Below are 57,671 nucleotides of genomic sequence, written 5' to 3' on the forward strand. Positions count from 1 at the left end.
CACACCGTCGCCCTGCAGCACCGCTACCTGCCACAAAGCACCACCGAATGGCTGGTGGGGCAAGCGATCGATGAGCTGATCATTACCGAGGGCGGCCTGCGTTACCTGATCGATCTGGGTAAAAAACAGAACACCGGTCTGTTTCTCGATATGCGCTACGGGCGCAACTGGGTGCGCGAACAGGCCAGGGGCCAGCGGGTACTCAACCTGTTTGCCTACACCTGCGGCTTTTCCGTGGCGGCCATCGAAGGTGGCGCCGAGCAGGTAGTGAACCTGGACATGGCGCGCGGCGCCCTGAGCCGCGGCCGCGATAACCATCGGCTTAACGGCCATGATCTGAGCAAGGTCACGTTCCTTGGGCACGATCTGTTCAAATCCTGGGCCAAGGTGATCAACAGCGGCCCTTATGACCTGGTGATCATCGACCCACCGTCGTTCCAGAGGGGCAGTTTCCTGCTGACCAAGGACTATCAACGCGTGCTGCGCCGCCTGCCGGACTTGCTCGCCGCCCATGGCACGGTGCTGGCGTGCATGAACGACCCGGCACTCGGCGAAGATTTCCTGATCGACGGCGTGACACGCGAGGCGCCGGGTCTGCGCTTCGTACAGCGTCTGGAAAACCCGCCCGAATTTCCCGATATCGATGCGCAAAGTGGTCTGAAAGCCCTGGTGTTTCGCCAGGACTGATGCCGAAAAGTCCTACGCTTGCTACCCTAAGCGATACGCCGGGCGGTGAACCTTATCCCCCCCTACCCGGTCGATACCTGCATTCCCCGGCCAGACCCGACGGCGTCACGTTGTCGGCTGCCCCGTTCCACCTTTGGAGAACCGCCCGTGATATCGACCCTGCATGTAGCCAGAATCAAAGCCTGGGGCGCCCACGGCTTTACCGCCACCGGTGTGGTCCTGGCCTTCCTCGCCACCCTGGCCCTGCTGGAAAACTCGCCCAAGGCCTGCCTGCTGTGGCTCGGCCTGGCACTGGTGGTGGACGGCGTCGACGGTTCCCTGGCGCGCCGCCTCAATGTCAGCACGGTGCTGCCCAGCTTCGACGGTTCGGTGCTGGACCTGGTGATCGATTACCTCACCTATGTGTTCATCCCCGCCCTGTTTATCTACCGCTACATCGATCTGCCGGACTTTACTCACCTGTTTACCGTGTCGGTGATCCTGGTGTCGTCATTGTTCTGCTTCTGCAACGTCAATATGAAAAGCAAGGACAACTATTTCGTCGGCTTCCCCGCCGCCTGGAATGTGGTGGCCCTGTGCGTGTACATCATCCAGCCGGACGCCTGGGTGACCTTGCTGACGGTCATCGGCCTGGCCCTGCTGACCGTCACGCCGATGAAGTTTTTGCACCCGTTTCGGGTCAAGCGCTTTATGCCGATCAATATCGCGGTGACCACCATCTGGTTGCTGTGCAGCTTTTTGATGGTCGTGGATTATCCCAACACCAATCCGTGGACATTCGGCCTGTGGTCGCTGATGTCGGCATACTTTCTGGGGATTTGCATCTGGCGCACCGCGCTGGAGTGGCTGGGCACCCACAAATAGCCAAATAGGTGGGAGAGTACTTGCCCCCGATGGCGATGTGTCAGTCAGCTTATCTGTCACTGATACACCGCAATCGGGGGCAAGCCCCTCCCACAGTTGGTTCTGCATACATTCGGCAGGTAAGATGGCGACCTTCCGCATAGCGCCCTGCCAACCATAAGCCCTGCCCATGCCCTTCGAACTCAGCGTTGACCTCACCACCCTCGCCATTCTTGCCGTTGTGGCCTTTATTGCCGGATTCATCGACGCCATCGCCGGCGGCGGCGGGCTATTGACCACCCCGGCGCTGCTCACCGCCGGCATGCCGCCGCACCTGGTGCTGGGCACCAACAAGCTCAGTTCCACGTTCGGCTCGGCCACCGCCAGCTTCACCTTCTATCGTCGCAAGCTGTTCCACCCGCGCCAGTGGGTGCACGCCATCGTCGGTACGCTGGTCGGCGCGCTTGCCGGGGCGGTGGTCGCCCATTACCTGCCGGCCGAGACCCTGAACAAAATGCTCCCGGTCATCGTATTCGCCTGCGGTCTGTACCTGCTGTTCGGCGGCACGCCCAAGGCACCGCTGGAAGCCGACGCACCGATCAAGAAGAAATGGCAGGCCACCCAAGGCTTCGGCCTGGGTTTCTACGATGGTGTAGCAGGCCCGGGGACCGGCGCGTTCTGGACCGTCAGCACCCTGCTGCTGCACCCCATCGACCTGGTCAAAGCCAGCGGCGTGGCCCGCAGCATGAACTTCGTCAGCAACGCGGCAGCGCTGTCGGTGTTTATCTTCAACGGTTCGGTGGACTGGATAGTCGGGCTGGCGATGGGGATCTCGGTGATGGGGGGTGCCTTCTTTGGCGCTCGCAGCGCAATCAGCGGCGGCGCCAAATTCATTCGTCCGGTGTTTATCACCGTGGTCCTCGGCCTGACCGTGCGCCTAGCCTGGCAGCACTGGTTCAGCGTGGCCTAAGCGGCGCGCCACATAGAGATCGATCAGGTAGCGCGCAATCGAGCGTGACGCCGGCAACGGCGGCAGGTCATGGATGTTGAACCACTGTGCGTCTTCGATCTCGTCGGCCTGGGGCACGATATCGCCACCGGCGTATTCGGCATGAAAGCCCAGCATCATCGAATGCGGGAACGGCCAGCATTGGCTGCCCACATACTGAATATTCCTGACTTCCACCTGCACCTCTTCGCGCACCTCGCGGATCAGGCAGTCTTCGGCCGACTCGCCCGGCTCGGCAAATCCGGCCAACGTGCTGTAGACCCCGGTCACAAAACGCGGCGAACGTGCCAGTAAAATCTCGTCGCCACGGGTCACCAGCACAATCATGCTCGGCGAGATGCGCGGGTAACTGCGCAGGTCGCACGCCTGGCAATACATCGCGCGTTCGCGCGGCACCTGCGCCATGGCTTGGCCGCAGCTGCCGCAAAAGCGATGTTCGCGGGCCCAGGTGCCGATCTGCGCGGCATAGCCCAGGACCTTGTAGAGCGTGTGATCGCCCTGCAGCATAAAGCCGCGCAAGCCCTGCCAACTGCAACCCGGCACCTCGCCGGCCGAGTTGAGCTCAAGCAGGTACACCGGCTCGCCGTCGAGGTGGCCGATGCCGTGTTCGGCGAACACCGACAGGTCCTGGCGCTTGAGCCATTCCCGGGGGAACAGCGGGCCATTGGCGTCATGCAAAAAGCCCTCGCGGCTGCGGGCGACGGCCCAGCCGCCGGGGGCGTCGTTGTCCAGCAGCGTTGTGGTAATCCAGCCTGGGGTCATGTTTATCAATCCACGAATTCGGGTGTCTGCTTGCTCATGTGAGCCGCGATGGCCACACGCAGGTCGTTGGATTGCAACATAGCCGAGTTCCAGGTGGCAACGTATTCCAGGCCATCATTGATCGTGTGGTCACGCATGTAGCTGATCATCGCCTTGGTGCCGGTCACGGCGATCGGCGACTTGGCCGCGATGTCACGGGCCATTTCCAGCACGCCGGCCAACAGGCTCTGGTGATCGGCATACACACGGTTGACCAGGCCAATACTGCGCGCCTCTTCGGCGCCGAACATGCGCCCGGTATAGGCCAGTTCGCGCAGCATGCCGTCGCCGATAATGCGCGGCAGCCGTTGCAAAGTGCCGACGTCGGCAGCCATGCCGATATCGATTTCCTTGATGGAAAACTGCGCGTCCTCGGCGGCGTAGCGCATGTCGCAGGCGCTGATCAGGTCGATGGCGCCGCCGATGCAATAGCCCTGGATCGCCGCCAGCACCGGCTTGCGGCAGGTGTCCACGGCGTTGAACGAGGCTTGCAGCTCAAGGATCTTGCGCCGCAGCAGGCGCGCGTTGCGGCCCACATCCTTGCCCAGGTCATTGGCCACCGAGGCCAGCATCATCAAGTCGATGCCGGAGGAGAAATGTTTGCCGGCGCCGCTGAGTACCACGGCGCGCACGGCGTCGGTGTCGTCGATCCATTGGAAAATGTCGATGATCTCGGTCCAGAACGCGGCGTTCATCGCGTTGATCTTTTCCGGGCGGTTGATCTGCACATGGGCAACGTTGTCGTGGAGTTCGACGACGAAGGCTTGGTATTCGGACATGGCCATGATCCCTGACTGACGGGTGAGAAGGCCCAGACTATAACAAGGCTGCGCGACGGCGCATCGGCCAAATGCGGGACTGGTCGCCGGGATCGAAAAGACGCTGGATAAAACCTCGCGCACGCGCCATCCTTCGCGCTTTAAGCCGCGCAGTGCGCGGCGCTCGACGTTTGAAGGATATGCCCATGCACGCCCAGCCCCTCGCCCCCGCCGATTTCGAAGCCCTCGAAGACACCCTGCTCAGGTACGGCGATGACCATTCGGTATTGAACGTGGCCGAACTCGACGGCTACTTCACCGCCCTGGTCTCCGGCCCGGCGCCGGTGGCCATCGACGAGTGGTTCCCGGCGATCTGGGGCGGCCAGAACCCCAAGTGGGAAAGCGCCGACCAAGCGCAGCAGTTTCTGGACCTGTGCGTGCGCCACCTCAACACCCTGGCGGCCCAACTGGCCGGCGACGCCCGGAGCTTTACGCCGCGCTTCGACGAAACCGAGCATCGGGCCCAGACGGTGACCCTGGCCGAAGAATGGTGCTTCGGCTACCTGCGTGGCGCCGCCATCGGTAACTGGCCACCCCTGCCGACGGAACAGGCGGCGAACCTGGAAAAAATCTCCTGGTGCGCCGAGCAGGACAACTTCGAATTGCCCGCCGACCTGGATATCCCGGCCCACCAGCAGCGCGCCAGCGAGATCGAACCGGCGGCGCGGGCGCTGCATGATTACTGGTCGAGCCAGCGCTAAGCCTCGACAGCACGGCATCAATACCCGATTATTCGGGTCCGCCCCGTCGGCCACTCCGTGCCACCTTGCCTTGAATCAGGAGCCTTGTACCTTGAGTTCGCAGAAAACCGTGACCGTTACGCCACCCAACGCCCCGCTCATCGGCAAGGTCGCGCCCCCCGGCTCCAAATCCATTACCAACCGCGCGCTGCTGCTGGCGGCCCTGGCCAAGGGCACCAGCCGCTTGAGCGGCGCGCTGAAAAGCGACGACACCCGCCACATGTCGGTGGCCCTGCGCCAGATGGGCGTGACCATCGACGAGCCGGACGACACCACGTTCGTGGTCACCGGCCAGGGCAAGCTGCAGTTGCCGACACAACCGCTGTTTCTCGGCAACGCCGGCACCGCCATGCGCTTTCTCACCGCCGCGGTGGCCACCGTACAGGGCACCGTGGTGCTTGATGGCGACGATTACATGCGCAAGCGCCCGATCGGCCCGCTGCTGGCCACCCTCGGCCGGAACGGCATCCAGGTCGACAGCCCGACGGGTTGCCCACCGGTTACCGTGCATGGCCGTGGCAAGGTGCAGGCCAAGCGCTTCGAGATCGACGGCGGGCTGTCCAGCCAATACGTATCGGCCCTGCTGATGCTTGCCGCCTGCGGTGAAGCGCCGATTGAAGTGGCACTGACCGGCAAGGACATCGGCGCCCGCGGCTATGTGGACCTGACCCTGGATTGCATGCGCGCCTTCGGTGCGCAGGTTGACGCTGTCGACGACACCACCTGGCGCGTCGCGCCAACGGGCTACACCGCCCATGACTACCTGATCGAACCGGACGCTTCCGCCGCCACCTACCTGTGGGCCGCCGAAGCGCTGACCGCTGGCCGCATCGACATTGGCGTGGCCGCCCAGGCTTTCACCCAACCGGATGCCAAGGCGCAGGCGCTGATCGCCCAGTTCCCTGATATGCAGGCCACCGTGGTGGGCTCGCAGATGCAGGACGCGATCCCGACCCTGGCAGTGCTGGCGGCGTTCAACAACACCCCGGTGCGCTTTACCGAATTGGCCAATCTGCGGGTCAAGGAATGTGACCGGGTACAGGCGCTGCACGACGGCCTGAATGAAATCCGCCCGGGCCTGGCGACCATCGAAGGCGACGACCTGCTGGTGGCCAGTGACCCGGCGTTAGCCGGCACCGCCTGCTCGGCGCTGATCGACACCCACGCCGATCACCGCATCGCCATGTGCTTTGCCCTGGCCGGGTTGAAGGTGACGGGCATTCGCATCCAGAACCCGGACTGCGTGGCCAAGACCTATCCCGACTACTGGAAGGCCCTGAGCAGCCTGGGTGTCGCGCTGACCTATTGAGCCCGGCGCGCCGGAATGGGGAGGACTGAACATGAACATTCGCCAACCCTGCCCACCCGGCGCCTGCGTATGCGAGCGCGAGCAATTGCTGCAAGCGCCCGACGCCGACTTACGCATCCTCGGCCTCACCCGCCAGGAAGAAAAACGCCTGCTTGAACGTCTGGAAAACCTGCAGAACCTGCAGGACCTGGAGCGCATGCAGCAACGCATGTACGAACTGCTGGGCATCCGCGTGCACGTCGCGCCGGGCCATACCGAAGTCAAGAGCATGCGCGGCATTCAGATTGTCATCGACGACCTGCCCGGCCTGTGCCGCAAAACCCGGCAGGCCATTCCGGCGGCGATTCGCCGGGGCATGGAAAAACGTCCGGAGATTGCCTATCGCTTGCTGGACGCCCACGACCTGTTTCGCGACGGGTAAATCAACCTGCCACCGTCTCGGCCTTGAACAGGCCCTGGCCCACGGTTCTCGCGGTGCTCAAATGGGCCTCTGCGCTGCCGCTTTCCGAGTCCAGTAGCAGTTCGGATGTGAGCACCTTCGCGCCACAGTAATCAAAGATGCCGTAGTCAATCTGCGTGTGCATCGATTGGGCATAACCATGCCGTTCGAACGCGCTGAAGTCCGCCGCGCCAAGCGCCAGCAGGTGCACCTGTAAATGCCCGAGTTTTTTCATGACCGGGGTGTCCGGGCCGTAGTCGATGGCCCAACCGTTGACGAACACGCGGTCAATCCAACCCTTGAGCAGGCCGGGCATCGACCACCAATAAATGGGAAACACCAGAACCAACGCATCGGCGCGGTCGATGCGGGCTTGCTCGGCCAGCACATCGGCCGGTGGTGCGGCGCGCTCGCGGTGCACCCGATGGTCGGCGGCGCTGTAACGGGGGTCGAAGCCCTCAGCGGCGAGGTCGGCGATTTCAGCGGTGTGACCCGATAGGCGCAGGCCATCGGCTACCTGGGCGGCGATGCTGTGAGTCAGGGATTGCGGGTCGTGATGGGCAACAACGATCAGTGCGTGCATGACATTCACTCCGGTTCGGTTTAGGCTCTGGGCTTAAGTTACGAACAGTAAGTTACTTTTGGTATATAAGCATGTCAAGCCACGATTCCCCTGCACCCCGCCGTCGTCTGTCCCGCGAAGATCGCCTGCAGCAATTACTGGAGGTGGCCTGGCAACTGGTGCGCGATGAAGGCACCGATGCCCTGACCCTGGGCCGTGTGGCAGAGTTGGCCGGCGTCACCAAGCCGGTGGTCTATGACCATTTCGTCACCCGCGCGGGGTTGTTGGCGGCGCTGTACGAAGACTTCGACGGGCGCCAGAACCAGGCTTTCGTCGACGCACTCGACGCCAGCGAGGCCACCCTGGAAGGCCGCGCAGGTGTGATTGCCTCGTCCTACGTCGATTGCGTGTTACTGCAGGGCCGTGAGATCCCGGGCGTGATCGCGGCGTTGAGCAGCTCCCCGGAACTGGAAACCCTCAAGCGCAAGTACGAAGCGATCTTCCTCGACAAGTGCCGCGATGTCCTGACGCCCTTCGCCCCCTCCGGCACGGTGTCTCAAGCCGGCTTGAGGGCAATGCTCGGGGCGGCCGAGGCGTTGTCCCACGCAGCGGCCAACGGCGAGATCAGCCGCGAAGAGGCGCAACAGGAATTGCAGGCCAGCATTTCAGCCATGGTCAATCGCCCGCGCCCGTGACGAACACCTGCACCTTGCGCGCCAGTTGATCCAGGTGCCGGTCGCGCTGGCGCTCCGCGTCGACCATGGCGCGTTTGCCGTGCCGTTGCAGCAGGTAGGTGTGAATCTGTTGCACTTCCAGCGAGCGGTAAATCGCGGCCACGTCCAGCACGCCCATCAACCCGTCGGTGCCGTAGTGGCGCGTGTTCATCAGCACCTGGGTGTCGCGCGCACCGCGTACCTGAAAGCCCATGGCCTGGAAGGCCGGCACCTTTTCCACGGAGCAGGCCAGTTCCGCATGGGGATAGCGCCCCAGCACGTCCTGCATCATGGCGCGCCCTACCCCGTGGCGCCGCGACCCGGCCTGCACGGCCATAAAGGGAATGCCGCAGGCCTCGGGGTCATCCTTGACCGGTAGACACAACAGAAACCCGATCACCTGTTCCGGGTCCTCGGCATCCGTCGCCACCACCAGCTCGACCGCGATGCCCTTCTCACCGTTCAACGCCTCCAGGTACAGGTGCACCTCGTAGCCGATGGCGTACTGATAAATGTTGTACAGCAGGTTGCTGGGCGGCAGCGCGACGCTGCTGATGTCGGTGAGGTTGTCCACCACCATCTGCAGGATCTGGCCGTTGATGGGTTCGGGGCACGGTGCGGTGTAACGGGTGAGGCTGAACATGCACATTCCTGGGGGTCGGGCTTCAAGGCAGTGGCGATTGTACCTGTTACGCCGGGGTCATGGTCCGCACACCTCACGCAGGCAGCCGCGCAGCCAGCGATGGGCCGGGTCCGCGTCCAGCCGTGGATGCCAGAGCATGGCCACGCTGAAGGTGGGCAGGCTCAGCGGCAGGTCAAAGCAGAACAGCTCGCTGCGATGGGCGATGTAGCGTTCGGGGACGCTGGCAATCAGGTCGGTGTCGCGCGCCAGGGCGATGGCGGTGGCGAATCCAGCGACGATGGTGTGGATCTGCCGCGTAACGCCCAGGGCTTGCAGCGCATCGTCGATCTGGCCGCGGTCCTGGCCTCGGCGGGAGACATACAGGTGTTGGCCGTCGGCGTAGCGCTGCAGGCTGACTGCGCCGCGACTGAGGGGATGGCCGCTGCGCACCACGCCGACCAGGCGATCGCGGAACAGTGCCTGGGTCAACAGCTCGGGGCCGGCGTCGGCGTCGACCACGCCGATGTCCAGGTCCACACGGGCGTCGCGCAGCGGCGCGGTGTCCTTGTCGGTTTTATTCAGCAGGCGCAGGCGCACACGGGGTGCCTCCAGGGCCATGCGGGCAAGCAACGCGGCGCCGAAACACGCGACGAACTCCTCACTGGTGCGCAACGTAAAGGTGCGCTCGACCTGGGCCATGTCCACCGCCCGTGCCGGACGCAAGGCCGCCTGGGCGTCCTGCACCAGCCGGCCGACCTGCTCGCGCAACGCCAGCGCATGGGGGGTCGGCACCAGGCCCCGACCGGCGCGCACCAGCAACGGGTCGCCCGTGGTGTGCCGCAGGCGCGCCAACGCACGGCTCATGGCCGAAGGGCTCAAGCGCAGGCGCTTGGCCGCGCGTTCGACGCTGCCTTCGGCCAGCAGCACATCCAGGGTGATCAGCAGGTTCAAATCGGGCATCAGCACTCCCCAACAGGCGTTTTGTGCAGGTATTCAATGCAATCCCTGCGTCTTCCGCCATGGTAGGTCAGGCCGTAGAGTTGCGACAGTCACAATCATTAAGGAATCCCCCCATGCACGCTTCTTCGCGCGGCGCTCTGGTCAGCCTGGGCCTGGCCATGCTGCTGGCCTCGCTGGGCACCAGCATCGCCAATGTCGGCCTGCCGACGCTGGCACAGACCTTCAACGCAGCGTTCCCGGCAGTGCAATGGGTGGTGCTGGCGTACCTGCTGGGCATCACGGCGGTCATCGTCAGTGCGGGTCATTTGGGTGATCGCCTGGGTCGGCGCCGGGTGTTGATCGCCGGGTTGCTGCTGTTCGCGGTGGCGAGCGCAGTGTGCAGTGTCGCCCCGTCGTTGAACGGTTTGATTACCGCGCGCGTGCTGCAAGGCCTCGGCGCGGCAAGCATGATGGCGATGGCCATGGGCCTGGTGGGCGATACCGTGCCCAAAGAGCATATGGGCCGAGTCATGGGGCTGCTCGGCACCCTGTCGGCACTCGGTACGGCGATGGGTCCCAGTGTCGGCGGCCTGCTGCTCAGCCTGTGGGGGTGGCGCGCGTTGTTTGGGGTGGGCACGCCACTGGGGCTATTGGCTGCCGCCCTGGCCTGGCACTATCTGCCGGTGGATCTGCCGCACGCACGCGCGCCCGGCAGCTTGTGGTCACCCTTGAAAGCCGCGTCATTACGCGCCGGCCTGGCCATGAGCGCGCTGGTGTCGGCGGTGATCATGGCCACCTTTGTGGTCGGTCCGTTCTATTTATCCCGTGGGCTGGGCCTCGCGCCTGAATGGATGGGCCTGGCGATGGCCGTCGGACCGGGTGTCGCCGCGCTCACCGGCGTACCCGCCGGGCGCCTGACCGACCGCCTGGGCAGCCGGCGCGTCACACTGATCGGGCTGAGCACACTGCTGGGCGGCGCGCTGCTGTTGTCCCTGGCGTCGGGGCTGATGGCCTATCTGGGAGCGCTGGTGATGCTGACCTGCGGCTACAGCCTGTTCCAGGCCGCCAATAACACCGCCGTCATGAGCAACGTGGACGCCGCCCGCCGTGGCACGGTCTCGGGCTTGCTCAACCTGTCACGCAACCTGGGCCTGATTCTCGGCACGTCAGCCTTGGGCGCGGTATTCGCCTGGGCCAGCCCGGACGTCATCCACGCCACACCTGCATCTGTCACCCACGGCCTGCACATCACCTTCCGCGTCGCGGTGGGCCTGATCGTCCTGGCCGCTGCGATGGCAGTTTGCCGCATTGCCACTTTGAATACCCCGCTGAACACCCGTTGAGGCAAAAAAACAAAAAAGGCGTTGCGCCAGACCGGGTTACATCGCGCATCATGGGCACTTTCAAGCTCAAGGGTAACGTCCATGCGCGTTCTGTCATTGATGATGGGTCTTACGACGCTGGCCGCCACTACGGTGTTCTGCGCCAGCGCGATGGCGAATGAAGAAAGTCAGTTGGTACAACAGATCAACGCCTACCGCAGCCAGGTGCAGCGCTGCGGCGACCAGGGCTCCCAGGAATTGCCGCCGCTGACCAGCGACACGCGCCTGGTGCTGCCGGCCAACAGCGCCGGCGATCTGCAGCAGGCGCTGGCCCGGGCCGCGTACCCGATGGTGAACGTACAGGCCATCAGCCTGTCCGGTCCCAAGGACGCGGCAGCGGCCATGAAGGCGGTGAGCGAGAGCTTCTGCCGTGTGGTGCTAGACCCGCAATACGTCGATATCGGCGTGAGCAACACAGGCCAGGACTGGCGCATCGTGCTGGCCCGCCCATTGCTGTCCAGCGGCCGAGGCGACTGGCAGACCGAGGGTAAGCAAGTGCTCAGCCTGATCAACGCCGCCCGCGCGCAGCCGCACCAGTGCGGTACGCAAGCCTTTACCGCCACCACCGCGCTGACCTGGAATGACAACCTGGCGGGCGCGGCCAACAGCCATACGCGCAATATGGCCAACGGTAATTTCTTCGATCACCTGGACCACGATGGCCGTACCCCCGGCGACCGTGCCGAACTGGCCGGCTATACCGCCAAAACGGTCGGCGAAAACATCGCCGCCGGCCTCGACACGCCGCGCAAGGTGGTAGACGGCTGGCTTGCCAGCCCCGGCCACTGTGCCAATCTGATGAACCCGCAATTTCGCGAGCTGGGCGCCGCGTACGCCATGGACCCGAAGAGCGATGCAGGCATCTATTGGACGGCGCTGTTCGGCACACAACAATAGAGGGCGGTCGGCAACCCTCGCCTTTTAAAACCAACAGAGCATCAAAATGCCATCTCGTGGATAATCCGCTGAACTGGCGGCGGCCATTCGGGTCTGTAGCTTGGCTGCCTGGCCTATCCAAGTAACTAACGAGCGTGGCAAACAAGGTGTTACCCCAATGATGAATTGGCTGCAAAGCAGCAGCGACATGGCTGAACAGGTTCGTCAGCATGATTGGGCAAGTACGCCCCTGGGGCCGTTGGAGCAGTGGCCGGATGTTTTGAAGACCACCGTGGCGCTGTGTTTCGCGTCGAGCTTTCCCCAGGCGATCGTCTGGGGGCCGCAACTGATCACGCTCTACAATGACGCCTTCATTCCGATCCTAGGCAACAAGCCCTATGCCCTCGGCCGCCCGTTCAGTGAAATCTGGAGCGAGGTCTGGGACGAGGTCAGTCATATCGCCAGCGCGGCCTTCGAAGGCCATGCGACCTACATCGAAAACTTCCCGCTGATGATCGAGCGCGGCCCGGCGCCGGAACAGGCGTACTTCACGTTCTGCTACAGCCCGATACGCGACCCTCAGGGCAAGGTGGTCGGCATGCTCGACACCGTGACCGAAACCACCGCCACGGTGTTCCTCGCGCGTCGCCTGGCGCTGCTGGACGCCATCGGCAGCGCGGTAACCAACGCCAACGACGCCCAGGCGATCATGACCACCACCACCCGCCTGGTGGCTGAACATTTGCAGGTGAGCAACTGCGCCTACGCCGACATGGACGACGATGAAGACGGCTTTACCATCCGCGACAATTGGACCGCCCCCGGTTCGCCGAGCATTGTCGGCCGTTACAGCCTTGCGGCATTCGGCGAGCGCGCGGTCAAGTGCCTGCGCGCCGGTGAGCCGCTGGTGATCCATAACAATCTGCGCGAACTGCCGCCCCATGAAGCCGCGCAATTCCAGGCACTGGGCTTGACCGCCACCATCTGCATGCCGCTGATCCGCAACGGTCGCCTGAGCGCGCTGATGGCCGTTCACGACAAAACGGCGCGGCCGTGGTCGCAGTACGACCTGGCCGTGCTGCGCGAAGTCACCGAGCGCTCCTGGGCACATATCGAGCGCGTGCGCGCCGACGCCGATGTGCGCGCCGGCCTGGCCGCCTATGCCGAACTCAATACCACTCTGGAACAGCGTGTCGAAGAGCGCACCCTGGCGTTGGCCCAGGCCGAAGCGGCACTTCGCCAGTCGCAAAAGCTGGAGGCCATCGGCCAGTTGACCGGCGGCGTGGCCCACGACTTCAACAACCTGCTGACCATCATTCGCTCCTCGGTGGACTTTCTGCGCCAACCGGGCTTGTCCGAAGAGCGCCGCCAGCGCTACATGGGCGCGGTCTCCGATACCGTCGAACGCGCCAGCAAGTTGACCAGCCAGTTGCTCGCTTTCGCAAGGCGCCAGCCGCTGAACCCGGAAGTCTTCGACGTCGGCCAGCGCGTGCAGAATATCGGCGAGATGCTCGAGAGCGTCACCGGTGCACGTATTCAAGTGCGCGTCGAGCTGCCGACGCAGCCCTGTTTTGCACGGATCGACCCAAGCCAGTTCGAAACCGCATTGATCAATATCGCCCTCAATGCGCGGGACGCCATGGACGGCCAGGGCACGCTGACCCTGCGCGTCACCGGCCAACGCCCGCTGCCGCGCATCCGTGGCGATGCCGGCTCGCGCCAGGCGCATATCGCTATCGCACTGGCCGACACCGGCCCCGGCATTGCCAGCGACACCATCGAGCGTATCTTCGAGCCGTTTTTCACCACCAAGGCTGTCGGCAAAGGCACAGGGCTGGGGCTCTCCCAAGTGTTCGGTTTCGCCAAACAGTCGGGAGGCAATATCGACGTGGCCAGCACCCTGGGCCAGGGCTCGGTGTTCACCCTGTACCTGCCGCAGGTCGAAGCTCAGGCGTCGGTCCACCCCGGCCGGACTGACGAACCGGCACCGGCCCATGACACCGCGCACTGCCGTGTGTTGATCGTGGAAGACAATCTTGAGGTCGGACGCTTCGCCAGCCAGATCCTGCAGGACCTGGGCTACCAGACAACGTGGGCCACCGATGCCGAACAGGCGTTGACCCTGGCCGGCCAGGACGCGAACGCATTCGATGCGATTTTCTCGGATGTGGTGATGCCCGGCATGACCGGCGTAGCCATGGCCAAGGTGTTGCGCCAACGCCGCGCCGATCTGCCGGTGGTGCTCACCTCGGGCTACAGCGAAGAACTGGCGGAAAACGGCTATGAGGGATTTGAGTTCCTGCCCAAGCCCTACTCGGCCGATCAGGTCTCTCGCGTGCTGATCAAGGCCATGCTCAGGGATTGAGCGCCCTACTCCGCCACCGCGACCTGGTTGCGGCCCAAAGCCTTGGCGCGGTACAGCGCTTTATCTGCGGTATTCATCAGCCCGTGCAGGTCCTGCTGCCCAGGGTGGGTGGACGCCACACCGAGGCTGGCCGACAGGCCCTTGACCGGCTCGGCGGCCATGCCGGCGATGGACGCAATCAACTGCTCGGCGATAGCGCGCGCCGTCTCCAGCGAAGTGTTGGGCAGTAGCACCGCAAATTCCTCGCCGCCCAGACGCCCGTACACGTCGGCCTGCCGGAACGAGGTGCTGATCACTGCGCCGATCTGGCGCAGCACCTGGTCGCCGGCCTGGTGGCCGGCCTGGTGGCCGTAGGTGTCGTTGATCTGTTTGAAATGGTCCATGTCGAGCATCAGCGCGCACAGCGGCTGCTGGTGATGTCGACACTGTGCGTACAACGCCTGGGCACGCTCGAAAAACGCCCGGCGATTCATCAGCCCGGTCAGTTCGTCGGTCTGTGCGGCACGAGTGGATATGCTATGGGCCCGTTCCATCTGCCGCGTCAGGCGGAAAGCCTTCTCCAAGGCGTCGGACAGCTTGCGGGTGGCGCTGAATACAAAAGTGGAGAACACCAGCACCGCAATCGCGACGCCGACCTGCATCGACGACGGCTGCAGCAACAGCCACACCGTGCAGGGCATCAGCACGAGGCTGATGGAGACCACCGTCATGTAGCGATACGCCGAATAACAGGACACCGCAGCCACCGACATGCCCACGGTGAACAGCATGACCAGCACCTGGGACAGGCGGTCATCGGTGGGTATCAGCGCAAACGCACCGCCGCCCCAGATCCCCGCAGAAAGCACCAGCGTGATCCAATAGCGCCGTTCCCAGCGCGCCGGCAGGCGCTCGCTGTTGGGGCAGCGAAACCACTCCATGAACATCAGGATGCGCAACAGCGATGAAACGCCCAGGGCCGCCAGCCAGACCAGCATGATGGGTTGATCCAGGCGGTCCCAGCACAACCAGCACAGCATCGCCGCCGCCAGATAGCTGCCGAATATCGCCGCGAATGACTGCCGGAACAGCTGGTGCAGGCGGTCGGCCCGCACTTGCTGCTCGATGCGCTCATCCTGATCCTGCCCGTGTCCAAGGCCATTCATGAAATACGCCTGATTCCGTTGCCGCGACAAAGGCGCCATTGTGGCACCCTGCCAGCAACGCGGACAACAGAATCCCGCACCGCAGAGCCTTTAACTCGGCTCGGGCCGCAGAATCAGCACCCCCAGTGGCGGCAGATTCAACGACAGCGAAACGGGCTGACCATGGCGCGGCTCGTCGACGGTGAACACTTCGCCACCATTGCCGAAATTGGAACCGGCGTACATATCCGCGTCACTGTTGATCACCTCGCTCCAGCACCCGGCAAACGGCACGCCCACGGCATAGTGCTCGCGAGGCACCGGCGTGAAGTTGGCCACCACCAACACCGGTTTGCCGTCCTTGCTCCAGCGCAGCCAGGCGTAGACGCTGTTGATCGCATCGTCGCCGATCAGCCACTGGAAACCTTGCGGCGCGTCGTCCTGCTCGTGCAGGGCCGGCTCCTGGCGGTACAGGCGATTCAAGTCGCCCACCAGCTTTTGCACACCCTGGTGTTCCTGGTATTGCAGCAGGTACCAGTCCAGTTGCTGGTCATGGTTCCACTCGCGCCACTGGCCGAATTCGCAGCCCATGAACAGCAACTTCTTACCCGGATGCATCCACATGAACGCCAGGTAGGCGCGCAGATTGGCAAATTTCTGCCAGCGGTCGCCGGGCATCTTGTCGATCAGCGAATGCTTGCCATGGACCACTTCGTCATGGGAGATCGGCAGGATGAAACGCTCGGACCAGGCATACACCAGACCGAAACTCAGCTCGTTGTGATGATGGGCACGGTATACCGGGTCCTGCTGGATGTAGTGCAGCGAGTCGTGCATCCAGCCCATGTTCCATTTGTAATTGAAGCCCAGGCCGCCTTGCTGGGTCGGCTGGCTGACGCCAGGCCAGGCCGTGGACTCCTCGGCGATCACCAGGGCTCCCGGCGCTTCCAGCGCAACCACGTCGTTCAAGTGGCGCAGGAAGTCGATGGCCTCCAGGTTCTCGCGCCCGCCATGCCGGTTGGGCACCCACTCGCCGGCTTTGCGCGAATAGTCGCGATACAGCATCGATGCCACCGCATCCACGCGCAGACCATCGACGTGGAAGTGTTTGAGCCAGTGCAGCGCCGACGCCAGCATAAAGCCGTGCACTTCGGTGCGGCCCAGGTTGTAGATCAGCGTGTCCCAATCCTGGTGGAAGCCTTCGAGCGGGTTGGCGTATTCGTACAGCGCGGTGCCGTCAAATTGCGCCAGGCCGTGGGTGTCGGTCGGAAAATGCGCCGGCACCCAATCAAGGATCACACCGATATCAGCCCGGTGGCAGGCATCGACGAAGTAAGCGAAATCTTCCGGCGAGCCGAAGCGCGCGCTGGGCGCGAACTGCGACAGGGCTTGATAGCCCCAGGACCCGCCAAACGGGTGTTCCATGATCGGCATCAGCTCGATATGGGTGAAGCCCAGTTGCTGAACATAGGGAATCAAACGCTCCGACAGTTCCCGCCAGCCGTACTGTCGGGCCACTTCACCGGCCTCGTCCAATTCGCACTGCCAGGAGCCGACGTGCAATTCATAGATCGACAAGGGCGCGCTGGACTTTTGCTTGTCGGCACGCGCCTGCATCCAGTCGTGGTCCTGCCAGTCCACTTGCAGCGGCGCGGCAACTTTCGAGGCGGTGTCCGGCGGCAGTTGGGTCGCCAGCGCCACAGGGTCGGCCTTGAGGGGCAAAATACCGTGGGCACCGAGAATCTCGTATTTGTAGGCGGCACCCGGCTGCAGGCGTGGGATGAAGATCTCCCACACGCCGGAAGGATGACGCAGGCGCATCGGATGACGGCGTCCGTCCCAGATATTGAAGTCACCCACCACCGACACACGCCGGGCATTCGGTGCCCACACGGCAAAGCGCACGCCCTGCACGCCGTCGACGCTGGTGACCTGTGCACCCAGGCAGTTGCCCAGGTCGCGGTGATTACCCTCGGCAAACAGATACAGGTCCATTTCCCCCAGCAGCAATTGGCTGAAGCTGTAGGGGTCTTCGGTGATCTGCTCGCCGCCGGCCCACTGAATTTTCAATAAGTATGGCTGACGAGTAGAGAAGTGCCCGACAAACAGCCCAGGCACCTGAGTCGCGTCAAGGCTGCCGAGCGTTTCGCCACCGTCGCGGCTCAGCACCTGCACACTCAATGCCTCCGGCAGGAATGCACGGATAAATTGGCCACCCTGCTCATCGTCATGGGGCCCGAGAATCGAAAACGGGTCGTGGTGCTCGGCGCGCACCAGCGCTTCGACGTCCTTGGACGCCGGCATTGCAGTCAACTTTGGCTGCAGCGGTTCTTTATGTGTATAGCTCATGACGTCTCCCCACCGCGTGCAGTTTTCCATATAGGTATAAGCCCGCTCAACAGGCTGTGCAGCCCTTGCAGAGGCACGGGCAACCAGGTCGGGCGGTTTTCCGCTTCGTAAGCCACTTCATACGCGGCCTTCTCCAGGCTGAACAAAGTCAGCGCGGCGTCCTGGCCGTTGGCATCCTGCCAGTCATGCGCCAGTGTAGACGTAGCCTGCTGATAAGCCTGGATAAATGCCTGACGCGCCTCCTTCACATAGCGCTCGGTCACACGCTGGCGTGCCTGATCGGCCTGGGCCGAATGGTCGACGCCTTGCAGATTCAAAGCCATCGCCGCCGCGTAATCGAAGGAGCGCAGCACACCGCTGACATCTTTGTACGGGCTGTGCTTGCCCCGTCGCTCATGCAGCGGTCGCGCCGGTTCGCCTTCGAAGTCGATCAAATAGGCATCGCCCTTCACCACCAGTACCTGGCCGAGGTGCAGATCGCCATGGACGCGAATGCGCAAGCCGCCCAAGGTGGCCTTCGCCAGGCTGTTCACGTGCGTGGCGATGGCTTTTTTCTGCGCCAGCAATTCACTGACCAGTGCCTGATCGGCAGGGTTCAATTGGTTTTGATGCAGTTCGAGCAGTTGCAGCGCGCGACTGATCTGCGCCCCGACATCCTTGGCCCAGGCCTGGGTGTCCTTAACGCTGGTGACTTCGGGCTTGAAGTCTTTATGGGTGGTAGTGGCGCCGAGCACTTGATGCATTTCGCCCAGGCGCTGGCCGAGCAGTGCGGCAAAATCCTCCAGTTCGCCCAAGGCGTTGTAGTGCTGCTCCTGCTCGGAAAGGGCCTCGGCCAGTTCGTCACGGATCGCGCGTTCCAGATTGTTCTGGGTCCACGTCCAGGCGTCGCCCTGATTGCTTAGATAGCCCTGGGCGATCATCAGCAGGTTGTCCTGGCCGTCGCTGTCGTGACGCACCATGGCGCCCATCAACGGCGAAATATTCGCGTAACCGGCTTCGGTCAGGTACGCGCTCATCTCAAGCTCCGGGTGCACCCCGGCGCTGACTTTGCGGATTAACTTGAGCACCAGGCTCTCGCCTACCACCACCGAACTGTTGGACTGCTCGGCAGACAAGTAGCGCACCGGCGACTCATCGTTCAGTTGCAGCGCGCCCAAGTGTTGCGTCGCGTCGAACCGCAACTCGCCGTCATTGCAGGCCAGCCGCGTGCCGGCTTGCAGGCCCTGGATCACCGCGCGAACAAAATGCTCAAGGCTGAACGCGTCGGTCACCAGCCCCACTTGGCGGGCTCGACGTACGCGGGCCATGGCCAGTTGCTGCGGCAAGGCGCTGGTGAATTGGTCTTCACCGAGGAAGCCCAACGGCAATTGATAACGGCTGACCTGGCCGCCGGCACTGACTTCCAGCTCGCTCAGCAACACCGGATGCTCGGCATCGCCAAATCGCACGCCGTAGGCAATGCGTACGCTGTCGATCGCCGTGTCCTTACCGGCAAACCAGCGCCGTTTGGGCAGCCAGGCCGGCAATGAGGTCTGTTCCAGGGTGGTGCGGCAAGGTTCTTCGAGCAGTTCTTCCATGCGTTTTTTCAATACCAATGTGGTGAAGTCGGGCATGCTCTGCGCCGGTTCCACATGCCAACTGGGCATCTGGTTTTCCGCGGCGAGCACAAACCAATAAAACCCGTAGGGCGCCAGGGTCAGCAGGAAATTCAGCTGGCCGATGGGCGGGAACGCGTTGCCGCCGAGCATCTCTACCGGGACCATGCCGGCAAATGCCGACAGGTCCAGCTCGGCCGCCTGGGCGCTGCGCGACACGTTGGCCACGCACAGGATGATCTCCGTGCGGCCATCGGCGCCGGTGTATTCGCGGGTGTAGGCCAGGATGCGGCGGTTGGCCGGCGAGAGCATTTTGAGGCTGCCGCGACCGAACGCCTTGGACTGCTTGCGTACCGCCAGCATGCGCCGGGTCCAGTTCAGAAGGGAGTGCGGGTCCTGGGTCTGGGTTTCGACGTTGACCGACAAATAACCGTAGAGCGGGTCCATGATCGGCGGCAACACCAGGCTGGCCGGGTCGGCGCGGGAGAAGCCGCCGTTACGGTCGATGGACCATTGCATCGGCGTGCGTACGCCATCGCGGTCGCCCAGATAGATGTTGTCGCCCATGCCGATTTCATCGCCGTAATACAGGGTGGGCGTGCCCGGCATCGACAGCAGCAGGCTGTTAAGCAATTCGACCCGGCGGCGGTCACGCTCCAGCAAGGGCGCCAGGCGTCGACGAATGCCCAGGTTGATCCGCGCGCGACGGTCGGCGGCATAGTAGTTCCACAGGTAGTCGCGCTCCTTGTCCGTCACCATTTCAAGGGTCAGTTCATCGTGGTTACGCAGGAAGATCGCCCACTGGCAATTGGCGGGAATTTCCGGGGTCTGGCGCAAAATATCGGTGATAGGGAAACGATCTTCCTGGGCCAGCGCCATGTACATGCGCGGCATCAACGGGAAGTGGAAGGCCATGTGGCATTCGTCGCCGTCGTCGCCCTTTTTGTCGCCGAAATACAGCTGGGTGTCTTCCGGCCACTGGTTGGCTTCGGCCAGCAGCATGCGGTCGGGGTAATTGGCGTCGATCTCGGCGCGGATCTGCTTGAGCACCCCGTGGGTTTCTTCAAGGTTCTCGTTATTGGTGCCATCGCGCTCGATCAGGTATGGAATGGCGTCCAGGCGCAGGCCGTCGATGCCCATGTCCAGCCAATAGCGCATCACTTCAAGCACCGCTTTCATCACGTGCGGATTGTCGAAGTTGAGGTCGGGCTGGTGGGAATAGAAGCGGTGCCAGAAGTACTGGCCGGCGACCGGGTCCCAGGTCCAGTTGGACTTTTCGGTATCGAGGAAGATGATGCGGGTGCCGTCGTATTTCTGGTCGTCATCGGACCACACGTAGAAGTCCCGTGCGGCCGAACCGGGCTTGGCCTTGCGCGCCCGCTGGAACCAGGGGTGCTGATCGGAGGTGTGGTTGATCACCAATTCGGTGATCACCCGCAGGCCGCGTTTGTGCGCTTCGGCGATAAAGCGCTTGGCGTCGGCCATGGTGCCGTAGTCACTGTGCACACCGCGGTAGTCGGCAATGTCGTAGCCATCGTCGCGGCGCGGCGATGGATAAAACGGCAGCAACCAAATGGTGTTCACGCCCAGATCGGCGATGTAGTCGAGTTTGGCGATCAAGCCTGGAAAATCGCCGATCCCGTCATTGTTGGAATCGAAAAAAGATTTTACGTGCACCTGATAGATCACCGCGTCCTTGTACCAGAGCGGGTCTTTGATAAAGGTGGCAGCCTTGGGTTTCTTCGCCATTGGAAACTCCTGAAACACTCGATAAATCTTGCAGGCTCAATATGGAAGGGGCTTGCCCCTTCCCACATCAGGTGGTGATGCGCCAGATCCCGAACGGCATCTGCGGTTCCAGGCGCGTCCACTGAGTCTTGCCATACCAGGTCCAACGATGGCCGTTCATCAAGTCTTCGCCTTGGGTCTGGGCATCATCCGGCAGGCCCATCTCCCACAATGGCAGTTCGAAATGGGCTTCCTGGGCGTTATAAGGGTCGAGGTTGACCGCCACCAGAATGAAGTTACTGCCGTCCTCGCTGCGCTTGCCGAAGTACAGGATGTTGTCGTTCCACGCGTTATAGATCTTCAAGCCCAAGTGCGTGTGCAGCGCCGGGTTCTGGCGACGGATGCGATTGAGCTGGGCAATCTCGGCAATGATGTTGCCGGGCGCGGTGAAGTCCCGTGGTCGGATCTCGTATTTCTCCGAGTCCAGGTATTCCTCTTTGCCCGGCACCGGCGCGGCTTCGCACAGTTCGAAACCCGAATACATGCCCCACAGGCCGGAGCCCATGGTCGCCAGCGCTGCACGGATCAGAAAACCCGGGCGCCCGGACTGGTGCAGGAACGCGGGGTTGATATCCGGCGTGTTGACGAAAAAGTTCGGCCGGTAGCACTCGCGCCACGGCGACTGATTGAGCTGAGTGAAATATTCGCTCAACTCGGCCTTGGTGTTGCGCCAGGTGAAATAGGTGTAGCTCTGGGAGTAACCCACCTTGCCCAGGCGCGCCATCATTGCCGGCGTGGTAAACGCTTCCGCCAGGAAGATCACGTCGGGGTACTTGGACCGCACATCGCTGATCAGCCACTGCCAGAACGGCAGCGGTTTGGTGTGGGGATTGTCGACGCGAAAGGTCTTCACGCCCTCTTCCACCCAACCCACGACGATATCGCGCAATTCGGTCCACAACCCCGGAATCGCATCGGCGGCATAAAAGTCGACGTTGACGATGTCCTGATACTTCTTCGGCGGGTTCTCGGCATATTTGATCGTGCCGTCCGGGCGCCAGTTGAACCAGCCTGGATGCTCCTTGAGCCACGGGTGGTCCTGGGAGCACTGGATGGCGAAGTCCAGAGCGATTTCCAGGCCGTGATCGGCGGCGGCCTTGACCAGGCGGCGGAAGTCTTCACGGCTGCCCAACTGCGGATGGATGGCCTCGTGACCGCCCTCCTCGCTGCCGATGGCGTAAGGGCTGCCGGGATCGTCCGGGCCGGCGGTGAGTGAGTTGTTCCTGCCTTTGCGGTGGCTGCGCCCGATCGGGTGGATCGGCGGGAAGTACAGCACGTCGAAGCCCATGTCGTGGATCATCGACAGGCGCGAGTGCACGTCATTGAACGTGCCGTGACGCGCTGGATCGTCGGTGATCGAGCGCGGAAACAGCTCATACCAGCTGGCAAATTGCGCGCGTTCACGTTCGACGTCAATCGGGTAGACCGTGCCGATGCTCAAGTAAGCGCGGTGGTCGGCCTGGGTCATCAGGTGTGCACTGTCTTCGTGCAGAAACAACGCAACTTGCTCGGTTTCCAGCAAACCGGAAAGTTCATGGTGCAGCAGCATCAGGCGATCGCGCAGTTCGTTGTCGCTGCGCTCGGCGGCCTGCTGCACCAGGCTGCGGCCTTCCTGCAGCTCCAGGCTCACCGGCACGCCGGCTTCGTGCTTCTTGCGCAACTCGTAGCAAAAGCTGGCGTAGGTATCGATCCAGGCTTCGATGCAGTATTCATGGGGCCCCTGTTGGGCCACCGTGAACGCGCCTTCCCAGCCATTGTTACCGACGTCGGTCATCACCACGCTATGCCAGCTCTCGTCACGCAGCGGGCGCCAGCGGATCAGCACGGCCAGCTTGTCATGACCGTCGGCAAAGACTTTGCTGGTCACGTGAATGCGCTGGCCGACCACGGCCTTGACCGCGAACTCGCCACCGTCAATCACGGGGCTGGTGCTTTCGATCGCGATCCTGGGCAATAACAAAGCCTGGGACAGCGGCAATACGGCAGTGTCTGGAACCTGTGTTTCAGCAGTCATCGAGCATCTTCCCCTTACGCCCAGTGGACGCTCTTTGCTAGATCCGAATCCAATACGCCAGCACTCTCCCTGAGCGTTGGCGCATTAGGTCCGAGCCTGCGCCTGCATTAAAAGTTCAGGTGGATGTGCCGCCATTGGGCGGGAATCAAATCGCCCGTGCGGATGTCCACCGGTAGAGCAAAGCACAAAGGAGGCCACACCGATGACGATCCCGATCCCGGCTGAAACGCCCGACCCGAATATCGATAACCCGACCCTGCCGCCTACTGAACCGGAGCCGATCCCCGAGCAGGAACCGCCTGAAAACCCTCCACCGCCCATGCAGGAGCCACCTGCCCCCCATCCTGGCGTGGTTGTCAGTCCTTCTCGAAGCGCTTGACGATCATCGGCACCACGCTGAATACCGCCAGCGCCAGCAACGTACTCAACACCGCTGTCGCTTCGCGCCCCATGCCCGCCGCCACGCCGATGGCGGCGGTCATCCACAGCCCGGCCGCGGTGGTCAGGCCCTTGACTTGCTGGCCTGCCTCGTCCTCCTTGCCTTTGAGAATGGTACCGGCGCCCAGGAATCCGATCCCGGCAATCACCCCTTGCACGACCCGACTCATGGCATCGGCCTGGTTGCCGGACATCTGTGGCACCAGCACAAACAGTGCCGCGCCCAACGCCACCAGCATATGGGTGCGCACCCCGGCAGCCTTGCCCTTGTGCTCGCGCTCAAACCCCAGAATGCCGCCCAGGAGCGCGGCGATCAGCAAGCGCACGGTGATCTGGGTCACTTGCCGCGCATCGCCGATATCGGCGAACTCAGCCTGCAGGGTCACCCACACTTCATCCCACCAAGCGTCCATACACCTTTCCTTTCTAATTATGGGTAAAGGATGGACAGCGGCGACCACCAGTCAGTTGCCGGGAACGTCGGGCACGTGCCGACGCCCTAACGGCTGAATGTCTATGAAAGGAGAACGCCATGCCTGTCCGTATCGATAACCAGACGTGTTTTTTCAAGGTCAATGACGAAGGTCGCGAATACAGCCTGCCGGCCGCGGAAGTAACGGTAAGCACCGACATGCCCCGCGCCATGTCGTATGTGGATGTAGGTGCCGAGCGCGTCTACATCACCGAACAGGAGGCCGCCGCTCTTACGGTGGCCGGCGCAATCGATGGGCGCCAGCACAAAAAGGTCACTGAATCGGGATCGGCGATTTGATTGATCTGTATCAACGCGCAGTGCAACCGACTGCACCCTGATAGCCCTGGGGTGCAGCACACTGACGCAGGCCTGCGCCTGCAGAGCATCTGATCCGCTTTTTATCGTTCCAGCTGAGTCTGTTCTGCAAACGGCTTGCCGCGCATAGTCCATTGGCCTGATGGAGGCTGATGAGCGAACGACCATGAGCGAACGAATCCCTACCGTGGAAATGTTTGAGCCTGTGCACCCAAAGAAGGTCAAGGCCAAATCCAGCGACACCCTGATCCATACCCGCAGCTTCACCGGGCTGTTCCGCACCTTGCGCGTGTTCGGTGCCGGCTTTCTGTTCGTGGCCTTCTTCGGCACCGTGTGGCTGAACTGGAGCGGCCGGCAAGCCGTGCTATGGGACCTGGCGCAAAGCAAGTTCCACATTTTCGGTGCGACGTTCTGGCCCCAGGACTTCATCCTCTTATCGGCGCTGTTGATCATCTGTGCCTTCGGCCTGTTTGCCATTACGGTCTTCGCCGGGCGCGTCTGGTGCGGCTACACCTGCCCGCAAAGCTCGTTCACCTGGCTGTTCATGTGGTGCGAAAAAGTCACCGAGGGCGAGCGCAACCAGCGCATCAAGCTGCAAGCGGCGCCCTGGAGCCTGAACAAACTGGCGCGGCGCTCGGCCAAGCACACGTTGTGGCTGGGCATCAGTGTGCTGACCGGTCTGACCTTTGTCGGTTATTTCACCCCCATCCGCCCGCTGGCGACGGAACTGCTGACCTGGCAGATGGGCGGCGTCAGCCTGTTCTGGGTACTGTTCTTTACCGCCGCGACCTACCTCAACGCCGGCTGGCTGCGTGAAGCGGTGTGCATGCACATGTGCCCCTACGCGCGTTTCCAGAGTGTGATGTTCGATAAAGACACCCTCACCATCTCTTACGACGCCGCGCGTGGCGAGCAGCGCGGCCCGCGTAAACGCGAGGCCAGGCCGGCCGACCTCGGCCTGGGCGATTGCATCGACTGCCAGCTGTGCGTTCAGGTGTGCCCCACCGGCATCGACATCCGCGACGGCCTGCAAATGGAATGCATCGGCTGCGCGGCCTGCGTCGACGCCTGCGATTCGATCATGGACAAGATGGGCTATGCGCGCGGCCTGGTGCGGTACACCAGCGAACATCAACTGCAGGGCGGCAAGACACACCTGCTACGCCCTCGCCTGATCGGCTACAGTGCCGTGCTGCTGGTGATGATCGCCGCGCTGGTGGTGGCCCTGATGCAACGGCCGATGGTGTCGCTGGACGTGACCAAGGACCGTGGCCTGTTCCGCGAAAACAGCCAGGGCCTGATTGAAAACATCTACAGTCTCAAGGTCATCAACAAGACCCAGCAGCGCCAGCAATACCGGGTGGAGCTGGTGGAAGCCGACGGTTTCCAACTGCAAGGCAAGACCGAACTGAGCCTGGCGCCGGGGGAGATCGTCGATGTGCCGGTGTCGGTCACACTGCTGGCGGACAAGCCGGCGAGCAGTTCGCAGACGCTGCGCTTCAAGGTGACGGATGTGGATGAGCCGTGGGTCTACAGCGCGGCTGAAAGCCGCTTCGTGGCGCCGCTCAACCGCTGAGCGCGCGGTATCGAAAAATGATGATGATCCAATGTGGGATCTGCACTCATATAAAAAACATAAGTTTAAGGCCCCCATGAAACGCTACGAAAAATTCGCCGACGACATCGCCGAACTGATCCGCTCCGGTGTCCTGGGGCCTGGCCAGCGCGTGCCGTCGGTGCGTTATGCCAGCCAGACGTACGGCGTCAGTCCCTCTACGGTGTTCCAGGCTTATTACCTGCTGGAGCGCCGTGGACTGATCCGCGCCCGTCCGCGTTCCGGGTATTTCGTCAATACCCACGCACCGCGCCCGTTTTCCGAGCCGGTGGTGAGCGAGCAGGTGCATGAATCCACCGAGGTGGATGTGAGCGAACTGGTGTTCTCGGTGCTCGACTCGATCAAAGACCCCAACACCGTGCCCTTCGGTTCGGCGTTTCCCAGCCCGATGCTGTTCCCGTTACCGCGCCTGGCCCGCTCCCTGGCCAGCGCCAGCCGGGAGATGGACCCGCGCCTGGTGGTTACCGACATGTCGCCGGGCAACCCGCAATTGCGTCGGCAGATTGCCCTGCGCTATATGGTCGGCGGCCTGATGCTGCCCATGGAAGAACTGCTGATCACCAACGGCGCCCTCGAAGCGCTGAACCTGTGCCTGCAGGCCGTGACCGAGCCGGGCGACCTGGTGGCCATCGAAGCACCGGCGTTCTATGCCTGCCTGCAGGTTCTGGAGCGTTTGAAGCTCAAGGCGGTGGAGATCCCGGTGCACCCGCGCGACGGCATCGATCTCAATGCCCTGGCGCAAAGCCTTGCGCGCTACCCGATCAAGGCGTGCTGGAGCATGACCAGTTTCCAGAACCCCATGGGCGCCACCCTGCCCGAAACCAAAAAACAAGCGCTGGTGGAACTGCTGCGCAGCCACCAGGTGCCGTTGATCGAAGACGATGTGTACGCCGAGTTGTACTACGGCCAGCACGCGCCCAAGCCGGCCAAGGCCTTCGACACCGAAGGCCTGGTGATGCACTGCGGCTCCTTCGCCAAGAGCCTCGCGCCGGGGTATCGGGTGGGATGGGTTGCCGCCGGGCGCTATGCGCAGAAAGTCGAGCGTTTGAAGCTGATGACCTCACTGTGCCCATCGATGCCGGCGCAGGCGGCGATAGCCGACTACCTGCAACACGGCGGCTACGACCGGCACCTGCGCAAATTGCGCTATGCCCTGGAGGAACAGCAAAGCGCCATGCTCGCTGCCATCGGCCGCTACTTCCCGGCACAAACCCGCGTCAGCCAACCGGCCGGTGGTTACTTCCTGTGGCTGGAACTGCCGGAACAGATCGACTCGTTAAAACTGTTCCAGATGGCATTGGCCCAAGGCATCAGCATCGCGCCGGGGCCGATCTTCTCCGCAACCCAGCGCTTCAGGAATTGCATCCGCTTGAATTACGGCAGCCCCTGGACAGAAGCGTCGGAAAAAGCGATGGAGACGCTGGGGAGGATTGCGCGGTCGTTTTGACTGGAACCGAAGCGTCAGCCGGGACACGATCATCGATCGGCACAGAGGATTATCGAGCAAAGCCCGGACCTGCCGCGCTTTCTGGAAAGCCGTGATCATTACCCGCTGGCCGACGCGCTCAAGTGGCAGATCAACGGTTTCTTCAATGCGGGCTACGGCATCCGACTAAAATCCGAAGCCAGCCTGCTCAGCGAGTTTTCCAGTAAAGGTTATGCCGCGCTGCGTTATGTGTGGATATGAGCGCATTGGTAGCATCCTGGTCGGCTGTGAGGCCGCCATCGGCGGCATAGATATTCTTAAAGGCTGACAAATAACTTTGTGATAGCGGGCTTGTTGTGGTGAGCAGGTTTTCTGTGGTGAGCGGGCTTGCCCCGCGCTGGGCTGCGAAGCGGCCCTATCTCAGGCGATGTGGTTTAGCTGACACACCGAGTTGCCTGGGTTTGGGGCCGCTTCGCAGCCCAGCGCGGGGCAAGCCCGCTCACCACAACAAGCGCCTCACCACAGAAAGCCTGCCCACCACCAGAACCTCATTTTCCAAGGCTATGTTTTTACCGAAGATGTGCAGCCACCAACCCTAACCACGATGCGAAGCGAGCCGCTCTTGCTTTTGACCTCAGGCGCCCCGCTAACCAGGCTGGCCGGATTACGGGCACACCCAGCCTGAGCGAGGTGCCGAGTGGGGCGAAGCGTTTTTGAGACCCCCTCAGCCCAGGTTTTTGTCAGGCGCCGCGGCGTCTTCGGCACGGCGAATATCGGCCATGAAACCGTCTGCCGGCAGCGGATGGCCCAGTAAGTAGCCTTGCAGGGAGTTACAGCCCAGGCGCGTCAGAAAATCCTGCTGCCGGTCGGTTTCCACACCTTCGGCCACGATCCGCAGCCCCAAGGCCTGGCCGAGGGCGACGATGGCCGAGACGATGGCGGCGTCGTCGCTGTCGTGTTCCAGATCACGCACAAAGCCCCGGTCGATCTTCAGCTCGTTGGCCGGCAGGCGCTTGAGGTACATCAGGCTGGAATAGCCGGTGCCGAAGTCATCAATCGACAGGTCGACACCCATGTCGGATAGCTGCTGCAACACGTTCATGCTCGCGTCGGCATCGCTCATGGCGGTGGTTTCGGTGATTTCCAGGGTCAGGCTGTTAGGCGGCAACTGATGGCGTTCAAGCGCGGCAGCGACGCTGTCGACCAGCCCGGCATGGCAAAACTGCAACGCGGACAAGTTCACCGCAATGCGCCACTCTTCATAACCCTGCACGTACCACACGCGCATCTGGCGGCAGGCTTCGTTCAGCACCCATTCGCCGATGGGAATGATCAGCCCGGTTTTTTCCGCCAGGTCGATAAACGTCGCGGGCATCAACAGACCCTGTTGCGGATGCTCCCAGCGCAACAAGGCTTCGGCGCCCACCGCAATGCCGCTGGCGGCATCGAACTTGGGCTGGTAATACAAGCGAAACTGCTGCTGCTCCACGGCATTGCGCAGGTCCTGCAACAGCTGCAGTTGTTTGCGCGCATTGGTGTTCATCGACACATCGAAAAAGCTATAGCCGTTCTTGCCCAGCCCCTTGGCGTGGTACATCGCCGCGTCGGCATTCATCAACAGGTCCTGCGGGGTACCGCCGTTGCCGGGGAACAACGCGATACCGACACTGGCAGAGATTTTCAGTTCGTGTTCGGCCACCTGGAACGCGCGGTTGATCAATTGCACCTGGCGCTCGGCAAGACCGAGGGCGTCGTCCGGCTGGCTGAGTTGCACCAGCAGTACAAACTCGTCACCGCCAATGCGCGCCAGGGTGTCGTGGCTGCGCAAGTCCTCGCGCAGGCGCAGGCCCACCTCGCGCAGCAATTGGTCGCCCAGATGATGACCAAAGGCATCGTTGACCGGCTTGAAGCCATCCAGGTCGATAAACATCAGCGCAAAGCAACCGCCTTGTTCCTCCACCGCCTGCATGGCCTGTTGAATGCGATCGGCGAGCAGGCTGCGATTGGGCAGACCGGTCAGCATGTCGTGCAGGGCCAGGTGGGTCAGCTCCTGGTTGGCCTGGGTCAGGGACGTGGCGAGCACGGCGGTGCGCGCTTCCAGGCGGGCGTCGAGCAATGAAGTCAGCAAGGCGATGGCAAGCACCGCCAGGGTGGTGACAAGCACCAGGTTGTCCAGGCCGTTGCCGCTCAGACCGTCCAGCGCGGCGGCGCAGTAGCTGTCATCGGCAAAACTGGCCGCCGCCATCCCGGTGTAATGCATGCCGACGATCGCCACGCCCATCACCACTGCGGCACCACCGCGCAGCAGGCGCACATGGGGGGTGTTGCGCCGCAGGTTGAACGCGATCAGCAGGGCCGCGCCCGAGGCCGCCACCGCAATCAGCAGCGAAGCGCCGAACAAGGTCGGGTCGTAGTCGATGCCTGGGGTCATGCGCATCGCCGCCATGCCGGTGTAATGCATGCAACTGATGCCGGCGCCCATCACCAGCGCGCCGAACAGCAATTGCCAGGCGGGTAAACGGGCCTGGCTGACCAGCCACAGGGCGAAGCCACTGGACAGCACCGCGATCAACAGCGACCACGCAGTGATACCGACGTCGAACCCCAGGGCGAACGGCAAACGCAGCGCCAACATGCCGATAAAGTGCATCGACCACACCCCTACCCCCATCGCCAGCGCTCCGCCGGCCATCCACAGGTAGACAGCGCGCCCCTGGGCGGTGGCGATGCGGCCGGACAGGTCGAGTGCCGTGTAGGAAGCCAGGATCGCAACGAACAGCGAGATCACGACCAGCGAAGGGGAATAGCTACCGATAAGCATGACGAGTCTCGCGGGCGACGAGCTGGAACGCCCGTACCGAGTGGCAAAGCGGCGGATTGTAGCGATAAATATTCGGCGACAGTTGAATAATTATCACAAGGCCATCATGGGCTTTTTGACGTCAATCCGCCGGCTCAAAAACGCCCGTGCGCGGCCTTGTGTATCCAGCTGTCCGCGATAGCAAGCGCGAGTGCTGCGGCTTAATCCTTGGCATCGATCGGCGTCTGCCCATCCCAGCCGCCCCCCAGTGCGGCAATCAATTGCACGCTGGCCACCAGGCGCGACTGCAGCAAGGTCAACACACTGCGTTCGTTACTCAGAGCGGTAGCCTGTACGGTGACCACGTCCAGGTAAGCGATCAGCCCGGCCTTGTACTGGTTCTGGGTCAGGCGCAATGACTCGCGTGCCGCCTCCAGCGCTTCGTTGCTGACCACGGCTTCGTCCTCCAGCACCTTGAGTTGAACCATGTAGTTCTCCACTTCGCGGAAGCCATCCAGCACGGTCTGACGGTACTTGGCCACGGTTTCGTCATAGGATGCCACGGTGCGGTCGACTTCCGCCGAGCGCTGGCCACCGTCGAACAGGGTCATGGCCAGTTTCGGCCCCACCGACCAGAAGCGGTTGGGCAGGCTGATCCAGTCGGCATAGGTACTGCTGGAATAGCCACCGGCCAGGCTCAGGGTCAGGTCCGGATAATAGGCCGCCTTGGCCACACCGATATTGGCGTTGGCGGCGATCACCGCGCGTTCGGCCGAGGCGATGTCCGGGCGGCGTTCGAGTAACTGCGACGGCAGGCCGACCGGGATCTGCGGCAACTGCGGAATGTCCTTGCTCACGGCCAGGTTGAAGTTGGCCGGCGCCTCGCCGATCAGTACCGCGATGGCATTTTCCAGCTGAGCGCGCTGCCAGATCAGGTCGATCAGGCTGGCCTGGGTTGTCTTGAGCTGTGTCTGTGCCTGGGCCACCGCTTCTTTGCCCGAGACTCCGGCGCGGTACTGGTTCTCGGTCATTTGCAGGGAGCGCTGATAGGTGTCGAGGGTTGCCTGCAGCAGCCGCGTCTGTTCATCCATCACGCGCAGTTGCAGGTAGCTTTGCACCAGTTCCGATTGCTGGCTCAGGCGCATCGCGGCCAGGTCCGCCGAGCTGGCTTCGGCGCTGGCCTCGTTGGCCTCCAGGCCACGGCGCAACTTGCCCCAGACATCCGCCTCCCAGCTCACGCCCAACTGCGCGTTGAGGGTGTCGCGGATGCCACTGCTGGAGCTGCTGAGGCTGGCACTGCTGCTGCCGGTGCCCTGGCTGGCGCGGGTCTTGCCCACGCTGAGGTCGACGCTGGGGTAGAACGCGCCGCGTGAGCTGCGCACCAATGCCTGGGCCTGGCGAAAGCGCGCCTCGGCCTGGGCCACGGTCTGGTTGGCATTGTTCAGGCGCGCGACCAGGTCATTGAGCTGACGGTCGCCATACAATTCCCACCAGGCGCCACGGGCCAGTGAGTCGCTTGGCGTGGCCTGGCGCCAGCCTTGCGCTTGCTTGAACTGCGCGGGTTCGATGACCTGCGGGCGCTGATAATCCGGGCCGATGGCGCAGGCGCTGAGCAACAGACCGCAGAGTGCCGCTGCCAACAGCTTTTTCGGGGCGAGGGATGAATCGGTCATAGCGCAGTGTCCAGGGCAGCATCGGTCCGTACGCCGCGCCAGGCATTGAAGCGGTGGCGCGCGCGGTCGAGGTAAAGGTAAACCACCGGGGTGGTGTAAAGGGTCAGGATCTGGCTGAACACCAGGCCGCCAATGATGGTCAAGCCCAGGGGCTGACGCATTTCCGCGCCGTCGCCGGCGCCGAGCAGCAGCGGCAAGGCGCCGAGGATGGCGGCCAGGGTGGTCATCAGGATCGGCCGCAGACGCAGCAGGCAAGCGCTGCGGATCGACTCGAGCGGGCTCATGCCGTCATGGCGTTCCAACTGCAGCGCCAGGTCGATCATCAGGATCGCGTTTTTCTTCACCACTCCGATCAGCAGGAACAGGCCCAGCAATGAGATCAGGCTGAACTCGCCACCCAGCAGGTAGATCGACAGCAATGCACCGACACCGGCCGAGGGCAACGTCGACAGGATCGTCAATGGGTGGATATAGCTCTCGTAGAGAATCCCCAGCACCAGGTACACCGCCACCAGCGCGCCGAGGATCATGAACGGCTGGCCCTTCTGCGTCGCCGCAAAGGCATCGGCGGTACCGGCCATCTTGGCGATCACATCCTCCGGCAGGCCAACCTTGGCAATCGCCCGTTCGATGGCGGCTGTGCCCTGCTCCACCGTGAACCCGGGAGCGATGTCGAAAGCAATATTTTCCGAGGCGAACTGGCCTTCATGGCTGACGCGGTCGTCCGCCAGGCTGTTCTCGTAATGGGCGATGGTCGACAACGGCACCCGTGCGCCGTCGGCGGTAATGACCTGCACCTGGTTCAGGGTGATCGGGTCCTGAGCATATTTGGGATTGACCTCCATCACCACCTGGTACTGGTTGAGGCTGTCGTAGATCGTGGAAATCTGCCGCTGGCTGTAGGCGTTGTTCAGCACCCCCGTGACCATGTTCATGTCGATGCCCAGGCGCTTGGCCTGGTCGCGATCGACCACCAGCGTCACCTGCGCCGCCCCCCGGCCTTCGCGGGCGTCGATGGCGGTCAATTCCGGCAGCTCGCGCAGCGCGCCAACCACTTTCGGGTACCACAGGCGCAGCGCGGCCAGGTCACCGCTTTGCAGGATGTAGGAATACTGGGCGCTGGTCTGGTCGCGACTGCCGCCGAACTGCAGGTCCTGGTCGGCCATCAGAAACAGGCGCCCGCCCGGCACCGGCGGCACGTTCTTGCGCAGCCGCTCGATCACCGCCTGGGCCGAGACCTTGCGCTCTTTGATGGGTTTGAGCCGCACCAGCATCACGGCGTTGTTGGTGCCGTTGTTGCCACCGATAAAGCCGGCCACGCTGAGCACTGCGGGGTCCTTGAGCACGGCCTGGCGAAAGATTTCCATCTTCGGTTGCATCACGCTGAACGACAGGCCGTCGTCGCCGCGCACAAAGCCGATCAACTGCCCGGTGTCCTGCTGCGGCATAAAGGTTTTCGGCACCACGATGTACAGCGCCACATTGACGCCGATGGTCAGCAACAGGCTGAGCAAGGTCAGGCGCCGATGGCGCAGCACCCAGTCCAGGCTGCGGGCGTAGCCGGCGACCATGCGCTCGTTGATCCTGTGGCTCCACCGCTGCAGACCGGTCATATGGCCTTTGACGTGGGGCCTGAGCCAGCGCGCGCAGAGCATCGGCGTCAGGGTCAGCGACACCACCAGCGACACAATGATCGCCGCCGACAGGGTGATGGAAAACTCGCGGAACAGGTTAGTGACGATCCCGCCCATAAACAGGATCGACAGGAACACCGCCACCAGCGACACGTTCATCGACAACAGCGTAAACCCGACTTCCTGGGCGCCCAGATAGGCCGCCTTCATCGGCGGCACGCCGTCATCGATATGCCGGGAGATGTTCTCCAGCACCACAATGGCATCGTCCACCACCAGACCGGTGGCCAGGATCAACGCCATCAACGAAAAGTTGTTCAACGAGAACCCGTACAGGTACATCACCGCGAACGTGCCCACCAGCGATACCGGCACCGCCAGGGTCGGGATCAGCGAAGCGCGGAAATTGCCGAGGAACAGGTACACCACAAGAATCACCAGCCCCACCGCGATCAGCAGGGTCATCTCCGCTTCGTGCAGGGTGGCGGTGATCACGGGCGAGCGGTCCATGGCCAGGCTGAGCTTGACGCTGGAGGGCAGCACCGCCTGCAGCGCCGGCAATTGCGCCTTGATCTGGCGCACGGTCTCGATAATGTTGGCCCCGGACTGGCGGTTGATCACCAGCAAAACGGCCGCATCGTTGTTGAAGAAACCACTGTTGTAGCGGTCTTCCACGCCGTCGCTGATCCTGGCCACATCCCCCAGGCGCAAAGCCGCGCCGTTCTGGTAGCGAATCAGCAGCGGCTCGTAGTCCTTGGCCTTTTCCAGCTGGTCATTGGCTTGGATCTGCCAGTTGCGTTCGCTGTCTTCCAGCGAGCCCTTGGGCCGGCGCTGGTTGGCATTGGCGATGGTGTTGCGCACATCGTCCAGGGCCACGCCGTACTGGTCGAGGGCCTTGGGTTCCAGTTCGATGCGCACCGCCGGCAAGGAGCTGCCGCCGATCTGCACCTCGCCCACCCCCGGCACCTGGGACAGGCTCTGGGACAGGATGGTGGACGCCAGGTCGTACAGCTGGCCCTTCTGCAATACGTCCGAGGTCAGCGACAGCACCATGATCGGCGCCTGGGACGGGTTGATCTTCTTGTAGGTGGGCATGCTGCGCATGCCGCTGGGCAGCAGGTTGCGCGAGGCGTTGATGGCCGCCTGCACTTCCCGCGCCGCGCCGTTGATGTCGCGGTCGGAGTCGAACGCCAGAATCACCCGGGTCGAGCCCTGGCTGGAACTGCTGCTCATGGTGGTGATGCCGGCAATCGAGCCGAAGGAGCGCTCCAGCGGCGTGGCTACGGTGGACGCCATGACCTCGGGGCTGGCGCCGGGCAGGCTGGCCGACACCACGATCACCGGGAAGTCGATCTGCGGCAACGGCGACACCGGCAGCAGGTTGAAGCTCACCCCGCCGAGCAACATGATCGCCAGGCTCAGCAGCATGGTCGCTACCGGCCGGCGAATGAACGGTCCGGACAGGTTCATGGGGGGGAGCTCCAAGCGGCAAGTTTCAAGCTACCTGCAAAAGACGTAGGCTGCCCCTGCCGTTCCCTTGCAGCGTGCCGCTTGCCGCTTGCCACTGCTTTCGCCACGCCCATCACACCACGTCCTCAATGTCGGTCTTGCGCCAGCGGCGTCCCAACCGATCGAAATACAGGTAGATCACCGGCGTGGTGAACAGCGTCAACACCTGGCTCACCAGCAGCCCGCCGACCATCACCAGGCCCAGGGGCTGGCGCAGCTCCGCACCGGAACCGCTGGCCAGCATCAACGGCACGGCGCCGAACAGCGCGGCCAGGGTGGTCATCAGGATCGGTCGGAAACGCAGCAGCGCGGCCTGATAAATCGCGGTCTGCGGGTCGAGGCCCTGGTTGCGTTCGGCGTCGAGGGCGAAGTCGATCATCATGATCGCGTTCTTTTTGACGATACCGATCAGCAGGATGATGCCGATTATCGCGATCATGCCCAGGTCATTACCACTGAGCAGCAACGCCAGCAAAGCCCCCACCGCCGCCGAGGGCAAGGTGGACAGGATGGTGATCGGATGGATATAGCTCTCGTAGAGCACGCCCAGCACGATGTACATGGTGACCACCGCCGCCAGGATCAGCAGCAAGGTACTCGACAGCGAGGCTTCGAACGCCTGGGCCGCGCCCTGGAACTGGGTCTGCACGCCCACCGGCATGCCAATGTCTTTCTGCGTCTGGTTGATCAGCTCCACGCCCTTGCCCAGCGCCACGCCGGCCGCCAGGTTGAATGACATCATCACCGCCGGGAACTGGCCGATGTGCGCCACGGCCAACTGGGCCTGGCGCTGCTCCACCTTGGCCAGGCTCGACAGGCGCACCTGGCCGCCGTCGGTGGTTTTTACGTAGATCTGGTTCAGCGCGTCCGGGCCGAGGGTTTCGCCGGACTGGGCCTGCAGCACCACGCGGTACTGGCTGGCCTGGGTGTAGATGGTCGAGATCTGCCGCTGGCCGAAGGCGTCGTACAGCGCATCGGTGATGGTCGAAACGCTGACGCCCAGGCGCGAGGCCGCGTCGCGGTCGATCACCAGGTACACCTGCAGGCCTTTGTCCTGCAGGTCGCTGGCCACGTCGGTGAGTTCCGGCAACTGGCTGAGGGCGTGCACCAGCTTGTCGCTCCACAGCGCCAGCAGCTCGGCGTCCGGCGACGACATGCTGAACTGGTACTGGGTGCGGCTCACGCGGTCTTCAATGGTCAGGTCCTGCACCGGCTGCATAAACAGGCGAATGCCCACCAACTGGTCGATCTGCGACTGCAGGCGGGTAATCACCTGGGCAGCGCTGAGGTCGCGCTGGCCATGGGCCTTGAGGTTGATCAGCAGGCGGCCGCTGTTGAGGGTGGCGTTGTCGCCGTCCACACCGATATAGGACGACAGGCTTTGCACCGCCGGGTCGGCGAGGATGATTTTGGCCAACTCCTGCTGGCGCTGGCTCATCGCCGCAAAGGAGATCGACTGCGGCGCTTCGGAAATACCCTGGATCACCCCGGTGTCCTGCACCGGAAAAAAGCCCTTGGGCACCACCAGGTACAGCACCAAGGTCAGGCCGAGGGTGGCGATGGCGACCAGCAGGGTCAGCGGTTGGCGCTTGAGCACCCATTGCAACTTGCGCCCGTAGCCTTCGATCAACCAGTCGATCCAGGCGCCACTGGCTTTATAGAAACGGCCCTGTTCTTCTTCCTTGGGCTCACGCTTGAGCAGACGCGCGCACATCATCGGCGTCAGGGTCAGGGATACCACCAGGGAAATCAGGATCGCCACCGCCAGGGTGATGGCGAACTCGCGGAACAACCGCCCGACCACATCGGCCATGAACAGCAGCGGGATCAGCACCGCAATCAACGACAGCGTCAGGGAAATCAGGGTGAAACCGATCTGCTTGGCGCCCTTGAGCGCGGCAGCCAGCGGCGTTTCGCCCTCTTCGATATAGCGGGAAATGTTTTCCAGCATCACGATAGCATCGTCCACCACAAAGCCGGTGGCGATGGTCAGGGCCATCAGCGTCAGGTTGTTGATGGAAAACCCGGCCAGGTACATCACGCCAAACGTACCGACCAACGACAGCGGCACCGCAATGGACGGGATGATCGTGGCGCTGAACCGGCGCAGAAACAGGAATGTCACCATCACCACCAGGGCAATGGCGATCAGCAGCTCGTGCTGCACGTCCTTGACCGATGCGCGGATGGTCTGGGTGCGGTCGGTAAGCACGGTGACTTCCAGGCCGGCCGGCAGGTTGTCGGTAATGCTCGGCAGCAGTGCCTTGATACGGTCGACCACCTCGATCACGTTGGCGCCCGGCTGGCGCTGGATATTGAGCAGCACGGCCTGGTTCAGGTTGGCCCAGGCGGCCAGGCGTTCGTTCTCGGCGCCGTCGACAATCTGCGCGACGTCCTTAAGACGCAGCGGCGCGCCGTTGTTGTAGGCCAGGATCAGTTCGGCGTATTGCTGGGGCGAGACCAACTGGTCGTTGGCATCGAGCATCGAGACCCGCGTAGGGCCATCGAAGTTGCCTTTGGGCTGGTTGACGTTGGACGCCGCGATCAAGGTGCGCACGTCCGACAGGTTCAAGCCGTTGGCCGCCAGGGCTTCGGGGTTGACCTTGATGCGCACCGCCTGGCGCTGGCCGCCGGCGATGCTGACCATGCCGACGCCGCTGATCTGCGCGATTTTCTGCGCCATGCGCGTATCGACCAGGTCATTGAGCTTGGGCAGCAGCATGGTCTTGGAGGTGATCGCCAGGGTCAGCACCGGGGTGTCCGCCGGGTTGACCTTGTTGTACACCGGCGGCGCCGGCAGGTCCTTGGGCAGCAGGTTGGTGGCGGCGTTGATCGCGGCCTGCACCTGTTGCTCGGCCACGTCCATATTGATGTCGAGGTTGAAGCGCAGGGTCAGCACCGAGGCGCCGCCGGAGCTGGTGGAAGCCATCTGGGTCAGGCCGGGCATCTGCCCGAACTGGCGTTCCAGGGGGGCGGTGACCGCGCTGGTCATCACATCAGGGCTGGCGCCGGGGTACAGGGTCATCACGCGGATGGTCGGGTAATCCACCTGCGGCAAGGCCGACACGGGCAGCAAGCGGTACGCGATGATGCCGGCCAGGACAATGGCCAGCATGCTCAGAGTGGTCGCGACCGGGCGAAGGATAAACAGCCGCGACAGGTTCATGAACCGACCTTTTGCGCCTTGCCGGCGGTGTCGCCGGTCTCCCCTTTGGCCGCGGGCTTGCCCTGCAGGTGTTGAGTTGGCGTGGTCGGTACTTCGCTGCTGTCATTGACCACTTCGACCTCACTGCCATCCTTGAGGCGGTCGGTGCCTTCCAGCACCACCCGGTCGCCGGCGACCAGGCCTTGCTTGATCACGGTGTTGTCGCCGTCGGTGTCGCCCACTACCAGCGGCTGGACCTTGACCTTCTTGTCGCCATCAAGCTTGTAGACGAAGGTGCCGTTGTTGCCGAACTGAATGGCCGCCGAGGGTGCCAGCACCACGTTGTGCAAGGTGTCGGCCAGCAGGTGCACATTCACGAACTGGTTGGGGAACAGCGCCTGGTCCTTGTTATCGAAGCGTGCCTTGAATTTCAGGGTGCCGGTGGTGACATCGATCTGGTTATCCAGGCTTTGCAGCACGCCGGTGGCCTGAATCTTCGCGTCGCCACGGTCCCAGGCTTCCACGGGCAGCTTATTGCCGGCGTGGTAACGGGCCAGGACCGTGTCCAGGGTATTTTCCGGCAGGGTGAAGGCCACGCTGATCGGCTGGGTCTGGGTGATCACAGCCAGCGCGGTGGTGTCGTTGGCCGCTACCAGGTTGCCCACGTCAAGCTGTCGCAGGCCTACGCGGCCACTGATGGGCGCGCGGATCCTGGTGAATTCGAGGTTGAGCTTGGCGTCATCCACCGCACCCTGGTTGGTCTTGACCGTGCCCTGGTATTGCAGGACCAGCGCTTCGGCGGTGTCCAGGGTCTGTTTGGCGATGCTGTCCTGGGCATACAGGTCGCGATAGCGCTGCACGTCGACCTGGGCGTTCTTCAACTGGGCCTGGTTCTGCAACAACGTGCCCTGGGCCTGGAGCAATGCGTTCTGGTAGCTGCGCGGGTCGATCTCGGCGAGCAGGTCGCCGGCCTTGACCATCTGCCCTTCTTCAAAGGCTATTTTTACCAACTCCCCGCCCACGCGGCTGCGCACGTTGATGGTGTTGAGCGCCGTGACCGTGCCCAGCGCCTTGTAGTACACCGGGAATTCCCCCAACACCGCCGGCGCCACGCGCACCGGCACCGGGCCGGTAGAGCCGCCGAAGCCCGGGCGCGCCATGCCGGTTTTGCCGGTGTGCCCGGCCGGTGCGTCTTTATGGGCCGCGCCGCCTGGCCAGAATTTCCAGCACAGGCCGGCGATAACCAGCAACACGAGCAGGCCGAACAGCCAGCGACGGGAACGACGGGGGGAGGATTGCATTGAGTGGTCAACCATTGGGCGCGAGAGCTTCTTCTTTGGGAGGCTGAAAGATAAGCACTGGGGCGCATTTAGAAAAGCGCCTTTACCGGCTATTTACCTTGGGCTTACAACGTCTGACTTCAGCAGCTCAGTTCAACAGCAATTTGAGCTAAGCACCTGAAGCGCAAATAAAAACGGCCTGGACTAGGCCAGGCCGCAATCATGTATCAAGCGTGTTACCGCCAAGCGACAGCAATGCGCCGAAACAGTTACTTCAAAACAGCCAGGGCTGCTTCGTAGTTCGGCTCCTGGCCGATTTCCGCTACCAGCTCGCTGTGCAGCACGGTGTCGTTCTCGTCCAGCACGACGACCGCGCGGGCGGTCAGGCCTTTGAGCGGGCCGTCAGCAATGGACACGCCGTAATCAACCGCGAAATCCGAATCACGGAAATCCGACAGGCTCTTGACGTTTTCCAGGCCTTCGGCGCCGCAGAAGCGTGCCTGGGCAAATGGCAGGTCGGTGGAGATGCACAGTACCACGGCGTTGTTCAGTGCATTCGCCTGGGCGTTGAACTTGCGCACCGAAGTGGCGCAGGTCGGGGTGTCGACGCTTGGGAAGATGTTCAGCACTTTGCGCTTGCCGGCAAAGGTCGCCAGGGTTGCGTCCGACAGATCGCCGGCGGTCAGGGTGAAGTCGTGGGCCTTGGCGCCAACTTGCGGCAGTTCGCCTTCAACCTGGACGGGGTTGCCTTTGAGGGTGACTTGAGCCATGAACAGAATCCTTATGCTGAGTTTGGGTTAAACGAATTCGAGAGGCCGAAGTTAACCACAAAGTACGGTGACCACCTACCGCCGGACACAAATTGTCATGTCGTCGGTTGTGGTTTAATTGCGCGCCTTTCGCCCTGCCCTGCAAGGAAACCGTTGTCGATGAAGTCGCCTGCTACCCGAGTCCTGGTCATTGGTTACGTCTGGCCGGAGCCGCGCTCCTCGGCTGCGGGCGGGCATATGATGCAGATCCTCGAAACTTTTCTGACGCAAGGTTGGGACATCACCTTCAGCAGCCCCGCCGCACTCGGCGAGCACAAGGCCGACCTGTCGGCGCTGGGCATCGCCGAATGCGCCATCGAGCTCAATAACAGCAGTTTCGATGACTTTGTCCGCGAACTGGCCCCGGATATCGTGCTGTTCGACCGTTTCATGATGGAGGAGCAGTTCGGCTGGCGCGTCGAAAAGCACTGCCCGAACGCCCTGCGCGTGCTCGAGACATCCGACCTGCAGAGCCTGCGCGACGCTCGCCATCAGCGCCTGAAGGCGCGCCTCAAGGCCGAGCCCGACAGCGATGACTTTGCCGACCTGTTCGCCCCGGCCCTGGCCGAGGAGTTCCAGCACATGGCCGACACCGACCTGGCCAAGCGCGAAATTGCCGCGATCTACCGATGCGACATCAGCCTGATGATCTCCGACGTGGAAATCCGCCTGCTCACCGAGCAGTTCAAGGTGCCGGCCACCCTGCTCCACTGGTGCCCGCTGATGCTCGAGCCGCCGAGCGAGCCGTTCACGCCGTTTGAAGACCGCGCGCACTTTCTCAGCATCGGTAACTTTCGCCACGCCCCCAACTGGGACGCGGTGCTATGGATGAAGAACAGCCTGTGGCCGCTGATCCGTCAGCATCTGCCGGGCGCCCAGTTACATATTTATGGCTCCTACACCCCGCCCAAGGCCACTGCCCTGCACAACCCGGCACAGGGCTTTCATGTCATGAACTGGGCTGAAGATGCGCTGCAAGTCATGAGCGCTGCGCGCATTTGCCTGGCGCCGCTGCGCTTTGGCGCGGGCATCAAGGGCAAGCTGGTCGATGCCATGCTGTGTGGCACGCCAAACGTGACCACGCCGATCGGCGCCGAAGCCATGGGCGACGAGCAACCATGGCCGGGAGCCATCGCCACAGATGCCAATGCACTGGCCATCGCTGCCGTAGCCCTGTATCAAGACCGCGGGCGCTGGAATCGGGCGCAGAACGACGGCCGCAACCTGATTGCCCGCCGTTACGATCAGGCGGTCCATGGCCCGGCACTGATCGAATGCCTGCAACAATGCCGCCACCACCTCGCGGCCCATCGCCGCGACAACTTCACCGGCAGCATGCTGCGCCACCACGCGCATAAAAGTACTCAGTACATGGCACAGTGGATCGAGGCGAAAAACCGCAACGTGTAAACACAGACGTTGGCGACGTGGTGCACAAGGGGCATTATCCTACGCAGCGACCACAATAAAGCGACGGCAGCATGACCCGAGCAACGCGCATCACCGACCCTTCCTACGAGCTGATGGACGATCACAACGGTCTGTCCATCATCTATCGCCAGCATGGTTTCCCCTGCCCGCTGGTGCGCTGGCATTTCCACAAGGAATACGAACTGCACCTGATCGTCGCCAGCTCCGGCAAGGTGTTTATCGGCGACTATATCGGCAACTTCTACCCCGAGAGCCTGTTCCTCACCGGCCCCAACCTGCCCCACAACTGGATCAGCCAAGTGGAGGAAGACGAAGTGGTGCCCAAGCGCGACATGCTGGTGAACTTCACCGATGAACTGCTTGAACAGGGCAGCCATATTTTCGCCGAACTCAAAAACCTCGCGCCGCTGCTGGAGCGCGCGCAGTCGGGTATTGAGTTTCGCTGCAAGCACACCATCGCCCAGGCCATGGCCTTGATGCAGCGCATCGAGGACGCCCAGGGCATGGCGCGCCTGGGGCATTTCTTTATCCTGTTGGACGTATTGAGCGCGTGTGACGACTACCAACTGCTGTCCGGTGTGACCGCACCGCAAACGGCCGACGAACACAGCATCGACCGCACCAACCGCGCGGTGGACTACATTTTTGCCCACTACGCACGGGAGTTGCCGCTCGAAGAAGTCGCCGAGCACCTGGGCATGAAACCCACCTACTTCTCCCGGGTGTTCAAACAGGCCACCGGGCGTACGTTTATCGAATTCGTCAATCGGCTGCGCATCAGCAAGTCCTGCGAGCTGCTGGCCGATGGCGATAAGGCCGTGACGGATGTGTGCTTTGAGTCCGGCTTCAATAACATCTCCAACTTCAACCGACGCTTTCAACAGCTCAAGGGCATGACCCCGTCCCATTACCGGCGACTGGCGGTACAACGCTTGACCGAGCAGAACCTGGCCTGAGGGTGACCGTTCACTGGCTGATATTAAAGGTTAAGTACTGCACTGATCGTTCCCACGCTCCCGCGTGGGAATGCAGCCCGTGACGCTCCGCGTCGCCTGTGCGCGGTAGCCTGAGCTTGCGGCGCTGGGCGGGACGCGGAGCGTCCCAGGAGGCGTTACCACGCGGAGCGTGGGAACGATCATGCTGAGTGCAAAAAAGTATCAGTCCCAGTGTTCCCAAGGATTTGTCACACCGCCAATTGAAGGCTGTAATCAACGCACACTCTTCCTGACTCCCTGTAGGAAGACACAACAACAATAACTGTCCTTCTGCAGCCCCCAGGGCGCGGAAATGGAGTGCGCGATGAAGTTCACAGCAAAAGCACTGCTTGTCTCCACCTGCATGACCCTCAGCGCCGTCAGCTTCGGCGCGCAGACCCTGACCATTGCCACCGTCAATAACAGCGACATGATCCGCATGCAGAAGCTCTCGAAAACGTTCGAAGCCGAGCATCCGGAAATCAAGCTGAACTGGGTGGTGCTCGAAGAAAACGTGCTGCGCCAGCGTCTGACTACCGACATTGCCACCCAGGGCGGGCAGTTCGATGTGTTGACCATCGGCATGTACGAAGCCGCACTCTGGGGCGCCAAGGGCTGGCTGGAGCCGATGAAGGACTTGCCGGCGTCCTACGACCTGGACGATGTGTTCCCTTCGGTGCGTGACGGGTTGTCTGTCAAGGGTTCGCTGTATGCCCTGCCGTTCTACGCCGAAAGCTCGATCACCTACTACCGCACCGACCTGTTTAAGGACGCCGGGCTGACCATGCCCGAGCACCCGACCTGGAGCCAGATCGGCGAATTCGCCGGCAAACTCACCGACAAGAGCAAAGAGCAATACGGTCTGTGCCTGCGCGGCAAAGCCGGTTGGGGCGAGAACATGGCACTGATCACCACCTTGGCCAATGGCTACGGTGCGCGCTGGTTCGATGAAAAATGGCAGCCTGAATTCAATGGCCCGGAATGGAAGAACGCGCTGAACTTCTACGTCGACAACATGAAGAAATCCGGCCCGCCAGGGGCTTCCAGCAACGGTTTCAACGAAAACCTGGCGCTGTTCAACAGCGGCAAGTGTGCGATCTGGGTGGATGCCAGCGTCGCCGGCTCGTTCGTCACCGACAAGAGCCAAAGCAAAGTGTCCGAGCACGTCGGCTTCACTTTCGCGCCCCATGAAACCACCGATAAGGGCACCTCGTGGCTGTACTCCTGGAGCCTGGCGATCCCGACCAGTTCCAAGGCCAAAGACGCCGCCAAGGTGTTCACCAGTTGGGCGACATCCAAGGAATACAGCCAGTTGGTGGCCAAGACCGACGGCATTGCCAACGTACCGCCAGGTACGCGCAAGTCGACCTACAGCGATGAGTACATGAAGGCTGCGCCGTTCGCCAAGGTCACGCTGGAATCGTTGAAAGTCGCCGATCCGACCAAGCCGACGCTCAAGCCGGTGCCGTATATCGGGATCCAGTTGGTGACCATTCCCGAGTTCCAGGCGATCGGTACCCAGGTCGGTAAGTTCTTCTCCGGTGCGCTGACCGGTCAGCAGACGGTTGATGCAGCATTGACTGCGGCGCAGACCACCACCGAGCGGGAAATGAAGCGGGCCGGTTACCCTAAATAACCTGAGCCTCACCACAGTCAACTGTGGGAGGGGGCTTGCCCCTCCTGCATTGACCGCACTCCGATCCTTGCTCCGCACTGGCCTTGATTACCATGAAAACACCTGCCAAAAACCGCCTGGCCAACCCCGGCTGGTTTCTCGTCAGCCCCTCGGTGGCCCTCTTGCTGCTGTGGATGATCGTGCCGCTGGGCATGACCCTGTACTTTTCGCTGATCCGCTACAACCTGCTCTACCCCGGCGAGAACGAATTCGTCGGGCTGGAAAACTTCACCTATTTCATCACCGACTCCGGCTTCCTGCCCGGCGCCACCAACACGTTGTTGCTGGTCGGCAGCGTGCTGTTGATCAGCGTGGTGTTCGGCGTGTTGATCAGTGCGCTGCTGGAGGCCAGTGAGTTCTTCGGTCGCGGCCTGGTGCGGGTGCTGCTGATTTCACCGTTTTTCATCATGCCCACGGTCGGCGCGCTGATCTGGAAAAACCTGATTTTCCACCCGGTGTCGGGGGTGCTCGCCGCCGTGTGGAAACTGTTCGGCGCCGAGCCGGTGGACTGGCTGGCGCATTACCCGCTGCTGTCGATCATCATCATTGTGTCGTGGCAATGGCTGCCCTTCGCGATCCTGCTGCTGATGACCGCCATGCAGTCCCTCGATCAGGAACAAAAGGAAGCCGCGCGCCTGGACGGTGCCGGCGCCATCGCGATTTTCTGGCACCTGACCCTGCCGCACCTGGCGCGTCCGATTGCCGTGGTGGTGATGATCGAGACCATTTTCCTGCTCTCGGTGTTCGCTGAAATCTTCACCACCACCAACGGTGGTCCGGGCTACGCCTCGACCAACCTCGCCTACCTGATCTACAACCAGGCGCTGGTGCAGTTCGACGTGGGCATGGCCTCGGCCGGCGGCTTGATCGCCGTGGTCATCGCCAATATCGCGGCGATCATCCTGGTGCGGATGATCGGCAAAAACCTGACTGACAAGCCTTGAGGGCCGCGCCATGACGCTTCAACAATCCCGTCGCCTGCAAAGCCTGCTGCTCGGCACGCTGGCCTGGGCCATCGCGATCGTGATTTTCTTCCCGATCTTCTGGATGGTGCTCACCAGCTTCAAGACCGAAATCGACGCCTTCGCCACGCCGCCGCAGTTCATCTTCACGCCGACCCTGGAGAACTACCTGCACATCAACGAGCGCAGCAACTACTTCAGCTACGCGTGGAACTCGGTGTTGATTTCCTTCAGCGCCACCGCGCTGTGCCTGCTGATCTCGGTGCCGGCGGCCTACTCCATGGCGTTCTACGAAACCCAGCGCACCAAGCGCACGTTGCTGTGGATGCTGTCCACCAAGATGCTGCCACCGGTGGGCGTGCTGATGCCGATCTACCTGCTGGCCAAGAGTTTCGGCCTGTTGGACACGCGCCTGGCGCTGATCGTGATCTACACCCTGATCAACCTGCCGATCGTAGTATGGATGGTGTACACCTACTTCAAAGACATTCCCAAGGACATCCTCGAAGCCGCGCGCCTGGACGGCGCAACCCTGTGGCAGGAGATGGTCCGCGTGCTGCTGCCGATCGCCAAGGGCGGCCTGGCGTCCACCGTGCTGCTGTCGCTGATCCTGTGCTGGAACGAAGCGTTCTGGTCGTTGAACCTGACCTCATCGAATGCTGCGCCATTGACCGCCCTGATCGCCTCTTACTCCAGCCCCGAAGGCTTGTTCTGGGCCAAATTGTCCGCCGTCTCGACCCTGGCCTGCGCGCCGATCCTGATCTTTGGCTGGATCAGCCAGAAACAGCTGGTGCGCGGCCTGTCCTTCGGCGCGGTTAAATAATAATTCCTAGCGGAGGCCCATCATGGCCAACCTGAAAATCAAGAATCTGCAAAAAGGCTTCGAAGGCTTCTCGATCATCAAGGGCATCGACCTGGAAGTGAACGACAAGGAGTTTGTGGTCTTCGTCGGTCCGTCGGGCTGCGGTAAATCCACGCTGCTGCGCCTGATCGCCGGCCTGGAGGAAGTCAGCGACGGCACCATCGAACTGGACGGGCGCGACATCACCGAAGTAACCCCGGCCAAGCGCGACCTGGCCATGGTGTTCCAGACCTATGCGCTGTACCCGCACATGAGCGTGCGCAAGAACATGTCGTTTGCCCTCGACCTGGCCGGCGTCGATAAAAAGCTGGTGGACAGCAAGGTCAGCGAAGCGGCGCGCATCCTCGAACTGGGCCCGCTGTTGGAGCGCAAGCCTAAGCAGCTGTCCGGCGGCCAGCGCCAGCGCGTGGCCATCGGCCGGGCGATTGTGCGCAACCCCAAGATCTTTTTGTTCGACGAACCGCTGTCCAACCTGGACGCCGCCCTGCGCGTGCAGATGCGCCTGGAGCTGGCGCGCCTGCATAAAGAGCTGCAGGCGACCATGATCTACGTGACCCACGACCAGGTCGAAGCGATGACCCTGGCGGACAAAGTCGTGGTGCTCAACAGCGGCCGCATCGAACAGGTCGGCTCGCCGCTGGAGCTATATCACCAGCCGGCCAACCTGTTTGTGGCCGGGTTTCTGGGCACGCCGAAGATGGGGTTTCTCAAGGGCAAGGTCAGCCGGGTGAGTGGTCAGGACTGTGATGTGCAGTTGGACGCCGGCACCCTGGTGACCCTGCCGTTGAGCGGCGCCAGCCTGAGCGTCGGCAGCGCGGTGACCCTGGGCATTCGGCCGGAACACCTGGAAATCGCCACGCCGGGGCAAACCAGCCTGACGGTGACGGCCGACGTCGGCGAGCGCCTGGGCAGTGACACGTTCTGTCACGTCATCACCGCCAATGGCGAGCCGCTGACCATGCGCATCCGTGGCGATATGGCCAGCCAATACGGCGAGACGCTGCAATTGCACCTGGACCCGACGCACTGCCACCTGTTCGATACCGATGGCAACGCCGTGGCCCGCCCACTGCGCGCCGCCGCCTGATTTCGCGAGTATTACGCTATGAAGCTGAATAAACAGAACCTTACCCAGCTGGCGCCGGAAGTCCGAGTGCCGGCCTACGCCATCGCCAGCACCTCCCAGGGCATCGCCCATATCGGCGTCGGCGGCTTTCATCGCGCGCACCAGGCGTACTACACCGATGCGCTGATGAACACCGGCGAAGGCCTGGACTGGAGCATCTGCGGCGTCGGCCTGCGCGCCGAGGACCGCAGGGCCCGCGACGACCTGGCCGGCCAGGATTATCTGTTCACCCTGTATGAGCTGGGCGACACCGACGACACCGAAGTGCGCGTGATCGGTTCGATCAGCGACATGCTGCTGGCCGAAGACAGCCCCCAGGCGCTGATCGACAAACTGGCCGAGCCCGCGATCCGCATCGTCTCGCTGACCATCACCGAAGGCGGCTACTGCATCGACGACAGCAACGGCGAGTTCATGGCCCATCTGCCGCAGATCCAGCACGACCTGGCGCATCCCGCCGCGCCGAAAACCGTGTTCGGGTTTATCTGCGCCGCACTCACCCAGCGGCGTGCCGCCGGCATCCCGGCGTTTACCGTGATGTCCTGCGATAACCTGCCGCACAACGGCGCCGTCACCCGCAAGGCGCTGCTGGCCTTCGCCGCCCTGCGCGATACCGAACTGCATGACTGGATCGCGGCCAACGTAAGCTTCCCGAACGCCATGGTCGATCGCATCACACCCATGACCAGCACCGCGCACCGTCTGCAACTGCACGACGAACACGCTATCGACGATGCGTGGCCGGTGGTGTGCGAGCCGTTTGTGCAATGGGTGCTGGAAGACAAATTCGTCAATGGCCGACCGGCCTGGGAAAAAGTCGGCGTGCAGTTCACCGACGACGTCACGCCTTACGAAGAAATGAAGATCGGCCTGCTCAACGGCAGCCACCTGGCCCTGACCTATTTGGGTTTTCTCAAGGGCTATCGGTTTGTCCACGAAACCATGAACGACCCGTTATTCGTGGCCTATATGCGCGCCTATATGGACCTGGACGTCACGCCGAATCTCGCGCCGGTGCCAGGCATCGATCTGACCCAGTACAAGCAGACCCTGGTCGATCGCTTCTCCAACCAGGCCATCGCCGACCAGTTGGAACGGGTGTGTTCGGATGGCTCGTCGAAGTTTCCCAAGTTCACCGTGCCGACCGTCAACCGCTTGATTGCCGATGGCCGCGAGACCGAGCGCGCGGCCCTGGTGGTAGCCGCCTGGGCCCTGTATCTCAAAGGTGTGGATGAGAACGGCGCGCGCTACAACATTCCCGATCCGCGTGCGGCGTTCTGTCAGAGCCTGGTGACTGACGATGCGCTGATCAGCCGGCGCCTGCTTGGGGTGGAAGAGATTTTCGGCGCGGCTATTCCCAATTCGCCTGCGTTTGTGGCAGCGTTTGAGCGGTGTTTTGTCAGCTTGCGCGATAACGGCGTGACCAAAACCCTGCAGCAGTTACTGAAGAAACCGGCTTAGAAATGTGGGATGGGCAAGCCCCCTCCCATATTGGGATAGCATTTAACGTCCAACAATAATGCTGAGCACACCCTCATGACCCAGCAAAACCTGTTCCTCGGCATCGATTGCGGTACCCAGGGCACCAAAGCCATCGTCCTCGACGCGTCCAGCGGCCAGGTCCTGGGCCTTGGCGCTGCGCCCCATACCCTGATCAGCGGTGCCAACGGCCGTCGCGAACAGCACACTCAGGAATGGCTGGATGCGTTCACTGCGGCCACCCATCGTGCCCTGCAACAAGCCGGTGTCGACGGCCAGGCCATCCTCGGCATTGGCGTATCCGGCCAGCAGCACGGCCTGGTGCTGCTGGATGAGCACGGCCAGGTACTGCGCCCGGCCAAGCTGTGGTGCGACACCGAGACGACCGCCGAGAATGACCGCCTGCTGGCGCACCTCGGCGGCGAGCGTGGTTCGCTGGAACGCCTGGGCGTGGCGATCGCACCGGGCTACACCGTCTCCAAACTGTTGTGGACGCGCGAACAGCACCCGGAGCTCTTCGCCCGCATCGCCCATATCCTGCTGCCCCACGATTACCTCAACTACTGGCTCACCGGCCGCGCCGTCGCCGAGTATGGCGATGCGTCGGGCACCGGTTACTTCAATGTGCGCCGCCGTGAGTGGGATGTGGAGCTGCTTCGGCACATCGACCCGAGCGGCCGCCTGGACCAGGCGCTGCCGCCGTTGATCGAGGCCGATCAAAGCGTCGGCACGATCCTGCCGGCCATCGCCGAGCGGTTGGGCATCAACCCCCATGCCGTGGTCTCCAGCGGCGGCGGCGACAATATGATGGGCGCCATCGGCACCGGCAATATTGCGCCGGGGGTGATTACCATGAGCCTGGGCTCGTCCGGCACCGTATATGCCTTTGCCGAGCAGCCCAACGTCAGCCCGCAGGCTTCGGTGGCGACGTTCTGTTCTTCCAGCGGCGGCTGGTTGCCGTTGATCTGCACCATGAACCTGACCAACGCCACCGGCGTGATCCGCGAGCTGTTCGAGCTGGACCTGCCTGCCTTCAATGCCTTGGTCGAACGCGCGCCCATCGGCGCCGACGGTGTGAGCATGCTGCCGTTTCTCAACGGCGAACGCGTACCCGCCCTGCCCCACGCCAGCGGCAGCCTGCATGGCCTGACCATGACCAACCTGACCCGCGCCAACCTGTGCCGAGCGGTGGTCGAGGGCACGACCTTCGGCCTGCGCTACGGGCTCGACCTGCTGCGCCAGACCGGCCTGCAAAGCCAGAGCATCCGCTTGATCGGCGGCGGCTCGAAAAGCCCGGTGTGGCGCCAGATGGTCGCGGATATCATGCACACCGAAGTGATCTGCACCGAACAAAGCGAGGCCGCCGCCCTCGGCGCAGCCATCCAAGCGGCGTGGAGCCAGACCGGCGAATCCCTGGCCAGCCTCTGCGACAGATGCGTGAGCGTCGACCCGGCCAGCCGTACCGTGCCGGTGGCGGCCCATGTCAGCGCCTATCAACAGGCTTACGAGCGCTATCAGCAACTCGTGGCAACCCTTTAAGAGCGAGCGATTATGTATCTGGTGTGTGGTGAAGCGCTGTTCGATTTCTTCAGCGAGGAAGATGCCAGCGGCAAGGCGTCGAAGGTCAATTACAAGGCAATTGCCGGTGGGTCGCCGTTCAACGTAGCCGTGGGCCTGCGCCGCCTGGGCATCGACGCAGCGCTGTTCGGCGGGTTGTCCAGCGATTTCCTCGGTCGGCGCCTGCTGCAGGTGCTGCGGGACGAAGGCGTCAGCGAGGATTACCTGGTGGAGTTCGCCGCGCCGACCACCCTGGCGATGGTCGCCGTGGGTGCCAACGGCTCGCCGCAGTACAGTTTTCGCGGCGACGGCTGCGCCGACCGGCAATTGCAGCCAAGCCATTTACCGCAACTGGGCGACAATGTGCGTGGATTGCATGTGGGGTCATTCTCGCTGGTCGTGCAACCGATCGGCGACACCCTGCTGAGCCTGGTCAAGCGCGAAAGCGGCCAGCGTCTGATCAGCCTCGACCCCAATGTACGGCTCAACCCCCAGCCGGATATCCAACTATGGCGCGACCGCGTCGCCGAACTGGTCAAGCATGTCGACCTGATCAAGGTCAGTGACGAAGACCTGCATCTGCTCTATCCCGGCCAATCGCCGGAAAGCGTCCTGCAAGGCTGGTTGCAGCACCGTTGTCAGTTGGTGTTCCTGACCCGCGGCGGCGATGGCGCCACTGTGTTCAGTCGCCAGCATGGCAGCTGGTCGCAACCGGCGCTGGACATTGTGATGGCCGACACTGTGGGCGCCGGCGATACCTTCCAGGCAGCATTGATTGCCTGGCTGACCGAGCATCACCTGGATTCGGTGCACGGCCTGCAACAGCTGAGCCGCGCACAGATCGACGCCATGCTGGGCTTTGCCATTCGCGCATCCGCGCTGACCTGCACCAAGACCGGCCCCGACCTGCCGTATCGCCAGCAGTTGGGCTGAACATCCGCATTCGACTGTGAATCCGGGGTTCTGCGATCCACGGATTTGCAACGTAGAGGGCCTGGAGTTAATCCAGGCCCGAGGTTTTCATGCTGCCCGCTCGCCCGCCGACCTAGTAGTAATAGCCGCGTGCGCCTGCTCTTTGCAACGTGGGCTGGTGGAGTTGTTCCAGGTCCTTACGTAACCCGATCACCAACTCGCAGATGGCTCGACTGCTGACGAGGTCTTGCGCCTTGATCCCTTTGACCTCCAGGTCGACCCGATCACGGTTGCTGTCGTCGTAGACCTTGATCGTCAACGAAGCGTCTTCGGCTTTGGTGCACTCGCACCGCCTGGGCAGGAAACTTCCTTCAATAATGCTGCGTAATTCAAGTTCCGAAAACATGGCCAACCTCTCCTTTTTTCAATAGCCAACAGATTGTTGTCGTTATGCCAGGCATAAGCCTGCGGCGTCTTACCGGCCTTGGAAGACGCCATCACTGTGCAAGCGTACTTGGCAAAACAGCTTCGCGTTGTAACCTTTCCTCATAAGCAGGCCAGGGTTTTATATAACTAAAATTTGAACTTCCTGGGGCCGTTTAAAACGTCGGCGAATAGGCACGATTAAACGTTTAACCCAGCGGCCGCAGTCGTCCGCCGGGGCTTTCAGCAACATATCGAAACTATTCATCAGCGCGCAGATCGTTTCTGCGCGGCTTTACGCTAATATACGAAACGTATACGCTGCGTATATCCAACCGCACAGTGAATCCCATGGGCATCGTTAAGATCACCGATCAACTGCACGAACAATTACGCCTGGCCAGCGCAACGATGGACCGCTCCATCAACGCCCAGGCCGAGTTCTGGATCAAGGTCGGCCTGCTCGCCGAACTGAACCCCACCCTGAGCTACAACGACCTGATCAACAAACTGCTGCTGGACAAACCTGAGCTGATCCGGGGGCGCAGCTGATGATCAAGACCGCCGCTCAACTGGCCGTGATGCGTGAATCCGGTCGGCTGCTGGCCCAGGTGTTCGACATGCTCGACGGCTGCGTCGCCGCCGGCTGCTCGACCCTGGAGCTGGACACGGCCGTCGAAGCCTTCATCCGCAACGACCTGCAGGCCCGCCCTGCCAGCCTCGGCCAGTACGACTATCCGTTCTGCATCAACACCTCGATCAACGAGGTGGTCTGCCATGGCATGCCCAGCGCCAGGGATGTGCTCAAGGACGGTGACATCATCAACATCGACATCACCCTGGAAAAAGGTGGCTTTATCGCCGACGCCAGCAAGATGTATATGGTCGGCACTGTCGCGCCCAAAGCCCGGCGCCTGGTGGAGACGACCTTCGAGGCGATGTGGGCCGGTATCCGCCAGGTCAAGCCCGGTGCGCGCCTGGGCGATATCGGTCACGCCATTCAGAGCCATGCCCAGGCCAATGGCTACAGCGTGGTGCGCGAATACTGCGGCCATGGCATCGGCCGGCAAATGCACGAAGAACCGCAGATCCTGCACTTCGGCCGCCCCGGCACCGGGCTGGAGCTGCGTGAAGGCATGGTGTTCACCATCGAACCGATGCTTAACCAGGGCAGCGCCAAGGTGCGCAGTCTCAAGGATGGCTGGACGGTGGTGACCAGGGACAACAGCCTGTCGGCCCAATGGGAACACACCGTGGCGGTGACAGCGGACGGCTACGAAGTCCTGACCCTCCAGCGATCGTCCATCCCATAACCGGTGGCACGCTCGTTACCAGACCTGGCCCTGGCGTTTCAACTCCAGACGCCGCACGAACTCCTCCAGCACCAGGCTGTAGAGATCGTCTTGTAGATAGGCATCCTCGATGCCGGCGTCCAGGTTGGGGTTGTCGTTCACCTCGATCACCACGACTTTGTCGCCAGACTGCTTGAGGTCGACACCGTAGAGACCGTCGCCGATCAGGTTGGCGGTCTTCACCGCCAGGTCCACCACCGCCTTGGGTGCTTCGTGTACCGCCAGCGTGCGGCATTCACCGTTGATCGCTGCGCCGATGGCCTTGTGGTTGTAGATCTGCCAATGGCCCTTGGACATAAAGTACTGGCAGGCAAAGATCGGTTTGCGGTTGAGCACGCCGATACGCCAGTCGTACTCGGTGTAGAAAAACTCCTGGGCCAGCAGCAGCACCGAATGCTCGAACAGTTCAGCAGTGGCCTTGAGCAGCGCGGCCTGGCTCTCGACCTTGATGACACCGCGCGAAAAACAGCCGTCGGGGATCTTCAACACCAACGGAAACCCCAGGCGTTCGCCGACCCGTTCAAAATCCTGCGGTCGCTCCTTGTACAGAATCTCGGTAGCGGGCATGCCCAATTGGTGGCTGTTGAGCAGGTCGGTAAGGTAGACCTTGTTGGTGCAGCGCAAGATCGACGTCGGGTCGTCCATCACCACCAGCCCTTCGCTTTCAGCTTTCTTGGCGAAACGGTAGGTATGGTTGTCGACGCTGGTGGTCTCGCGGATCAATAAGGCGTCGTATTCGGCCAGGCGCGCGTAATCCTTGCGCTCGATCAGTTCCACGTCGATGCCCAGGCCCCTGCCCACTCGGATGAAGTTGTTCAGGGCTTGGGCGTTGGACGGCGGCAACTGTTCATGGGGATCGTGCAGGATCGCCAGATCATACCGGGCCAGGCGCCGCGAACGCGGCTGGCGCCAAATCCTGCGGCTGAAGTTGTCGAGGGCATGGGCGAAATGATCTTCCTGATCGTCGCGCAACTTATGCAATACACCAGACTTCACCCCAACGATATGCCAGCCGTTGTGCTTTTTGAACTCAACTAAGAGGATTGGACAGGGGAACGCTTCAAATAACTGGCGGGCCAATTCCTGTAACGCCTCAATCGGCGTTCGGCCGAAATAAAGCGTCAGCGTAAAACCCTCGGTACTACTGTAAAGATGATGGCTCAGGGTTTTATCGAGCACTCTGTCCAGATCATCCAACGCCAAGCCATACAGTGACTTTCTGGCCAGTTCGCTGATGGTGCGCACGGAAGGAATCACTTTGTGCCCACGCGCTTCGGCCAGCAACGAACAATAGTAGCCATGCCCCAGATACTTGTAGCTGCGGCACAGGTTGATGACCTGCACACGTTTGCCCGTCTCGTTCTGGCGCGTCTGTTCCAGGTATTCCTGGGCGGTGATCATCTCTTCGCTGGGCAAGTAAGACGCCCAATCTTCCTTGCGCTCCACAATAATCACGACTTGACTCGCGGCTTTCGGCACTTGTGCAAAATAACGAGGGGAAGTGATTGTCGCCGCGCAGCTTTGCTCGGATACTTCACGCCAATGACTGTGTACCGCCGACATAATATTTGATCCGCTTTAGAGAACTGGACCTTTTCTATTAAGCACGATCTTTTTGAGAAGTCCCGTTTCATTACGCAACTTTTACGGTGGTTATATGACCCTTTGCTTTCGCATTGCAACGCTCGATGACATACCTGCACTAACAGCGTTGGAACAACAATGTTTTACCGGCGACCGGCTGTCGCCCCGCAGTTTTCGCTGGATGGTCCGTCGCGCCAATGGCCAATTATGGCTGGCGGAACGTGACGCCCAATTGCAAGGGTACGCGCTGGTGCTGCTGCGTCGCGGCAGTGCCGTGGCGCGGCTGTATTCCATCGCTATTGCCGAGCCCGCACGAGGGTTGGGCTTGGGTGCGCAGTTGTTAGCGCGGATCGAAGCCTGCGGCGTGCAACACCGCTGCACCCGACTGCGGCTGGAGGTGCGCACGGACAACCTCGGCGCGCTGGCCCTGTATGAACGCAGGGGCTATCGACGGCTTGCGTGCACGCCGGACTATTACGAGGACAACTGCGCGGCGTTGCGGCTGGAGAAGGTGCTTGCCGCGCAGTGATTAGCGCGCTCGCCGCTGGTCGTCACGCCACCTGCCTGACCCCCGCCTTGGCCTCCAGTTCGCGCACCAGCGGCAATACACGCTTGCCGAAATACTCCACTTCTTCCTGAAAGTGCAGGAACCCCGCCAGCACCAGGTCCACGCCCACGGCCTTAAGGGCGACGATGCGTTCGGCGATCTGTTGCGGCGTGCCGATCAGGTTGGTCTTGAAGCCGTCGTTGTACTGCACCAGGTCTTCAAAGCTGGATTTGGCCCAGTTGCCCTCGCCTTCGGGCGAGGCTTTGCCCGCTTGCCGGGCCGCGTCACCGAAGGCGTTCACGGCTTGCAGGTCGGCCTTGTCGATGATTTCCGCCAGCACGGCGCGGGCCTGCTCCTCGGTGTCGCGGGCGATCACAAAGGCGTTCACTCCGATTTTGACCGAATGGTTGTTGGCCGATGCCTTGGCGCGAATATCGTCGACCTGGGCCTTGATGCCTTCCAGGGTGTTGCCGTTGGTGAAGTACCAGTCCGACACCCGCGCCGCCATGTCCCGCGCTGCCCGCGAGCTGCCGCCCTGGAACACTTCCGGCTGGCCCAGAGGCTTAGGCTTGAGGGTGTAGTTGTTGAATCGGTAGAAATCGCCCTTGAAGGTGAAATTGTCCTGGGTCCAGATGCCCTTGAGGGCTTGAATGAATTCTTCGGAGCGGCGATAGCGCTCATCGTGCTCCAGCCAAGGCTCGCCGATGGCCTGGAACTCGCCCTTGAACCAACCGCTGACGATATTGACCGCGATACGGCCGTTGGTGAGCTGGTCGATGGTTGCCAGTTGCTTGGCCGCCAACGCCGGCTGCCAAGGACCCGGCAGGATCGCGGCGATCACCTTGAGCCGGGTGGTGGCGGCCAGCAGGGCATGGCTGAACGCCACGGATTCATGCTGGCTCTCGGCGCCGTAGCCGGCGGTAAAGCGGATCTGGGTCAGGCCATACTCGAAGCCCGCCGCCTCGGCCAGTTGCGCCAGCTTACGGTTGTAGTCGATCCCCCAGTCGGTGCGCTGCGCAATCTTGCTGACCACCAACCCACCGCTGACGTTGGGCACCCAATAGGCAAATTTCACGGCTTGCTGACTCATCGAACGGCACCTCGTACCAAGGAATGTACCGAGGGGTTGAGCAGCAAGTGTGCCAGCCCAGGCAAACGCCCGTGCCAGGCCGTCTGCGCGGGTCATTCAACCCGACGATCGCCTGGCCGCAACTGTCGCGGTTGAGGCCGTTTTGTCGAATCGCTGTTGCCGGAACAACAGCAGAGCGCCCCGCTCCCCCATAAACAGTGGGCTCGGCGCCCGGCACGGACTGTGCAAACACACGAGCCACCGATCACTGCCCAGGAACCGTTCCATGACCGAACACCACGTCATCAACCCGCTTTCCATCGGCGTCGACTACGCCTCCCTGGCCGCGCGCTTTCGCCCGACTTTCCAACGCATCGCCGAGGGCGCGCCGGAACGGGAACACACCCGCACCCTGCCTCACGCGCCGATCCAATGGTTGAAGGAAGCCGGCTTCGGCGCCGTGCGCGTGCCGGTGGAGTACGGCGGCGGCGGTGCCTCGCTGCCACAGTTATTCGCGCTGCTGATCGAGCTGGCAGAGGCCGACTCCAACGTGCCCCAAGCCCTGCGCGGGCACTTCGCCTTTGCCGAGGACCGCCTGAATGCCGCGCCCGGTGCTGGCCGTGACCTGTGGTTCAAGCGCTTCGTCGACGGTGAGATCGTCGGCTGCGCCTGGACTGAAATTGGCAGCGTCGCCATCGGCGATGTGGTAACCCAGGTCACGCCGAACGGTGATCAGTGGACGCTCAACGGCGAAAAGTTCTACAGCACCGGGAGCATTTTCGCTGATTGGATCGACGTGTACGCCCAACGCAGCGACACCGGCGGCGACGTGATTGCCGCCACCCGCGCGCGCCAGCCCGGAGTGGTACACAGCGATGACTGGGACGGTTTTGGCCAACGCACCACCGGCAGCGGTACTTCGCGCTTTACCGATGCCGTGGTGGAAGCCGAAAACGTCATCGACTTTGCCACCCGTTTCAAGTACCAGACCGCGTTTTATCAGCTGGTGCTACTGGCCAGCCTCGCCGGGATCGGCCGCGCGGCGCTCAAGGACGTGGCACACCACGTGCGCAGTCGCAAGCGCATCTACAGCCATGGCAATGCCGCCCATGTGAGCCAGGACGCACAGATCCAACAAGTGGTAGGCGAAGTCGCCGCGCTGGTATATGCCGCCGAAGCCAGCGCGTTGAAGGCCGCAGAGCCGGCGCAGCGGGCGTATCTGGCGCGGTTCGGTGCGGATGAAGCGGCCGAGCGCGAGGCAAATGTGGCGGCCGAAATCGAATCGGCCACGGCGCAGGTGGTGGTGTCGGAATTGATTCAGCGGGCCACCAGCGAACTGTTCAATGCGCTGGGAGCCTCGGATGTGCGTCAGGGCAAGGGTTTGGACCGGCATTGGCGTAACGCGCGGACCGTGTCCTCTCACAACCCGGTGATCTACAAGGCGCGGATTGTGGGGGACTGGGTGATCAATGGCACCGAACCGCCGTTCGTTTGGCAGATCGGCAATGGCCCGGCGAAAAGCTAAAGCGGGGGAACCCTGTGGGAGGGGTTTGCCCCCTCCCACCTCAGAACGCCAACTTGTAACCGACGGCCATCAACATGACCGCCAGGCAGGGACGCAATA

The 57,671-nt window shown here is 62.4% G+C and carries 45 protein-coding genes and 1 pseudogene (2 of these 46 cut by a window edge); 26 read left to right on the forward strand and 20 right to left on the reverse strand.

Annotated features, from left to right (window positions below):
• The 3 genes from OSC50_RS13065 to OSC50_RS13075 all read left to right on the forward strand — a co-directional run.
• Positions 1-687, forward strand: the 3' portion of a protein-coding gene (locus OSC50_RS13065; protein WP_253507126.1) for a class I SAM-dependent methyltransferase. 240 nt of this gene lie to the left of the window's left edge; only the last 687 of its 927 coding nucleotides appear in the window; the start codon falls outside the window, past its left edge; its stop codon occupies positions 685-687.
• A 147-nt stretch (positions 688-834) separates the two neighbouring features.
• The gene (pcsA, locus tag OSC50_RS13070; protein WP_181081817.1) at positions 835-1,551 is read left to right on the forward strand and encodes a phosphatidylcholine synthase; all 717 of its coding nucleotides are present in this window, start codon (positions 835-837) and stop codon (positions 1,549-1,551) included.
• A 169-nt stretch (positions 1,552-1,720) separates the two neighbouring features.
• Positions 1,721-2,500 carry a TSUP family transporter gene (locus tag OSC50_RS13075; protein WP_181081818.1) on the forward strand — a complete coding sequence of 260 codons (780 nt, stop codon included), beginning with the start codon at positions 1,721-1,723 and terminating at the stop codon, positions 2,498-2,500.
• Here the strand turns inward: OSC50_RS13075 and nudC are convergent.
• Positions 2,468-3,301 carry an NAD(+) diphosphatase gene (gene nudC, locus OSC50_RS13080; RefSeq protein WP_266249073.1) on the reverse strand — a complete coding sequence of 278 codons (834 nt, stop codon included), beginning with the start codon at positions 3,299-3,301 and terminating at the stop codon, positions 2,468-2,470. The genes OSC50_RS13075 and nudC overlap by 33 nt on opposite strands.
• A gap of 5 nt (positions 3,302-3,306) precedes the next feature.
• Complete coding sequence (locus OSC50_RS13085) at positions 3,307-4,119, reverse strand: crotonase/enoyl-CoA hydratase family protein (protein WP_181081820.1); 813 nt, start codon at positions 4,117-4,119, stop codon at positions 3,307-3,309.
• Between the two features lie 185 nt (positions 4,120-4,304).
• Between OSC50_RS13085 and OSC50_RS13090 the strand changes: the two genes are divergently transcribed.
• The 3 genes from OSC50_RS13090 (at position 4,305) to OSC50_RS13100 (ending at position 6,628) form a co-directional block, all read left to right on the forward strand.
• The gene (locus OSC50_RS13090) at positions 4,305-4,859 is read left to right on the forward strand and encodes a UPF0149 family protein (RefSeq protein ID WP_253507120.1); all 555 of its coding nucleotides are present in this window, start codon (positions 4,305-4,307) and stop codon (positions 4,857-4,859) included.
• Positions 4,860-4,950: 91 nt separating this feature from the next.
• Complete coding sequence (locus OSC50_RS13095; RefSeq protein WP_266249070.1) at positions 4,951-6,207, forward strand: 3-phosphoshikimate 1-carboxyvinyltransferase; 1,257 nt, start codon at positions 4,951-4,953, stop codon at positions 6,205-6,207.
• Positions 6,208-6,238: 31 nt separating this feature from the next.
• Positions 6,239-6,628, forward strand: coding sequence for a hypothetical protein (locus OSC50_RS13100; RefSeq protein ID WP_253507116.1), 390 nt, complete (start codon positions 6,239-6,241; stop codon positions 6,626-6,628).
• A 1-nt stretch (position 6,629) separates the two neighbouring features.
• On the opposite strand, the gene OSC50_RS13105 is transcribed toward OSC50_RS13100, so the two are convergent.
• Positions 6,630-7,229: an NAD(P)H-dependent oxidoreductase gene (locus OSC50_RS13105; protein WP_266249067.1), complete on the reverse strand. Its 600-nt coding sequence runs from the start codon at positions 7,227-7,229 to the stop codon at positions 6,630-6,632.
• Positions 7,230-7,300: 71 nt separating this feature from the next.
• Between OSC50_RS13105 and OSC50_RS13110 the strand changes: the two genes are divergently transcribed.
• On the forward strand, positions 7,301-7,903 hold the full coding sequence (locus OSC50_RS13110; RefSeq protein ID WP_181081825.1) for a TetR/AcrR family transcriptional regulator: 603 nt from the start codon (positions 7,301-7,303) through the stop codon (positions 7,901-7,903).
• On the opposite strand, the gene OSC50_RS13115 is transcribed toward OSC50_RS13110, so the two are convergent.
• Entirely contained in the window at positions 7,884-8,564 is a 681-nt protein-coding gene (locus OSC50_RS13115; RefSeq protein WP_266249065.1) for a GNAT family N-acetyltransferase, read from the reverse strand. The genes OSC50_RS13110 and OSC50_RS13115 overlap by 20 nt on opposite strands.
• Positions 8,565-8,621: 57 nt before the next feature.
• On the reverse strand, positions 8,622-9,503 hold the full coding sequence (locus tag OSC50_RS13120; protein WP_266249063.1) for a LysR family transcriptional regulator: 882 nt from the start codon (positions 9,501-9,503) through the stop codon (positions 8,622-8,624).
• Between the two features lie 113 nt (positions 9,504-9,616).
• Here OSC50_RS13120 and OSC50_RS13125 point away from each other — a divergent pair, with 113 nt between their 5' ends.
• The 3 genes from OSC50_RS13125 (at position 9,617) to OSC50_RS13135 (ending at position 14,105) form a co-directional block, all read left to right on the forward strand.
• On the forward strand, positions 9,617-10,825 hold the full coding sequence (locus OSC50_RS13125; RefSeq protein WP_181081828.1) for an MFS transporter: 1,209 nt from the start codon (positions 9,617-9,619) through the stop codon (positions 10,823-10,825).
• Positions 10,826-10,906: 81 nt separating this feature from the next.
• A complete protein-coding gene (locus OSC50_RS13130; protein WP_181081829.1) occupies positions 10,907-11,761 on the forward strand; it encodes a CAP domain-containing protein in 855 nt (284 codons plus the stop codon).
• A 157-nt stretch (positions 11,762-11,918) separates the two neighbouring features.
• Positions 11,919-14,105, forward strand: coding sequence for a GAF domain-containing protein (locus OSC50_RS13135; protein ID WP_253507101.1), 2,187 nt, complete (start codon positions 11,919-11,921; stop codon positions 14,103-14,105).
• 5 nt (positions 14,106-14,110) lie between these two features.
• Here OSC50_RS13135 and OSC50_RS13140 read toward each other — a convergent pair whose 3' ends face one another.
• From OSC50_RS13140 to OSC50_RS13160, 5 genes are all read right to left on the reverse strand, one after another.
• Positions 14,111-15,289, reverse strand: a complete 1,179-nt coding sequence (locus tag OSC50_RS13140; RefSeq protein WP_266249060.1) for a GGDEF domain-containing protein — start codon at positions 15,287-15,289, stop codon at positions 14,111-14,113.
• Between the two features lie 51 nt (positions 15,290-15,340).
• The gene (gene glgB, locus OSC50_RS13145; protein WP_266249058.1) at positions 15,341-17,578 is read right to left on the reverse strand and encodes a 1,4-alpha-glucan branching protein GlgB; all 2,238 of its coding nucleotides are present in this window, start codon (positions 17,576-17,578) and stop codon (positions 15,341-15,343) included.
• Positions 17,575-20,922, reverse strand: a complete 3,348-nt coding sequence (gene treS, locus OSC50_RS13150; protein ID WP_266249056.1) for a maltose alpha-D-glucosyltransferase — start codon at positions 20,920-20,922, stop codon at positions 17,575-17,577. The genes glgB and treS overlap by 4 nt, the downstream gene beginning before the upstream one ends.
• 67 nt (positions 20,923-20,989) lie before the next feature.
• Entirely contained in the window at positions 20,990-22,975 is a 1,986-nt protein-coding gene (locus OSC50_RS13155; RefSeq protein ID WP_181081834.1) for an alpha-1,4-glucan--maltose-1-phosphate maltosyltransferase, read from the reverse strand.
• 356 nt (positions 22,976-23,331) lie between these two features.
• Entirely contained in the window at positions 23,332-23,826 is a 495-nt protein-coding gene (locus OSC50_RS13160) for an MgtC/SapB family protein (protein WP_266249055.1), read from the reverse strand.
• A 119-nt stretch (positions 23,827-23,945) separates the two neighbouring features.
• On the opposite strand from OSC50_RS13160, the gene OSC50_RS13165 reads away from it, so the two are divergent.
• The 3 genes from OSC50_RS13165 to mapR all read left to right on the forward strand — a co-directional run bounded on the left by OSC50_RS13165 (position 23,946) and on the right by mapR (position 27,265).
• Complete coding sequence (locus tag OSC50_RS13165) at positions 23,946-24,185, forward strand: DUF3203 family protein (protein WP_253507089.1); 240 nt, start codon at positions 23,946-23,948, stop codon at positions 24,183-24,185.
• A gap of 184 nt (positions 24,186-24,369) precedes the next feature.
• Complete coding sequence (ccoG, locus tag OSC50_RS13170) at positions 24,370-25,779, forward strand: cytochrome c oxidase accessory protein CcoG (protein WP_253507086.1); 1,410 nt, start codon at positions 24,370-24,372, stop codon at positions 25,777-25,779.
• Between the two features lie 76 nt (positions 25,780-25,855).
• A complete protein-coding gene (mapR, locus tag OSC50_RS13175) occupies positions 25,856-27,265 on the forward strand; it encodes a GntR family transcriptional regulator MpaR (RefSeq protein ID WP_181081838.1) in 1,410 nt (469 codons plus the stop codon).
• A 703-nt stretch (positions 27,266-27,968) separates the two neighbouring features.
• On the opposite strand, the gene OSC50_RS13180 is transcribed toward mapR, so the two are convergent.
• The 6 genes from OSC50_RS13180 to tpx form a co-directional block, all read right to left on the reverse strand.
• Positions 27,969-30,065: a putative bifunctional diguanylate cyclase/phosphodiesterase gene (locus OSC50_RS13180; RefSeq protein ID WP_266249054.1), complete on the reverse strand. Its 2,097-nt coding sequence runs from the start codon at positions 30,063-30,065 to the stop codon at positions 27,969-27,971.
• Positions 30,066-30,265: 200 nt separating this feature from the next.
• Complete coding sequence (locus tag OSC50_RS13185; RefSeq protein ID WP_181077341.1) at positions 30,266-31,717, reverse strand: efflux transporter outer membrane subunit; 1,452 nt, start codon at positions 31,715-31,717, stop codon at positions 30,266-30,268.
• Positions 31,714-34,821 carry an efflux RND transporter permease subunit gene (locus tag OSC50_RS13190; RefSeq protein ID WP_181077340.1) on the reverse strand — a complete coding sequence of 1,036 codons (3,108 nt, stop codon included), beginning with the start codon at positions 34,819-34,821 and terminating at the stop codon, positions 31,714-31,716. Before OSC50_RS13190 ends, OSC50_RS13185 begins: the two co-directional genes overlap by 4 nt.
• Before the next feature lie 112 nt (positions 34,822-34,933).
• Positions 34,934-38,026 carry an MdtB/MuxB family multidrug efflux RND transporter permease subunit gene (locus OSC50_RS13195; protein WP_266249053.1) on the reverse strand — a complete coding sequence of 1,031 codons (3,093 nt, stop codon included), beginning with the start codon at positions 38,024-38,026 and terminating at the stop codon, positions 34,934-34,936.
• Positions 38,023-39,321, reverse strand: a complete 1,299-nt coding sequence (locus OSC50_RS13200; RefSeq protein ID WP_181077336.1) for an MdtA/MuxA family multidrug efflux RND transporter periplasmic adaptor subunit — start codon at positions 39,319-39,321, stop codon at positions 38,023-38,025. The genes OSC50_RS13195 and OSC50_RS13200 overlap by 4 nt, the downstream gene beginning before the upstream one ends.
• Positions 39,322-39,554: 233 nt before the next feature.
• Positions 39,555-40,055 carry a thiol peroxidase gene (gene tpx / locus OSC50_RS13205; RefSeq protein WP_181077334.1) on the reverse strand — a complete coding sequence of 167 codons (501 nt, stop codon included), beginning with the start codon at positions 40,053-40,055 and terminating at the stop codon, positions 39,555-39,557.
• 159 nt (positions 40,056-40,214) lie between these two features.
• On the opposite strand from tpx, the gene OSC50_RS13210 reads away from it, so the two are divergent.
• The 9 genes from OSC50_RS13210 to OSC50_RS13250 all read left to right on the forward strand — a co-directional run bounded on the left by OSC50_RS13210 (position 40,215) and on the right by OSC50_RS13250 (position 51,093).
• Entirely contained in the window at positions 40,215-41,504 is a 1,290-nt protein-coding gene (locus tag OSC50_RS13210) for a glycosyltransferase (RefSeq protein ID WP_253507074.1), read from the forward strand.
• Between the two features lie 71 nt (positions 41,505-41,575).
• A complete protein-coding gene (locus tag OSC50_RS13215) occupies positions 41,576-42,481 on the forward strand; it encodes an AraC family transcriptional regulator (protein ID WP_181077330.1) in 906 nt (301 codons plus the stop codon).
• Between the two features lie 382 nt (positions 42,482-42,863).
• Positions 42,864-44,135, forward strand: a complete 1,272-nt coding sequence (locus tag OSC50_RS13220) for an ABC transporter substrate-binding protein (protein WP_370694772.1) — start codon at positions 42,864-42,866, stop codon at positions 44,133-44,135.
• 92 nt (positions 44,136-44,227) lie between these two features.
• Complete coding sequence (locus OSC50_RS13225) at positions 44,228-45,118, forward strand: carbohydrate ABC transporter permease (protein WP_181077326.1); 891 nt, start codon at positions 44,228-44,230, stop codon at positions 45,116-45,118.
• 10 nt (positions 45,119-45,128) lie between these two features.
• Positions 45,129-45,959 carry a carbohydrate ABC transporter permease gene (locus OSC50_RS13230; RefSeq protein WP_181077324.1) on the forward strand — a complete coding sequence of 277 codons (831 nt, stop codon included), beginning with the start codon at positions 45,129-45,131 and terminating at the stop codon, positions 45,957-45,959.
• A 22-nt stretch (positions 45,960-45,981) separates the two neighbouring features.
• Positions 45,982-47,085, forward strand: coding sequence for an ABC transporter ATP-binding protein (locus OSC50_RS13235; protein ID WP_253507069.1), 1,104 nt, complete (start codon positions 45,982-45,984; stop codon positions 47,083-47,085).
• An 18-nt stretch (positions 47,086-47,103) separates the two neighbouring features.
• Positions 47,104-48,585 (forward strand): mannitol dehydrogenase family protein, encoded by a 1,482-nt coding sequence (locus OSC50_RS13240; RefSeq protein WP_266249052.1) that lies wholly within the window; start codon positions 47,104-47,106, stop codon positions 48,583-48,585.
• A 75-nt stretch (positions 48,586-48,660) separates the two neighbouring features.
• A complete protein-coding gene (gene xylB / locus OSC50_RS13245; protein ID WP_266249051.1) occupies positions 48,661-50,142 on the forward strand; it encodes a xylulokinase in 1,482 nt (493 codons plus the stop codon).
• Positions 50,143-50,154: 12 nt separating this feature from the next.
• On the forward strand, positions 50,155-51,093 hold the full coding sequence (locus tag OSC50_RS13250; protein WP_266249050.1) for a carbohydrate kinase family protein: 939 nt from the start codon (positions 50,155-50,157) through the stop codon (positions 51,091-51,093).
• Between the two features lie 112 nt (positions 51,094-51,205).
• Here the strand turns inward: OSC50_RS13250 and OSC50_RS13255 are convergent, their stop codons facing one another.
• Positions 51,206-51,478 (reverse strand): DUF1652 domain-containing protein, encoded by a 273-nt coding sequence (locus OSC50_RS13255; RefSeq protein WP_181077315.1) that lies wholly within the window; start codon positions 51,476-51,478, stop codon positions 51,206-51,208.
• Between the two features lie 368 nt (positions 51,479-51,846).
• On the opposite strand from OSC50_RS13255, the gene OSC50_RS13260 reads away from it, so the two are divergent.
• Positions 51,847-52,047, forward strand: a complete 201-nt coding sequence (locus OSC50_RS13260; protein ID WP_266249049.1) for a ParD-like family protein — start codon at positions 51,847-51,849, stop codon at positions 52,045-52,047.
• Positions 52,047-52,808, forward strand: a complete 762-nt coding sequence (gene map, locus OSC50_RS13265; protein WP_266249048.1) for a type I methionyl aminopeptidase — start codon at positions 52,047-52,049, stop codon at positions 52,806-52,808. The genes OSC50_RS13260 and map overlap by 1 nt, the downstream gene beginning before the upstream one ends.
• Before the next feature lie 15 nt (positions 52,809-52,823).
• Here the strand turns inward: map and OSC50_RS13270 are convergent, their stop codons facing one another.
• The gene (locus tag OSC50_RS13270; protein WP_253507054.1) at positions 52,824-54,410 is read right to left on the reverse strand and encodes a RimK family ATP-grasp domain-containing protein; all 1,587 of its coding nucleotides are present in this window, start codon (positions 54,408-54,410) and stop codon (positions 52,824-52,826) included.
• Between the two features lie 94 nt (positions 54,411-54,504).
• Between OSC50_RS13270 and OSC50_RS13275 the strand changes: the two are divergent.
• Positions 54,505-54,942 (forward strand): annotated as a pseudogene (locus OSC50_RS13275) (GNAT family N-acetyltransferase); the annotation flags it as partial.
• 40 nt (positions 54,943-54,982) lie between these two features.
• Here the strand turns inward: OSC50_RS13275 and sfnG are convergent.
• Positions 54,983-56,068 carry a dimethylsulfone monooxygenase SfnG gene (gene sfnG, locus OSC50_RS13280; protein ID WP_253507051.1) on the reverse strand — a complete coding sequence of 362 codons (1,086 nt, stop codon included), beginning with the start codon at positions 56,066-56,068 and terminating at the stop codon, positions 54,983-54,985.
• A gap of 265 nt (positions 56,069-56,333) precedes the next feature.
• Here sfnG and OSC50_RS13285 point away from each other — a divergent pair, with 265 nt between their 5' ends.
• Positions 56,334-57,572: an acyl-CoA dehydrogenase family protein gene (locus tag OSC50_RS13285; RefSeq protein WP_266249047.1), complete on the forward strand. Its 1,239-nt coding sequence runs from the start codon at positions 56,334-56,336 to the stop codon at positions 57,570-57,572.
• Between the two features lie 40 nt (positions 57,573-57,612).
• On the opposite strand, the gene OSC50_RS13290 is transcribed toward OSC50_RS13285, so the two are convergent.
• Positions 57,613-57,671: the final stretch of a sulfite exporter TauE/SafE family protein gene (locus OSC50_RS13290; protein WP_181077309.1), read on the reverse strand. The gene runs 727 nt beyond the window's last position; only the last 59 of its 786 coding nucleotides appear in the window; the start codon falls outside the window, past its right edge — the gene reads right to left on this strand; the stop codon is at positions 57,613-57,615.

Origin of the sequence: Pseudomonas quebecensis, assembly GCF_026410085.1 — a bacterium.
GTDB classification, from domain to species: domain Bacteria; phylum Pseudomonadota; class Gammaproteobacteria; order Pseudomonadales; family Pseudomonadaceae; genus Aquipseudomonas; species Aquipseudomonas quebecensis.

Excerpts from the sequence above, each read along its gene's own strand:
- xylB (WP_266249051.1), top strand. The coding sequence starts at position 48,661 with ATGACCCAGCAAAACCTGTTCCTCGGCATCGATTGCGGTACCCAGGGC.
- OSC50_RS13190 (WP_181077340.1), bottom strand. The coding sequence starts at position 34,821 with ATGAACCTGTCCGGACCGTTCATTCGCCGGCCGGTAGCGACCATGCTG.
- OSC50_RS13215 (WP_181077330.1), top strand. The coding sequence starts at position 41,576 with ATGACCCGAGCAACGCGCATCACCGACCCTTCCTACGAGCTGATGGAC.
- sfnG (WP_253507051.1), bottom strand. The coding sequence starts at position 56,068 with ATGAGTCAGCAAGCCGTGAAATTTGCCTATTGGGTGCCCAACGTCAGC.
- OSC50_RS13210 (WP_253507074.1), top strand. The coding sequence starts at position 40,215 with ATGAAGTCGCCTGCTACCCGAGTCCTGGTCATTGGTTACGTCTGGCCG.
- OSC50_RS13230 (WP_181077324.1), top strand. The coding sequence starts at position 45,129 with ATGACGCTTCAACAATCCCGTCGCCTGCAAAGCCTGCTGCTCGGCACG.
- tpx (WP_181077334.1), bottom strand. The coding sequence starts at position 40,055 with ATGGCTCAAGTCACCCTCAAAGGCAACCCCGTCCAGGTTGAAGGCGAA.
- OSC50_RS13085 (WP_181081820.1), bottom strand. The coding sequence starts at position 4,119 with ATGTCCGAATACCAAGCCTTCGTCGTCGAACTCCACGACAACGTTGCC.
- OSC50_RS13105 (WP_266249067.1), bottom strand. The coding sequence starts at position 7,229 with ATGCACGCACTGATCGTTGTTGCCCATCACGACCCGCAATCCCTGACT.
- OSC50_RS13180 (WP_266249054.1), bottom strand. The coding sequence starts at position 30,065 with ATGCTTATCGGTAGCTATTCCCCTTCGCTGGTCGTGATCTCGCTGTTC.
- OSC50_RS13270 (WP_253507054.1), bottom strand. The coding sequence starts at position 54,410 with ATGTCGGCGGTACACAGTCATTGGCGTGAAGTATCCGAGCAAAGCTGC.
- OSC50_RS13185 (WP_181077341.1), bottom strand. The coding sequence starts at position 31,717 with ATGACCGATTCATCCCTCGCCCCGAAAAAGCTGTTGGCAGCGGCACTC.
- OSC50_RS13110 (WP_181081825.1), top strand. The coding sequence starts at position 7,301 with ATGTCAAGCCACGATTCCCCTGCACCCCGCCGTCGTCTGTCCCGCGAA.
- OSC50_RS13235 (WP_253507069.1), top strand. The coding sequence starts at position 45,982 with ATGGCCAACCTGAAAATCAAGAATCTGCAAAAAGGCTTCGAAGGCTTC.
- nudC (WP_266249073.1), bottom strand. The coding sequence starts at position 3,301 with ATGACCCCAGGCTGGATTACCACAACGCTGCTGGACAACGACGCCCCC.
- OSC50_RS13115 (WP_266249065.1), bottom strand. The coding sequence starts at position 8,564 with ATGTTCAGCCTCACCCGTTACACCGCACCGTGCCCCGAACCCATCAAC.
- OSC50_RS13165 (WP_253507089.1), top strand. The coding sequence starts at position 23,946 with ATGCCTGTCCGTATCGATAACCAGACGTGTTTTTTCAAGGTCAATGAC.
- treS (WP_266249056.1), bottom strand. The coding sequence starts at position 20,922 with ATGGCGAAGAAACCCAAGGCTGCCACCTTTATCAAAGACCCGCTCTGG.
- OSC50_RS13075 (WP_181081818.1), top strand. The coding sequence starts at position 1,721 with ATGCCCTTCGAACTCAGCGTTGACCTCACCACCCTCGCCATTCTTGCC.
- map (WP_266249048.1), top strand. The coding sequence starts at position 52,047 with ATGATCAAGACCGCCGCTCAACTGGCCGTGATGCGTGAATCCGGTCGG.
- OSC50_RS13125 (WP_181081828.1), top strand. The coding sequence starts at position 9,617 with ATGCACGCTTCTTCGCGCGGCGCTCTGGTCAGCCTGGGCCTGGCCATG.
- OSC50_RS13285 (WP_266249047.1), top strand. The coding sequence starts at position 56,334 with ATGACCGAACACCACGTCATCAACCCGCTTTCCATCGGCGTCGACTAC.
- OSC50_RS13100 (WP_253507116.1), top strand. The coding sequence starts at position 6,239 with ATGAACATTCGCCAACCCTGCCCACCCGGCGCCTGCGTATGCGAGCGC.
- OSC50_RS13135 (WP_253507101.1), top strand. The coding sequence starts at position 11,919 with ATGATGAATTGGCTGCAAAGCAGCAGCGACATGGCTGAACAGGTTCGT.
- glgB (WP_266249058.1), bottom strand. The coding sequence starts at position 17,578 with ATGAGCTATACACATAAAGAACCGCTGCAGCCAAAGTTGACTGCAATG.
- OSC50_RS13260 (WP_266249049.1), top strand. The coding sequence starts at position 51,847 with ATGGGCATCGTTAAGATCACCGATCAACTGCACGAACAATTACGCCTG.
- OSC50_RS13090 (WP_253507120.1), top strand. The coding sequence starts at position 4,305 with ATGCACGCCCAGCCCCTCGCCCCCGCCGATTTCGAAGCCCTCGAAGAC.
- OSC50_RS13225 (WP_181077326.1), top strand. The coding sequence starts at position 44,228 with ATGAAAACACCTGCCAAAAACCGCCTGGCCAACCCCGGCTGGTTTCTC.
- OSC50_RS13195 (WP_266249053.1), bottom strand. The coding sequence starts at position 38,026 with ATGAACCTGTCGCGGCTGTTTATCCTTCGCCCGGTCGCGACCACTCTG.
- OSC50_RS13250 (WP_266249050.1), top strand. The coding sequence starts at position 50,155 with ATGTATCTGGTGTGTGGTGAAGCGCTGTTCGATTTCTTCAGCGAGGAA.
- OSC50_RS13200 (WP_181077336.1), bottom strand. The coding sequence starts at position 39,321 with ATGGTTGACCACTCAATGCAATCCTCCCCCCGTCGTTCCCGTCGCTGG.
- OSC50_RS13255 (WP_181077315.1), bottom strand. The coding sequence starts at position 51,478 with ATGTTTTCGGAACTTGAATTACGCAGCATTATTGAAGGAAGTTTCCTG.
- OSC50_RS13220 (WP_370694772.1), top strand. The coding sequence starts at position 42,864 with ATGACCCTCAGCGCCGTCAGCTTCGGCGCGCAGACCCTGACCATTGCC.
- OSC50_RS13160 (WP_266249055.1), bottom strand. The coding sequence starts at position 23,826 with ATGGACGCTTGGTGGGATGAAGTGTGGGTGACCCTGCAGGCTGAGTTC.
- OSC50_RS13140 (WP_266249060.1), bottom strand. The coding sequence starts at position 15,289 with ATGGCGCCTTTGTCGCGGCAACGGAATCAGGCGTATTTCATGAATGGC.
- OSC50_RS13120 (WP_266249063.1), bottom strand. The coding sequence starts at position 9,503 with ATGCCCGATTTGAACCTGCTGATCACCCTGGATGTGCTGCTGGCCGAA.
- OSC50_RS13240 (WP_266249052.1), top strand. The coding sequence starts at position 47,104 with ATGAAGCTGAATAAACAGAACCTTACCCAGCTGGCGCCGGAAGTCCGA.
- OSC50_RS13155 (WP_181081834.1), bottom strand. The coding sequence starts at position 22,975 with ATGACTGCTGAAACACAGGTTCCAGACACTGCCGTATTGCCGCTGTCC.
- mapR (WP_181081838.1), top strand. The coding sequence starts at position 25,856 with ATGAAACGCTACGAAAAATTCGCCGACGACATCGCCGAACTGATCCGC.
- ccoG (WP_253507086.1), top strand. The coding sequence starts at position 24,370 with ATGAGCGAACGAATCCCTACCGTGGAAATGTTTGAGCCTGTGCACCCA.
- OSC50_RS13130 (WP_181081829.1), top strand. The coding sequence starts at position 10,907 with ATGCGCGTTCTGTCATTGATGATGGGTCTTACGACGCTGGCCGCCACT.